This is a genomic window from Phytoactinopolyspora halotolerans (assembly GCF_010550675.1).
GTDB classification, from domain to species: domain Bacteria; phylum Actinomycetota; class Actinomycetes; order Jiangellales; family Jiangellaceae; genus Phytoactinopolyspora; species Phytoactinopolyspora halotolerans.
Genome location: NZ_JAAGOA010000008.1, coordinates 173,015 through 230,685, shown reverse-complemented (window position 1 = coordinate 230,685; position 57,671 = coordinate 173,015). Strand labels below are relative to the sequence as shown.

Genomic DNA, 57,671 nt, shown 5'->3' with positions numbered 1-57,671 from the left:
CAGCGGTTCGTGGACATGACCGTGCCGCAGGCCGAAGCGCTCGGCGTCACGTTGCCGGATCCCGAACTGGCGTGGAATCCCGAGCGCGGGCACTACGACTTCGGCGAGATCGACTGGGACGAGTTCAAACGTGTCGTCTCCGGCGACGGGCCGTGCAACGCCCAGCGGGTGGCTCAGCGACGCCGCGCACACGACGACGGCGCGTGGGTCCGCGGGGCCGCCACGGCCTACGCCGCCAAACACAGCGACACCTCCCATGATCATCGAGGATCGCAGGGGCTATGACACCGGTAAGACTCGATGATCATGCTCCGGGAAGGGATGGATGAGATGTGCGCGCAGGGTGAGTGGCCCCTGTACGAGGTGTTCGTGCGCAGCAAGCGCGGCCTGAACCACGTGCACGTGGGTTCGTTGCACGCTGCGGACGGCGAGATGGCGCTACGCCGGGCGCGCGACCTGTTCACCCGGCGTAACGAGGGCGTGAGCATCTGGGTCGTGAAGTCGGCGGACATCACCGCGTCGAGCCCGGATGAGAAGGATCCGTTCTTCGCGCCGTCGGCCGACAAGGTGTACCGGCATCCGACGTTCTATGACATTCCCGACAACGTCCCGCACATGTAGGCGGTGGCGGAGCGATGACTGGGCACACGATCAAGATCATGTACCGGAAGCGGCCCCCACAGGGGCCAAAAGCGGTACCGGATCGGCGAGCCAGAAGGGGGTGACATGACCGCCGTGTTCGACAACGCGTATGAAGCGATCATCGACGCCGACTCCGACGCGCGCTGGGCCTTCGGCACCGGGTTCGAGAACCCGCTCGCCGGCGTGGATACCTCGCTGCCGCCAGACGTCGACGGTGCCGACCTGGCCGCCTATTGCCTCATGCTCGGCGACGACGCGCTCATCATGTCGCACCGCCTGCAGCAATGGTGCACGCGGTTGCCCGAGCTCGAAGAGGAGGTCGCGGTCGCCAATATCGGCCTGGACCTGCTCGGCCAGGCCCGTCTGCTGTTGTCCCGGGCTGGAGCCGCGCGTGCGGGCGCCGACGGTATCGACGGTGGACGTGTTGCCGAGGATGCGCCACCGGATGGTCGTGCCTGGGAGGATCATTACGCGTTCTTCCGCGACGAGCACGAGTACCGCAACGTCCGGCTGGCCGAACTGGAGAACGGCGACTTCGGTGAACTCACCGCACGGCTGCTGGTCTTCTCGACCTGGCGCCTGGCGCTGCTGAACCGGCTCACGGAGTCCACAGATCCGGTGTTGTCCGCCATCGCGGCCAAGGGGGTCAAGGAGGTCACGTACCACCGCGACTACGCCGCGCAATGGACGGTGCGGCTCGGCGACGGCACGGACGAGTCGCACCAGCGGATGCAGGCCGGACTCGACGCTGTGTGGCCGTACGTCGACGAGCTGTTCGTCGCGCACCCCGTGGAGGAGCGTCTTGCGGCCGGAGGTGCCCCTGACTCGGCGGCGGTGGCGGTCGATCCGTCGACGCTGCGCACGGAGTTCGACGACGTGCTCGTCCACGTGCTCAAGGCATCGACGCTCCGGCGCCCGGACCTAGCCGCCACGCCGGGCATCGCGGGGCGCACCGGCCGGGACGGGGTGCACACCGAGGCGATGGGATTCCTCCTTGCCGAGATGCAGAGCGTCGCCCGCGCGCACCCGGAGGGGGTCTGGTGATGCCTGTGCCGACCATGACGCGCGCCCGGGCGGTCGCGGAGACCGTGACCGATCCGGAGCTGCCCATGCTCACCCTCGCCGACCTGGGCGTTCTTCGCGATGTCGAGGAGCGGGACGGACGCGTCGTCGTGTCGATCACGCCGACGTATACCGGCTGCCCGGCGATGGACACCATGCGTGACGATCTCGTACACGCGCTGAATCGCGCCGGATACGACGACGTCGAGGTGCGGGTCGCGTTGCATCCGCCGTGGAGCACCGACTGGATCAGCGACGACGGCCGGCGCAAGCTGGCCGAGCACGGCATCGCCCCGCCCGGCGCCGCCCCGAGACGACCGACGGGCCCGATCCCGCTGACTCTGGCGACACGGCGACCGGTGCACGCGCATGCAGAGTCGGTCGGCCGCGACAATGCCGAGGTGACGGGCGCGATCCGGGTGTCCGAGGTCGGCGTAGGTGTGACGTGCCCGTGGTGCGGGTCAGCCGAGACGGAGGAGGTGTCGCGGTTCAGCGCGACCGCCTGCAAGGCGCTGCGTCGGTGCCGCTCGTGTCAGGAGCCGTTCGAGCACGTCAAGGAGATCTAAGTGGCCACCGACGGAAAAGCGCGCCTACGTGGGAGATTTCACCCACTGCGGGTGAGCCGCGTCGACCGACTCTGTGACGACGCTGCGGCGGTGACCTTCCATGTGCCGGCGGACCTAGCCGACGAGTACGCCTTCCGCGCCGGCCAGTCGTTGACGGTGCGCCGCCGGGTGGATGGACGTGACGAACGTCGTTCCTACTCCGTCTGTGCCCCTGAAGGGGCACCACCGCGGATCGGCGTGCGTGCGGTGCCGGATGGTCTGTTCTCCACCTGGTTGGTGCGCGACGTCCGGCCTGGGGACGAGCTGGAGGTGGGCACTCCGACCGGCGCCTTCACACCCGATGCCGATCGGCCCGGCCACCACGTGCTGGTCGCCGCCGGTTCCGGGATCACGCCGGTGCTGTCGATCGTCGCGACGGTGCTCGCCAACCCCGACGCCACAGTCACGCTGCTCTACGGCAACCGCCGCACCGATACGGTGATGTTCGCCGACGAACTGGCCGATCTGAAGGATAGGTACGCCGCGCGGTTCCAGCTGGTGCACGTTCTTTCCCGGGAGCCGCGGGACGTCGAACTGTTCACCGGACGGCTGGATCCAGCGAAGCTGGACGCGCTGCTGGACGTGCTGGTCGACGCCGGGCGGGTGGATCACTGGTGGCTGTGCGGCCCGTATCAGATGATCACCGGCGCCGAAGACCTGCTCAAGCGACGAGGCGTGCCGGGGGAGCGGATCCACCACGAGCTGTTCTACGTCGACGACGTCCCCCCGCCGCCCGTCCACCATGAGGAGGCCGCTCCCGAGGGTGCCACCAGCGAGGTCACGATCGTGCTGGACGGCAAGACCACGACCGTGCACCTCGCGGCCGATACGCCCGTGCTGGACGGCGCGCAGCGGGTCCGGCCCGACCTGCCGTTCTCCTGCAAGGGCGGGGTGTGCGGCACGTGCCGGGCCAAGGTGACCGAAGGCGAGGTCGCGATGCGACGCAACTTCGCGTTAGAGGGGTCCGAGATCGACGCCGGGTTCGTCCTCACCTGCCAGTCACTGCCCCGCACCGAGAAGATCACCGTCGACTACGACGCCTGACATGAATCCAGCCTCTGCGCAGGCTCATCCGCAGCAGCGTTTATGTAGGTACTACCTACGTAGATAGAATTTACGTAGATGGGATCTACATCTGCCTCTACCGCGTGGCCGACGGCAACCTCCGGCTGTACCTGGCGGCACTGCGATCGAACCGGCCTCGTGGTCGTGTCCGCGAACGGGATCGACTCCCACGTCGAACGTAGCCGGGTGGACGTGGTCTGGAACGCTGCGGACGTCGTCGCCGCATACGCGTGATCACCCAGCGGGCGAGCCGCATAGGCTGTGTGTGCGCGTGGAGATCGACGAATCCTTGCTGACCTGTTGTCCGGATACCGGCCGAACGATGCACGTGAGGCGGCCGATCTCGACCGGACCCGCGCCATGGTGGACCGCGAGGCGGACCCGTGGCTCCGGACGACGCCGCTGCATTGCACGGCCTCGGCGATGATCGTGCACCCGGAGTCCAAGCGGGTGCTCTTGCGCTGGCACCAGCGGCAGCAGGCATGGCTCCAGGTCGGCGGGCACGGAGACCCCGGGGAGCACGATCCGCTGCAGATCGCGCTGCGCGAAGGGCGGGAGGAGACCGGCCTCACCGACTTGACGCCGTGGCCGGATGCGTCGCTCGTTCAGCTGGTGATCGTGCAGGTTCCGGCGAATGAGTACGAGCCCGCGCACGAGCACGCCGATCTCCGCTTCGTGCTGGCGACCTCGGCGCCGGACGACGCGCGCCCGGAGAAGCCCGATGCGCCGCTGCGCTGGCTCAGCCTTGCGGAGGCCAGGGAGGCGACCGCCGAGGCCAACGTCGAGGAGATGCTGTCCCGGGTCGAGCGGCTGCTGGTGACGTGAGCTCGGTCCCCCGTCGTACGGCGAGACCTGCGCCAGGTGCCTGACGGTCAGGCGCGCTCTCGCGTCGTCGTCGACGTGCGACGGACCCCAGCGGCGTCGATCAGGTCCGCCAAGTCGGACTCGTCCTCCTTGCTGAGGTTCTGCAGGGGCGGACGGACCGGCCCGAGGTCACGGCCGACGACGCGCAGGCCCGCCTTCACGATCGAGACGCCGTAGCCCTTCACCCGGTCGCGAATCTCCAGGTATGGCAGGACGAACCGGTTGAGCTTCTCGGTGACCGCGGCCCTGTCCTGCCGCCGGACATCCTGGTAGAACTCCAGGGCGAAATCCGGGAGGAAGTTGTACATCGCCGACGAGTACGTGCTCATCCCGAGCTGTACCAGCGGCAGCGCGAATGTCTCGGCGGTGGGCAGGCCACCGAGGTAGAACAATCGGTCACCGTTCGTGGCGTAGACGCGAGTCAGGTGCTCGATGTCGCCGACCGCGTCCTTGAAGCCGATGAGATTGGGGTGCGCCTCCGCCAGGGCGGCGACGGTCTCGGCCGAGTAGACGGCGTTGGCGCGGTTGTAGAGGATGATGCCGATGCCGGTCGCCGAACACACGGCCGACGCGTGCGCGAGCAGCCCGTCTTGGTCACACTCCGTGAGATAGGGCGGGAGCAACAACACGCCGTCCGCCCCTGCCGCCTCGGCCGATTGTGCGTTCGTGACGGCTTGGCTGGTGGATCCGCCGGCCGAGCCGAGCACGGGAATCCGGGCACCGGCTTCCTCGACGGCGACGCGGACGACGCGTGCCGTCTCATCAGGGGTCAGGCTGAACCCTTCGCCGGTACCGCCGGCCGCGAACAGGCCGCCGACGCCGCCGCGAGACTGCCAGTCGATGTGCTGACGATAGGCATCCTCATCGAACTCGAAGTCAGGGCGGAACGCCGTCGCCGGAAACGAGAGCAGGCCATCTTTGAGCAGCGCGGCAAGTTCGACGGGACTGTGAGATGCCACAGGTCTTTTCCTTCGCGTCGTGTGCTGGACCGGCAGTGGATCGTTGCCGGGACCACCGTAGGGAGCCGCGTCGATGCCTGTCCAAGCCCATTGTGGTATGCATCAATGCACCTCGAGCATCACGTCTCGTCAGGTTCGGATCATGTGGACGACCCGGGCGAGTGCCGGGTTGCGCGCGTCGCGGATCCAGACGGCGTGGATCTCGACGACGTTGTCCGCGAGCCCGTCGATGGGGACATACGACACGCCGTCGATGCCGAGCAGGCGCGCGGAACGAGGCACGAAGGCCACGCCTCGGCCCGCGGCGACCAGGGCGACGGCGGTCAGGATCTGGTTGACCGTGTGGACGACGTTCCGGTGCTCGAACGGGACGAGCCGAACGGCAAGGTCGTAGAAGTAGCGGGCGTCGGTGGGCGAATACATGATCAGCGGGACGTTCCGGAGCATGTCCGCCGATATTCCGCCGTCGCGGACATCAAGATCATGGCCCTGCTGCACGGCGAGGTCGAGGCTCTCGGCGAGCAGTGGATGGGAGTCGAACATGTTCATGTCGAACGGCGGCCGGGCGAGCCCGAGGTCGAGGTCGCCGTTCTGCAGACCCTCCACCTGCTGGGATGTGACCATCTCGTGGAGTTCGATATCGACGTCGGGCAGTTCGGCGGTGATCCTGCCGAGAAGCGGGCCCAGCAGCGCAAAGCTCGATGTCGCCGTGAAGCCGATGCGTAGCTGGCCCGCCATGCCGGCGGCGATGCGGCGCGCGGCGTCCGGCGCCCGTTCCGAGGCGGCCACGAGCCGCTTGGCCTCCGCCAGGAATGCCGCGCCGGCGGGGGTCAGCTCGACCTTGCGGTTGTCTCGCTCGAGCAGGACGGTTCCTACGGCCTTCTCCAGTTTCTGGATCTGCCGGCTCAACGGCGGCTGGGTCATGTTGAGACGCTCCGCCGCGCGCCCGAAGTGACCTTCCTCCGCGACCGCGATGAAGCCGCGGACCTGGTCCAGCGTGAACATGCCGCCTCCCGGACGTCGGCCGATGGCTCCCGCGGTGCGTAGCTCAGGGAGCCCGGTGATACCGAGAGTGCATCATTCCATGCGATATTTGGTTTAGACAAGCATCGACAAGGGCTTCTATCGTCTTGCGTGCCATAGGGCTGGCGAACCATCAGGCGCCGGAGACGCTCGGTCGGTCACGTTTCGAACCATGGACGAAGGAGCTCATGATGATGAAGACATCGGAACTGATGGCCGCGATCGCCGTCGCAGCCGTCACCCTTGCCGCGTGTTCAGAGGGCGGCGGAGACTCGGCCGAGCAGAACGACCCCGACTCCCAGACGCTGGAGATCTGGCAGCGGAAGGCCCCGGGAAGCCCGTCCGACATGATCGGGCAGGACATGGCCGACGCCTTCACCGAAGCGACCGGAGTCGAGGTGGAGTTCACTTCGGTACTCGAAGACTTCGAGACCAAGCTGCAGCAGCGTGCCGCGCAGGGAGACCTCCCGGACGTCGTGATCAACGACACCGCTCAGCTCGGCAACATGCAGTCGCAGGGCCTGCTCCGTCAGATCGATCCCGCCGCCATCGAGGGATCCGACCGCGTCGCCGAGCGCGCGTGGGACGCGGCCAAGGCCGTCGACGGCGAGTATTACGGCGTGCCGTTCACGGCCCACACCGTCGCCCTGTTCAACCGGGCTGATTGGCGCGAGAACGTCGGAGCCGACATCCCGACGACCTGGGACGAGCTCATCGAGCTGTGGAAGGCCTACGTCGACGGAGACCCCACCGGCACCGGTGCGGACGTCGCCGGGATCGCCGTGCCGGGGACGACGAAGCGCGGCTACATCTCGTGGAACACGTCGACGTTCTACTGGTCCGGTGGTGGCGAGTACTTCACGGAGCACGGCGACGGGACGTTCTCCTCCGCCGTCGCTACGCCCGGATCGATCGAGGCGGCGGAGTGGATCCGCAACCTGGCGTGCGAGCACGACGTGATGCAGCCAGGGGCCGGAAGTCAGGACACCACCAACACCAAGGAACTGTTCCAGACCGACGGTGCCGGATCGTACCTGGTCGCACCATACGAGCTGGCGAGCTTCGACATCGATCCAGGTGCCGACGTCGTCGAGGTGTTCGCGCCGCCGCCGGGCCCGGCGGGCCTGACCACCCTCGCCGAGGGCAACAACGTGTATCTGATGGCGGGCAGCGCGAATGAAGACGCGCAGGACACGTTCGCGGAGTGGGCCATATCGGTCGAGGGGCAGACCGTCGCGATGGCCGGCGACGAGGAGGGAGGTCTGGTGCGCATTCCGGTGAACCAGGACATCGTGATGTCCGACGTGCGCGAGGACGATCGCTGGCAGCTGTTCCAAGACCTCTACGACGAGAACGGCCGCTACGTTCCTGTCGTCCCGAACTGGGCTCCGTTCCTGCAGGCCTCCGCCGAGACGCTGAACGCCCTCATCAGCGATTGCAGCCTCGACGCTGAGACGGCGATGGAGCAACTGGATGAGGAGTTCACCAGCGAGCTCGACGCGCAGGGAGTCCTCGCGGAATGACCGAGACAACCCTGACGGCGCGGGCCGGGACTCCCGAGGCGCCCGGGGCGCCAGGGGCGCCCGGGTCCGTCGGGCGCCGGACCAGCCGGGCGCGCTGGATGCGCCGGGCCAGGCGGCATGGTCCCGTCTGGGTTCCGTGGCTGTTCCTGGCCCCGGCGCTGATCCTGTTCCTGCTGTTCAAGTTCATCCCCATGGGCCAGGCGCTGGTCATGAGCTTCCAGGACGTCCAGCCCTTCCTCGGGAACCAGTGGGTGGGGACGGCCAACTACGAGACGTTGGTCGGCAGCCCGGACTTCCAGAGCGCCGTCTGGCACACGTCGATACTCGCCGTCGGGCAGACCGCGGGTTCGATGTTTCTCGGTTTCACCCTCGCTCTCCTGCTCGAGGGCCAGGCGAAGCGGCTGTGGTTCGTGCGGTCGGCCGCATTCCTTCCGGTCGTCGCACCGATGGCCGTGATCGCCGAGGTCTGGCGCATCATGTACCATCCGACGTCCGATGGTCTCGCCAACCAGATCATCGGCTGGGTGACGTTGGACCCCTCGCAGTGGATCAACTCCCCGGACACGTCCCTGTGGTCGGTGATGATCGTGGGTATCTGGCGGGGCGCGCCCTACGACATGATCATCATCGTGGCCGGGCTGGTCAGCGTGGACCGGTCGCTCTATGAGGCCGCCGCGCTCGACGGCGCCGGGATACTGCAGCGGATCCGATACGTGACCATCCCAGCGCTCCGGCCCGTGATCGTCATCCTGCTGACGCTGGCGGCGATCCGCGGAATGCGCGTGTTCACCGAGGTGTACCTCCTCACCAACGGCGGCCCCAACGGCTCGTCCGAGGTGGTCATGACGCTGATCTACAAGCTCGGCTTCGAGCGGGGCGATCTGGGAGTGGCGGCCGCGGGATCGGTGGTGTTGTTCGTCGCGACGGTGTTGTTGACGCTGCTCGTCCAGTTCGCCAGGAGGAGAGACCGATGAGTCGAGTGCGGCGAGCGGGCGTGAACGGCGGCGACGGCCTCGATTCGGCGCTGGGGCTCGGCACCAGCAGCCGGCCGTGGATCAGGGCGCTCAATTACGCGGTGTGGGCGATCATCATCGTGGTGTTCGCCGGTCCGCTCGTCGCCGTCGTCGCGGGCGCGTTCTCCGGCTCTCGAGACCCGTCGCAGTTGAGCATCATCCCCGCCGATCCGAGCCTGGCAAGCTTCAGCGCCGCCTTCGACCGCGGTGTCCTCCGCTACCTCGCCAACTCCCTGATCGTCGTCGGCTTCGGCCTGGTCTTTCAGATGATCGTGTCGGTCTTCGCGGCGCACGCGCTGGCCCGCAAGAGGTTCCGGGGCAGCGCGATCGCGATGCTGCTGGTCCTGAGCACGATGATGCTGCCGGAGGAGATCCTCGCGATTCCGCTCTCCCAGGTCCTGGCCGACGTGCCCTTCCTCGGGTTCAATCTGATCAACACCCTGCCGGGGATGATCGTGCCGATCGTGGCGTGGGGTTTCTCCATCCTCGTCATGACCGAGTTCATGAAGGAGGTGCCGGCCGAACTGGAAGAAGCCGCCAAGATCGACGGCGCCGGAGAGATCCGCACGTTCCTCTTTGTGGTCCTGCCGACCTGTACGCCGGCGCTCGGGGTCATCGGTGTCTTCGGCTTCAACATGATCTGGGACCAGTACCTGCTGCCGCTTCTGGTGGCGTCGGACTCGTCGATGTTCACGCTGCCGTTGGCGCTGCGGACGCTGCGGGCCGACCCCGAGGTCGGGCTCGGCGTCGTGCTCGTGGCCGCCACGCTTGCGTTGCTCCCTGCTGTGATCGCGTTCCTGTGCTTCCAGAGATCGTTCATGCGTGGCCTGTCCTCCGGAGCCGTCAAAGGATGAACGGACACGCACCAGAGAGGTTGGACCGAACCATGCGCTCGCACACTGTCGAACGGGTGGAGATCACCCCGGTGGCCTTCGCCGACCCGCCGTTGCTCAACTCGGTCGGGGTGCATGAGCCGTGTGCGCTGCGTGCCGTCGTCCAGGTCCACACGAGCTCGGGGCTGGTGGGGCTGGGCGAGACGTACGGCGATGCGGCCCACCTGAGCATGCTCGAGCGCGCAGCGGAGGCGGTTGTCGGGGCATCTCCGTACGACGTGGGGCGGCTTTGGGCCGTGATCGGCGACGCGCTCGCCGGACGGAACGCGGCCGCACATGCCGATCCGACCGGGACGGCCCTGACGGGCAAGATGCTCGGTTCCGTGGTGGCGCCCTTCGACTCCGCGTTCTATGACCTGCAAGGAAAGATCATCGGGGAACCCGTCTGGGCACTGCTCGGCGGAAAGCACCGGGACACCGTGGACTTCAGCGCCTACCTGTTCTACAAGTGGGCCGCCCATCCCGGCGCCGAGCCGGACGCGTGGGGAGCGGCCCTCAAGCCGGACGAGATCGTGGCGCAGGCGCGGCGGATGGTCGAGATGTACGGGTTCCGGTCGCTCAAGCTGAAGGGTGGCGTCTTCCCACCCGACGACGAGGCGGCCGCTGTGGAGGCGCTGCACGCGGCGTTCCCCGACCACCCGCTGCGCATCGATCCGAACGGCGCGTGGACGGTGGAGACCGGCACCCGTATCGCGCGGCGTCTCGGGCCGGTTCTGGAGTACCTCGAGGACCCCGTCCCTGGTACCGGCGCCATGGCGCAGGTCGCCGCGCAGACCTCGGTGCCGCTGGCGACGAACATGTGCGTGGTGGAGAACGGGCACATCCCGGAGGCGATCCGGCAGGCAGCGGTGCAGATCATCCTCGCCGACCAGCACTATTGGGGCGGGTTCCTGGCGTCGATGCACTTGGCGTCGTTGTGCCGGGTGTTCGGCATCGGCGTGTCGATGCACTCGAACAGCCATCTCGGCATCAGCCTGGCGGGCATGGTACACCTCGGCGCGGCCGTCCAGAACATCGACTACGCCCTCGATACGCACTGGCCGTGGAAGCGGGAGGACGACGACGTCGTCGACACTGCTCACCTGACCATCCGGGGCGGAGCCATCGCCGTGTGCGACCGGCCGGGCCTGGGCGTCGAACTGGATGCCGACCGTCTTGCCCGCATGCACGAGACATATCTCGCCACCGAGATCCGCACCCGCGACGACACCGGCTACATGCGACGTCTCCGGCCCGACTACGAGTACATCTGTCCCAGATGGTGACGACCCGGCGTCACGGACGAGGCATCCCCAGCTGGAGGCGGTGCGTCAGGCCGGTGTGGCGACGTCCGGCGCTGACCGTGCGGACGGCCACGGCCAGCGCACGCCGCGAACCGACCAGGACCACCAGCTTGGACGCCCGGGTGACGGCGGTATAGAGCAGGTTGCGCTGCAACATCACCCAGGCGCTGGTGGTCAGCGGGATTACCACGGCCGGATACTCGCTGCCCTGGGAGCGGTGGATCGTCATCGCGTAGGCGTGCTGCAGCTCGTCGAGCTCGGCGAAGTCATAGTCGACGCTCTCGTCCTCGTCCGTCAGCACAGTGAGTGTCTGCTGCTCGAGTGAGATCGCGGTGACCACGCCGACGGTGCCGTTGAAGACGCCTGCGGTGCCCTTGTCGTAGTTGTTGCGGATCTGGGTGACCTTGTCGCCGACCCGGAACACGCGTCCACCGTGTCGTCGCTCGGGGGCTCCGTCCCGGGCCGGCGTGAGTTCCTGCTGCAGTTGCTCGTTGAGGTTGCCGGCGCCGGCCGGGCCGCGGTGCATCGGCGCCAGCACTTGGACGTCGCGGCGCGGGTCAAGGCCGAACTTCCGCGGGATCCGGCGCGTGACCACGTCGACAAGAAGCTTCGCCGCCTCCTCGGTGTCCTCGCAGCCGAACCAGAAGAAGTCGTCATATCCGCTGAGCTCGGGGCGTTCTCCGGCGTTGATCCGGTGCGCATTGGTGATGACGCCGGACTCCTTGGCCTGGCGGAAGATCTGGGTCAGGCGCACCCTCGGGATCGACTCGGCGGCGAGGATGTCCCGCAGTACTTCCCCAGCGCCGACGCTGGGCAACTGATCGACGTCGCCGACGAGTAGCAGGTGTGTCCCCGGCGCGACCGCCTTGATCAGCCGGTTCGCCAAGATGGTGTCCACCATCGAGGTCTCGTCGACGACGATGAGGTCCGCGTCGATCGGGTTGTCCCGGTCGAACGCGGCCTCGCCGCCAGGGCGCAGTTGGAGCAGCCGGTGGATGGTCGCCGCCTCGTGGCCGGTCAGTTCGGAGAGCCGCTTCGCCGCTCGTCCGGTCGGCGCCACCAAGGTGATCTTGGCGCGCTTCGCCCGGGCCAGCTCGACGATCGAGCGCACGGTGAAGCTTTTCCCGCACCCGGGACCGCCCGTGAGCACGGCGACCTTCTCGGTCAGGGCAAGCGTGACCGCGTCCGCCTGTTCGGGCGCCAGCTCGACGCCGGTGCGGCGGTGCAGCCAATCGAACGCCTTCGACCAGTCGACGCCGCTGAACGCGGCGAGCCGGTCCACACCCGCGTTCAGCAGCGTCCGCAACCCGTCGGCGAGGGACTGCTCGGCTCGATGGAACGGCACCAGATAGACCGCGGACACCTCGCCCAGGACCGGATCCGGCAGTGTCTCGCGCACGACGCCTTCCTCGGCGACGAGCTCGCCCAGCGCCGCCGCGATCGGCTCGGCCGGTACGCCGAGGATCTTCTCCGCACCCTGGATCAACTTGTCCTCGGGCAGGTAGCAGTGGCCGTCGTCGGCGGCTTCGCTCAGCGTGTATTGCAGACCGGCGCGTAGCCGCTGCGGCGCGTCGTGCGGGATGCCGACCGCCTGCGCGATGGTGTCGGCGGTCTTGAAGCCGATGCCCCACACGTCGGCGGCGAGCCGGTACGGGTCCTCGCGCACCACGGAGATCGCGGCGTCGCCGTACTGCCGGTAGATCTTGACCGAGATCGACGTGGTCACGCCGACGCTCTGCAGGAACACCATGACCTCTTTGATCGCGCGCTGCTCCTCCCAGGCAGCGGTGATCAGTGTGGTGCGTTTCGGGCCGAGGCCGTCGACCTCCACTAGACGTTCCGGCGTCTTCTCGATGATGTCCAGCGTCTCGACCCCGAACTGGTCGACGATCCGCTCGGCCATGACCGGGCCGATGCCCTTGATCAGGCCGGATCCCAGGTAACGCTGGATGCCCTGGACGGTGGCGGGCAGCACGGTGGTGTAGTTCCACACCTCGAACTGCTTGCCGTACTGGGGATGCGACGTCCACCGTCCGGTCAATCGCAACGACTCGCCGGGTTGCGCGCCGAGCAGCGCGCCGACCACGGTCAGCAGGTTGTCTCCGCCGCGTTCGGTGGAGACCCGGGCCACCGTGTAGCCGGTCTCCTCGTTGGCGTAGGTGATCCGCTCCAGCACCGCGTCCAGCTGGGCGCCACGTTCGGCCGGCCGTCGGGCGCCGGTGGCGTCCTCCGGCTGAGGCTCCGGCTGTGGCTCCGGATGCTGGGCGGGAGAGTGCACGGGCCCATTGTGGCGCACGCCGAATGTGTATCCCGAAGTGTCGACCGCCTCTTGCGCGGCGTACACCGAACCGTCATGCTGCCTGCTTAGAACGGCAACCGCCGCCGATGCCGTCGCCCGCGCCCGCGGGTGAGACCGGTTGCGGCCTGCCGCTGAGGTGGGCACGCCGGACCGTTAGGCTGTCGGTGGCCGGCCGCACGAGGGTACGTAGCCTGCGAAGCGAATGAGGACTCTGTATGGCACCGACCAACTCCGCCGAGACACGTACGGATATCACCGTGGACCGTGCCACCGCCGAGCTTGCTGCACCCGTCGACATCTCGGTTCTGGTGCCGGTCAAGGACGAAGTCGCGTCGTTGGAGCAGCTCACCGACGAGATCGCGAGGACACTCGATGCGCGACCGGCGGATGATGTCGCGGGCGAGGCGTGGGAGGTCATCTTCGTCGACGACGGCAGCTCGGACGGCTCCTGGGAGGAGATACTGCGGCTGAGCACCCGTGACTCGCGGATCCGTGGGCTGCGACTGCGGCGCAACTTCGGCAAGTCCTCCGCGCTCGCCGCCGGGTTCGCGGCCTCCACCGGGCGCGTGATCGTCACCCTCGACGGGGACCTGCAGGACGACCCGGCGGAGATCCCCGGGATGATCGCACGGCTCGCCGGCCCGGTGGATCTGGTGGCCGGGCACAAGGCCAACCGGCGCGATCCGCTCGGAAAGCGGCTGCCGTCCAAGGTCTTCAACCGGGTCACCGGCATGGTGACCGGCCTCAAGCTGCACGACCACAACTGTGGGCTCAAGGTGGCCCGGCGGGAGGTGTTCGCCAGGACCCCGCTATACGGCGAGATGCACCGGTATTTCGCCGCGATCAGCCACGCGCAGGGGTTCCGGGTGGTCGAGCAACCCGTGAACCACCGTCCGCGGCAGCACGGGCACTCCAAGTTCGGCTTCGAGCGGTACGCCAGAGGCGGCTTGGACCTGCTGACCATTCTGAGCCTCACCCGCTACACACACCGGCCGGCGCATCTGTTCGGAGGCGTCGGCGTGGTCATGGGACTCGCCGGGTTCGGCATCCTGGCCTATCTCAGCGCGCTCTGGCTCTTCACCGATCAGGCCATCGGTGACCGGCCGCTGCTGATTCTCGGGGTCCTGCTGATGCTGCTGGCGATGCAGCTGATCAGTCTCGGCCTGCTGGCGGAGATGATCACCAACCGTGAGGTGTCCCGGGAAGATCCGCTCCGGTACGTCGCCGAAGTGGCGGATCCACCGGCCGGCTCTCAGCCTGACGGTGCCGGTCAGCCCAGCGAGGACGCTCCCGCTACCGACGGCGTGCACGCATCGACACTCACCACTCCGTCCGGCGCAGAGCCGGATGGGACCGCTCCGGCGGTGTCGTGACGGCGACCAGCATGCGGACCTCTCGCACGGGGTCCGCGTCAGCGGACGCGGCTCCAGCGCCGGCAGCGGCGGCGGCAGCGGCGCGGCGAACCCGCATCGGGGGTGTCGGGCGGCGGGCCCGGGCATGGCTGCACGACGAGGCGTTGCTGGTGACGCTGCTGGTCGCGTCGTTCGTCGGGCGCTGGCTGCTGGCGGACCGAAACTCGTACTGGGTGGACGAGTTGTATTCGGTGGCGGTCTACGGACGCTGGAACGACGGCGCGGTCGCGGCGATACAGAACCTGGCCGAGAACTCGGTGCACCCTCCGCTGTACCAGTTCGTGCTCTACCACTGGATGGAGCTGTTCTCCGATTCCGAGGTCGCGACCCGTTCGCTGTCCAACCTCTACGTCACCCTGGCCACGCTCGTCCTCTATCTGATGCTGCGGGACATCTTCTCCCGGCGTATGGCACTGGCCTCGGCCGTCACGTTCGCGTTGATGTACCTTCCGCTGTACTACGCCCTCGAGACCCGCTCCTACGCGCAGACGGTTCTGCTGGCCACGCTCTCGTCCTACCTGCTGTTCCGCACCGTGCGAACGGGGCACCGGGCCGACGCATCCGGCTGGGGCCGGTCCTGGCGGGTGTGGTCGGTGAACTCAGCGCTGTTCACCCTGACCAATGTGGCGTTGCTGCTGACGCACTACTACAACCTCTTCTTCTGGGCCGCGCAAGCGGTCGTCGCGATGGCGTTCGTGCTGGTCGACTCCGATCGAGGCGAACGGCTGCGCAGCGGAGCGGTGCTGGTGGGCGGTTACGTCCTGCAGGGCGTCATCGCCGCGGCCGTATGGGGACGGGTACTGCTCGACGACTTCAACCGCCGCAGCGAGGACTACGCGGTCGACGACCGGGTGCAGGGGGTCGACGACCTCCTGGTCGACCAGGTCGTCACGCCCAACATCGACGCACCGCGGCCGGTGTGGTGGCTCAGCCTGGCCTGCGTCGCCCTGGTGCTGGTCCGGGCCCTGGCCGGCATCGCGCGGCGGGGCGCGCTGACCGATGCCCGGCGGCGCGCGTGGGCCGTCGTCTACCTGGTGGCCTGGCTGGTGCTGCCGCTGGTGCTCGTCTATACGGTGTTCTCGCTGGCCGGCGTGGAGCGCTACAACATGCGCTACTTCCTGTACTGCGTGGTGCCGTTGGCGCCGCTGCTGGTGTTGACAGTGGACGAAGCCGGACGGCTGGCCGCAGCGGCGTGGCGCCGCGTCCGGGGCGGCGAGCTACCGTCCGGTGTGACCACGGCAGCGTTGATCCTCGCGATCCTGGCGTTCGTCATCCCGGGCACGCACGCCGCCGCCACCGAGCCCAAGGCCGACTGGCGGGGAAACGTGAAGCGGATCGTCGACGTGATCCGGGACGACGAGGAGAACGACTACATCGTGCTGGAAGCGTCGCATCGGCGTGGTTCCATGGCGAATTTCTATTTCGAGCGGTACAGCGACGACGTCCGCGTCCATGACGTGCTCGCGATCGACGACGAGCGCGGCGGCGACGGGACGCATCCGGTGCTGCGCGACGACGAGGACCTGATCGCCGGTTACGACCGACTCATCGTCCTGTTCCCGCACCTGGTGACCGGCGACTTCCCGAACGCGCTCGAGCAGCTCGAAGCGGATTACGACGTCCACCATCCGCAGCTGGACCGGGCCGGGCGTGGCTTCATCGTCTACGACATCCATCCGGGCGCGAGTTCGTACTGAGCTTTTCGTGCCGCGCTTCTTGAGTGCTGGTTGCGTATGACGTCCGATCGCGGGCCGATCTGCGCAACTGGCGCTCAAGAAGCGCTGGCCGGAGCGGTGGTTCGTGACAGACCGGTGAAGGACTCGTGAAAGCGGACACTGATGGACTCGCTGACGGCTCGGTGCCCGATCAGCGCGTCGAGTCCATCAATCGCCGTAATGCACGAGGGAGAACCGCGATGAAGACTGGTAGGACGACACTCCGCCGACGTCTCGGCACGCTGGCAGGGCTGCTCGCGATGACGGCCGCGACGGTCGTCGCCGTGCCCGGACAGGCATCGGCTGAGGGTGCTGCTGCGCCGAACCCGACCGGCGCGGTGAACCGGGACATTGCCGACGTTGCCGCGGACACGGCCGGCATCGACCTATCCGGCATGGAACGCGTCAAGGTGCAGACCGCGAACCAGGCCGTCTACGGCTACATTTACCGGAATGTCCAGACCAACAAGTGCCTGGACCACAGCAACCGGTACGGCGTGCGCGCGATCCGCTGCAACAGCGGGCTCTACCAGGTCTGGATTCCGCTGAAAGCATCCAACCCGAACCGGGTCGTGCTGAAGAACTACCAGACGAAGAAATGTCTGGATCACAGTAACCGGTACGGGCTCCGTGCGATACGGTGCAACGGAGGGACGTACCAAGAGTGGATCGACTCGGACTTCACGGTCTACCCGGACACGGGCAGGTTGATCAACGCCAAGACGCGCAAGTGCCTGGATCACAGCAACCGGTACGGAATCCGCGCCATCAACTGCAACGGCGGGCGCTACCAGCTCTGGTCCACCTGAGCCCGGCCACAGGGAAGCCCGGCCACACGGACATCGTCAGCGGTTGAACACGGACGCGTCACACCTGAGCACGTAGGAGATGACCACGTCCTCGCCGCGCAGCGGCCGGGTGACGTTGTCGTGCTCCATACAACCACCGGCCGGTGGGCTGCCCCGGTATTTGCGGGCGATCACCCACACGTCACGCGGTGTATCGGCCTCGACCACGCCGGAACCGTCCGGGGTGGTGTCGTGGATGCCGGGGCCGTCGTCAGGCGGCTGCTCGGTGGTCACGGCCGTACCCTGCTCGGGCAGGAACACGTCGACCTTCGGGTTACCGGCACAGTGCTCGACCGTCGGCTCGACCAGGTCCCCGGAGATATCGACGGTCGCCTCGGTGTAGCACCAGGCGGACTGCCCGGCCGGCACGCGAGCGAGCGCCTCTCGTCCCGAGACCCAGTGCATGTCCGCCTCCCAGCGGCCATCGACCGGGCCGGCCAGGGGGTTCTTGTAGACGAAGTTGTACGGGAACAGCCGCGTCTGCTCCAGCGCGGGCACCGCGATGGCGGCGACGAGCAGCACCAACACAGCCGAGCGCTGCCATCCGTCGTGGTATCGCTGCATGAGGACATGCGCGCCGAGCGCCGCCAGAGCCGCGGCCGCGGGAAGGATGTACAGGTGTTGGCGCAGGCCGGCGTACATCGTCGTAGACATCGCGGTGGCCATGATCGGCAACGCCAGCGCCTGCACCACCCACAGCACCATCCCGGTACCCGGGCGGCCCAGCCGTTCCCGCAGGAGACTGGGCCGTCCCGATGTGCGGCGGCGCGTCACGCGTGCGATCGTGACCACAGTGCCGATCGCTGCCAGCAGGCCGAGCAGCAGCGGGACCGAGCTCGCCGTCCACGCCGGTAGGTACCACCAGGGTGGCTTCTCGGAGACCAGCCGACCCGCCGTGAGCGTCGAGCCGGTCCAGTCGAAGTCGCCCGAGGTGCGCACCGACGCGAACAACCACTCCACCGGGTGCGCGGCGTTGCGATAGTGCAGCGCCGTCACCGCGACGACGCCGGCGAGCAGTCCCGCGGCGGCGGCCTTCACGTTGACCGCCGTGCGGATCCGTCCCGGGCTGCACGCGACGAGCACGGCGAAGATGAACACGGTGCCGGCCAGCGGAATCCACAGCGCCGTCCGGGTGCCGAAGGAGAACCACACACCGGCGAAGCAGAGCAGCCCGACCGCCACCGGACGGCTGCCGAACCTCGGGGAGCCGGTCTCTGCCGGGGCCGGTCCGCCGGACACCGGCCGATAGAGCGCGACGACGAGGCCTGCGGTGACGAAGGTCCATCCCGCGGCCGCCGGCACGTCCTTGACCGCGAACATGCTGTAGCCGGTCCACAGCGGCATCGCGAACGTGGCGGCCGCAGCCCACGCGCCCACCAGCCATCGCCCCGTCACCACCCGCAGGGTGTAACCGACCGCCAGCGCCGCGGCGATGCCCAGCACGGCCACGGAGATGCCACGTGCGGTATACGCGGACGCGCTGTGGTCGGTATCGCCCCATTGCTCGACGCCGGCCGTCGCGGCGACGACGTGGCCGAAGGCGGAGAACGCGGCGCCGTATGCGTGCAGCCGGCCGGCCTCGACATCCGGCCGGATCGAGCCGTCGTCGCCGAAGAACTCCGGGGGCAGGTACCACCCGGTGTCCAGCCATTGATCCATCCGCTGCTGGTGGATCGGTTCGTCGTTGGAGATGCCGATCTGGGTCGCACCGACCAGGGCCTGCCCGGCGGTCACCGTGAACAGCAGAACGGCGACGACGCCCACCGCCCGCCGCCCGCGAAACCGCCGGCGTAACAGCCGCCAGAAGATCGGCACCAGAGCGGACCACCCGCCGTGCCGGGTGACCCACGTTCGCGGGGAGGACTCGGGCGCACGTGTCACCACGCGGAGTCACCCCGGGCAGTAGGCACGTGGGGATGCTAACCGGATGAGGTTACGGAAGAGTGATCAAGACGTTCGAGGAGATCGAACTGTGACTCCGCCGATGCGGTAACGTCTGGAAGCGCCTTCTGGATGCGCTCCCGGATGGCCTCGTGGTCGGCCAGCATGCGGTCGGTCATCGGCAACAGGTGCGCCTCGGCGGCGGAGAAGTCGACGGCGTGCTCGTCGCAGCCGAACATCTCCAGGATTTCCTCGTACTTGTGGCTCCATCCCATGACGAGCGTGGGTACGCAGAGGGCCAGGCCGGCGACCATCGCGTGGAACCGCGAGGTGACGAGGAGTGTGCACGGCTCGACGAGTCGCCGGATCGATGCCGTGTTCAGGTCGAAGTCGACGTAGCTGACCGCCTGCGGATCGATCCCGGCCGGGTCGGCGGCGATCCGTTCGCGCAGCTGCGTGATCACGGCGATGTCGTTGTTGCGCAGCTGGTCCGTTCCTGCCCGCGTGGCGTTGGGCAGCACCAGAACGTGCCGCCCGGCCGCGGTGAGGTGGCTGAGGAGATGCTCCAGCAGCGCGCAGTAGTCGGTGCCGTCGGTGTTCATCTTCTGCATGACGAGGGAGCTGGGGACGACGGCGACGACGTCGGTGCCGCCGGCGCGGATCCGGTCGAGGCGGGCCGCCAGCTCGTCCACCCGTTCGTCGTTCTCGCGGGTCAAGCTGTCCGAGGCGCGGTAGGCGAACGCCACGTCGGCGGCCACGCTCCACCGGTCGTCGGGAACGCCGAGCCCGCGGAGGTGCTCGGCGGAGTGCCGGCCGCGGGCGAAGGTGTGCGCTGCGCGTTTCGTCATCGCCCGGGCGGGCAGCCGGTTCAGCGGATGCCGGAACGGCCCCATGGCCTGGGAGAGCCGGATCACCGGCACCTTGAGCAGCATCGCCGGCCACAGGCACATCAGGTTGTACGCCACCACAGCCAGCCGGCCGTCGTGAAACGAGATTCCCGAGACGTCGAACAGCGCGCGGCAGCGCCGTAACGCCCGCACCGACTCGGGCAGCACCGCGTCCGGCAACCTGAGTCTGAGCAGTGCGGCCATCCGCACCAGTACGGCGAAGACCCACTGCACCACGGTGTCCTTGGGTCGGGCGTCGACGACCCGGATCTCCGGACGGTCCGGGGCGGGCCGGCCGGCGTCGTCGTCCGGCGCGGTCGGATCTGCGGTGCTGGTCAACAACTCCCGGTCCCGCTCCGGAAAGTACGACATGATCAGGAACGAGGCTCCGGGGTCGCGTTCGCGTACGCGACCGATGGTGGTGGCGACCATGGCCTCCGCCCCTCGGTTCCCCCACAGGGTTCCGCCGATCACCGCGTACCTGCTCATCCGGTGCGTTCCCTTCGCCGGAGCGTGTTCCCCGCCATCCGTCGGCCGGGTCGGTGCAGGGCAAGCGTATGGTGCCTGCGGCGAGGTGCGATAGTTGGCCCCGAGACGTGCAGGGTGTGAATGACACGATGGAGCGACCATGACCCGACCTGCGGACCTGCGCGGTGTCTTGGACAACGACCTGTGCATCGCGTGCGGTGCCTGTGTGCTGGCCGACCCGTCGATCGAGCTCCGGCTCCATCCGGAGAAGCAGATGTTCGAGCCGAGCCACGCGGGAAACCAGGCCGCTGCGGATGTCTGTCCGGCCGTCGAGGTCGACTTCGAGCGGCTCCAGGAGTTGCTCTTCCCGGGAGCCGAGCAGAGCCCGTACGGGGTCGTGCACAGCGTCATGCTGGCGCAGAGCACCGATGCGGAGCGGAACCTGAAGGCCAGCTCGGGCGGGATGATCAAGGAGATCCTCTGCGACCTGCTGGCCCGGGACGACGTCGACGGCGCGATCGTGCTGCAGCACGTGGACGGGCTGAACTTCGAGCCGGGCCTCATCACCAGCCCGGACGAGGTCGACGGGCTGCCGGGATCGATCTACCACAACCTGCCCAAACACCGGGTGCTCGAACTGCTCCGGGAGAACGACGGCCGGTACGTGATCGCCGGCATCCCGTGCGAGTTGGAAGGCATCTACACCTACATCTTCACCCGCGAGCCGCACCTGCGCAGCCGGATCCACACCAGTGTCGGATTGCTCTGCGGCTGGCAGTACAACTGGCACTCGATCCGGGCGATCTGCGAGTACAAGGGGGTGGATCCGGACCGCATCGTGGACATCTCCTACCGCGGCGATGGGCCGATCGGAAAGCTGCGGATCTTCACCGACGACGGCCACGAGCACACCACCAGCCGCCGGCTCGATTTCGGCTACCAGGTCGCGTTCGACCGCAGCTTCAACACGCCGCGCTGCCATCTGTGCATCAACCATGCCAACTTCCTGGCCGACATCGTCGTCGGTGACGCCTGGCTGGCCAGTACGCTCGGCACCAAGACCGGGATCAGCCTGGTGATCAACCGCCGGGAGGAGAGCGACGCGCTGGTGCGACGGCTCGCCGACCGGGGCCGGGTGATCTTCAGCGAGGTGACGGTCAACGAGATCCGGGAGTCGCAGAAACCCCGGATCGCCTTCGGCAACTTCGCCTACGCCTACGCCGACTACCTGGACGAGCTCGGCCTGCACCGGCCCAAGATGGACGGGCCGAACAAGCCGGCCGCGCAGCCGGTCGCTCGGCGCGAGGTGGCGGCGTTCCACGAGGAGCTGCAGCGCAAGCTGGAGCTGCAGCGTGCCCGCCGCTACCGGTACCTGTTCTGGCGTAAGGCGACCAAGGAGCTGGGCCGGTACGTCGGGCGCTACTGGGACTGGTTCACTCACCGGGTGCTGGGCCGCGGACGGGACCGGGATGCCGCCGCGGCGGCGACCCGGGAGACGACGTCGGTCTTCCGCTGAAGGAACGGCGCCGCATGAGGTCTGTCACCCGTTGGGTGGGGTTGATCGTCGCCGTCGCCGGCGTCGTCTTCGTCGTCCGGGAGTTGGTCAACAGCTGGGACGACGTCCGGGACGCGATCGGGGACGCCGATCCCGCCCTGATCGCGGCCGCTCCGGTGGTGGGTGCGGGCGGGATGCTGCTGATCGGATTGGGCTGGCGGCGCTGCCTGGCCATCCTCGGGGCCCGTCGTCGGTATGTCGACACGCTCTACCGCTACTACGTGGGTCAGCTGGGCAAGTATGTGCCGGGTGGAATCTGGCCCGTGGTCGGCCGGGGCGAGATGGCCCGGCGCGGTGGCGTCGCCGGGAGCGTGGCGTATGGCAGCACGGTGCTGTCCATCGGCGTGACCTACCTGGCGGCCATCCTGATCGTGGTGCTCGCGCTGGTTGCTGGGGCGGCCGGTGGCGACGGGGTGGCGTGGCGGCCGGTGGCCGCCTTGCTTCCGGTGGGGATCCTGGCGCTGCACCCGCGCGTGGTCGCAGCCGTACTCCGGCTGCTGCGCCGGGTGTCCGGCCGCGACCTGGGCATCCCGGTGCCGTCGTGGGGTGTCTCCATGGGACTGGTGGGTCTGCACGCCCCGGCGTGGCTGGCGATCGGCGGAGCGACGTGGATGGTCGCGCTCGCTATCGATCCGTCCGAGCCGGAGCTGCTGAACCTGTTGTTCGCGACCGTACTGTCCTGGGTGGTGGGTCTGCTGGTGGTGCCGGCCCCGGGAGGCGTCGGCGTCCGTGAGGCGGTTTTCGTGGCGGCGGCGACCAGCCTCAGCTCAGCCGGCGTGGCGGCGGCGGTCGCGGTCACCGCGCGGGTGGTCTTCATCGTCGTCGATCTGGCGAGCGCCGGGATCGCGACGCTGGTGGCTCGCCGCCTCGGGCGAGATGCGGAGCGCACCCCGTAGCACCTTGGGGGATCAGCTGATACCGAGGTCGGATGTCGCCGGACTATGACCTCGTAGTCACTCCGTAGATGTCGGCGAGGTCGAGCAGGTGGATTCCGTCGACGTCGCGAGGTACATCGTCGGCGAAGCCGCTACGTGAGAAGATCGCCAGCTCGGCGTCGGCGGCGTTCCAGCCTTGATCGGTGAGTATGTCGCGGATGTGTTCCAGGCGGTTCAGGTCGTGGAGGTTGCGGACCTTGCTGGTCGCCTTGGCTTCGCCCAGCAGTGTGATTCGTGCGCCCTTCGTCCGGGGCATGGAACTTCGGTCCAGCGCGACGACGTCTACCACGTGGCCATGGTGTTGACGACAGGCGACGACGGTGGTGCCGACATGTCCGATGTTGTCGAGACCGGCCTCTCTGGCGTGCCAGGTAGTCCACTCGCGTGCCAGGTGTTCGAAGTGCGGTCCGAGTATCTGGGCCGAGAAGGTAGGAGCTGCCCGGGCCCATGCGATCTCGGCATTCCGCATCTCGAGGTCGGCGAGGTTGGGCCGGACGATCAGGTTGTGGAAGCGCACCGTGGGATCTGCGACGGTGATCACCGGGCGTCGTTGCAGCAGAATGTCGAGGTCGTGGTGGATGAAGCCGGCGCTTCGCATGATGCCGAGATGGTACGTGAGCGATTTCGCATCCATTCCGATGATCGCGCCGATCTTCGTCGGTGTGGTGGCGCCGTTTGACACGGTTTCCCATATCGCGTGGTAGATGGCTCGATCGCTGATCCTCGGATCCTCGGCCAGGATGTAGTCCGGTTCGGTGAAGAGAACGTGAGACGGGTTGAGGATACTCCGTTCCAACCACGTGAAGAACTCCTCGTCGCTCGCACCGGGGGATTCGCCGATGATGTCGCGGTACCCCGGTGCGCCGCCGACGGTAGCGTCGATGAGGAACGCCGTTTCCGGGTCGGCGCTCCAGTACGCCGCTGAGTCTCGGTGGCGAAACGGACCGACGCGAAGGTCAAGAACCGCCCTGCCGAACAACGCCTGGTCACCGGCGATCAAGGTGGACATCACTGACAGCGCGGATCCGCAGAGGATGAGCTTGAACGCCGGGTGTCCCGTTGACGGACCGCGCCGGTCGTAGAGTGCCTGAATCACGCTTGGAAGCTCTTCGGAGTGTGCGGCCAGGTAAGGGAACTCGTCCAAGACCAGGATCGGTACATGGCCGTTCGACGTGCGCACGAGGACATCTACCGCGGTGTCGAGGGCGTCAACCCAGTTCTCGAATCGCCCGACGTTGAAACCGAGAGCGTCTGACAGCGAACGTGCGAACCGGTCCAGCGCCATGACTCTGCTCTGCCGAACCGCCAGCGTGTACACACCCCCGGCGGCTCGGCATAGATGCTCCAGAAGAAACGACTTGCCGTGTCGGCGGCGTCCTCGGACAATGCCAAGCTTGAGCCCAGGCGCTTCGTCTCTGACAAAACGAACCAGGTCATCCCATTCGGCTCGGCGATCGAAGATCGCTCCCGGCTTCTCAAATGCGGTCACTAGCCTGGCTCCCGTTAGCCTAATTGCAACACGGCTAACATGGTACCGGACACGGTTGCGGCATGCGAGATTCGGAGGTGTATCCCGCCGGAGGCGGGAGGTGAACTCGCCTCTATGCAACGTGCATGAATGCAACTACTGCCGACGCGAGCTCGGCTCAGTGTCGTCGCGCTGTCGGTTCGCCGACTCGGGCGAGATGCGGAGCGCACCCCGTAGCACCGCCTCTACGGTGGCGACGTCCGGCTCGGCGTCGTCGAGCAGGATGGCCGTGCACATTCCATCGGCGGCCGCCACGAACGCCTGCACGGCACGAGCGTCGGACGTGTGGTGGCGGGCCAGCTCGGCCACGGTTTCCCGCCAGCGGATGGCCACCGGACGCAACGCCGGCCGCCGGGCCGCCAGCGTGGACAGCTCGCGCTCGGCCAGCGCACGCTTGCGTCCGCCGCTGGCAGACTCCACGATCAGCCGGGCAAGCGCGAGGACTTCGTCGCCGTCGGCCTCGATGATCTTCCGCAGCTGCGCGGTGTACTGGTCTGAGACGCTGGAGAGCGCGGCGACCAGAAGGTCGTCCAGCGTGGCGAAGTAATACGTGCTCAAGCTGGTGGGGACACCGGCCTCCTTGGCGACGGTCCGGTGCGTGACGCCGGCGGTCCCGTCGCGCTCCACCACCCGCAACGTGGCGTCGATGATCTCGGCGCGACGACGCAGGCCGCGTGCGCGCCTGCCGTCGGTGACCGAGCCCTGCTCGGGCTGCGCGGTGTGGTTCGGCACGGTGTCCCTCCTCCTCACCGCGAGCCTAACGGCAAGGGCGGCCGGCGAGGCCAGATCAGAGGTCACGGCTGCGGACCGGCGGGTGGGATCCGGCGCAGTGCCACCACGGCGACGGCGGCGACGGCGACGATCACGGTCCCGGCGAGGGCGGCCGCCACGTTCAAGCCCGCAGTGAACGCCTCCGTCGCGGCCTGCACAACATCGGTCGGCAGGTGGTGCTGAACGGATATCGCGGCGGACAGGCTGTCTTCGGTTGCGTGCGCGACGTCGCCGGGTACGCCGTCTGGGATCGTCGTCCCGGACATCTGCGACCGGTACACCGCGCTGGCCGCGCTGCCGAGCGTGGCGATACCGACGGCGATGCCGAGCTCCTGCACCGTCTCCGACATCGCGGCGGCTGAGCCGGCGCGGCTCGGCGGCGTGGCGCCGACGACGAGGTCGGTGCCGAGCGCGGCGATCGCGCCGAGCCCGAGGTACACGAGAGCGAAACCGGCGACGGCGACGCCGACCGCTCCCGGGTCGAGTTGGGACAGCAGCGCGTATCCGCCGACCGAGAGCAGGAGCGTGAAACCCATGACCACGCCGGGTCGGATGCGGCGCGCGGCGAGCGGACCACCGATGGCGGCGGCAAGCATGGCCAGCGCGGGCAGCCCCATCCAGGCACCCGCCTGCAACGGAGCCAGCCCTTCGACCAACTGCAGATACTGAGTCACCAGGAGCATCAGGCCGCCGACGCCCACCAGCCCGAATAGCAGGATGCTCAACGCGGCGCTGAAGGCGCGATCGGCGAACAGTCGCATGTCCAGCAGCGGAGATTCCAGCCGGAGTTGGCGGCGGACGAACAGCGCCGAGCACGTCGTTCCGATCAGCACCGTGGCGGTCGTCTGCGTGTCGAAGCCATGCGTGGTTGCGTGCTTCACGGCGTAGACGAGGGGCAGGACCGCGGCCAGCGACAGCGCCACGCTGAGCAGGTCGATCGGGCCATGGTGGGAGCTCCGGTACTCCGGCAGCACAAGTGGCGCGGCGATGAGCAACACACCGGTGACCGGTACGGCCACCAGAAACGCCGAACCCCACCAGAAGCGGTCGAGCAGGAGACCGCCGACGAGCGGGCCCATGGCCATACCCGCGGCGAACATCGTGGCCCAGACGCCGATCGCGAGGGCGCGCTGCCGGCTGTCGCGGAACATGTTGCCGATCAAGGCGAGTGTGGACGGCATCAGTGTGGCTCCGGCGACTCCGAGCGCGGCACGGGCGGCGATGAGCATCTCCGGAGTGGAGGAGTACGCCGCCCACACGGAGGCTGCGCAGAATGCGGCGGTACCGATCATGAGCAGCCGCCGGCGGCCGATGCGGTCGCCGAGGGAGCCCATGGTGATGAGTAATCCGGCGATCAGGAAGCCGTAGATATCGATGATCCATAACGCCTGGGTGCTGGTCGGGCGCACGTCGGCGGCAAGAGTGGGCAGGGCGAGGTGGAGCAGCGTCACGTCCAGGCCCAGTAGTGCGGTCGGCAGCGCCAGTACGGCGAGGCCGAGCCATGCGTGCGTGCCGGCCCGCTCAGCGGTGGCGGTGGTCATCAGCGTCTCCAATGGACTCGAGGTACCGGGCGGGCCCGGTCAAGGGTTAGTTGTACGATAGTTCAACTTGAACTATCGTACAATTTCCATGGCATGCGGCGTTGACCGTCGAAACGGACTGGGATGTACTCGAAGCGTCGACGGACTGTCCGTCGCGCGGCGACATGGGAGAACGACGCTGTTGCCTGCTAGGCGTGTCGCGGCAAGGCACAGCAAGGCACAGCAAGGCACGGTGGAGCGCCTTGCGTCGTTTCAGGGTGAGCGGCCAGGTCACCCGCTAGGTGCGTTCACGGCACCTCAGTCGAGACAGAACTCGTTGCCCTCGATGTCCTGCATCGTGATGCACGACTCGTTGTGCTCATCGGCGTATTGGGTCAGCACGTGTGTCGCGCCGAGCGCCATGAGTCGTGCACACTCGGTCTCGAGTGTGGCGAGGCGCTCCTCGCCCACGAGCCCCGCGCCGGCCCGCACGTCGAGATGCACCCGGTTCTTGACGACCTTACCTTCGGGAACGCGCTGGAAGTACAGTCGCGGGCCCACGCCTGTGGGGTCGACGCAGGCGAACGATGACCCCCGGTCCTCTGGCGGTAGTGAGCGATTGAACTCGTCCCAGGTAGCGAAGCCGTCCGGTGGCGGCGGCACGACGTACCCCAACACCTCGCACCAGAAACGAGCAACACGCTCAGGTTCTGCGCAGTCGAAGGTGACCTGGAAGTGTCTGACCGACGCCATCGGTCCACCATAAGGCACGTGTCATTCACCGAGACTCTGGGATGTCATCGGCGTCGTACGGTCTCACCGAGCATCAGGGGAAGCGTGACGTTCTCGACAACGGCGAGTCCGGGTACCATCAGTTGGCCGAACTGGGACAGCATGCCGAACTCGCTACCACGTAGGAGCGATCGCTTGGTCTCTGACCAGCATGCGATGCGCTCGCCCCGGTAGCTCGGACGCGCCATGCTCGTCCGTCCGCGCTGGGCAAAGAACTCGAGCGGACTGGAAACTGAGATGTCGGAATGAGTGCCTACGACACCGCGGCGGACGCCGTGTCCGACCACTTCAGGACCGGGCTGGAGTCCGTTTACGGCTCCGTCGGACGGAAGTGGCTCGCCGAGTTGGCGCCGCTACTCGAGTCGCTGTGTGCACGTTGGGAGCTTGAACTCACGGACCTGACGCCGCTCCACGGCTACCTTTCCCTCGTCTGGCGGGTAACGCACAGGTCGGAGTCGCTCGCCCTGAAGGTGGCCGTGCCGTCGGCAGCCTTCTCCCGGGAGACCGCTGGGCTGCTCGCCTGGGACGGATGCGCGATGGTGCGACTCGAACGTCGCGACGTCGAGCTGGGAGCGGCTCTCCTGCAGTGGCTGGACGCCAGTGTTTCGCTCGCGGACGTGCCGATCGGTGAGGCGATCGACGCGGCCGGCCGGATGCTGGCCGTCACGCCCGTCGTCGAGCGGTCGTCGGCGTCCGTGTACGAGGATGCTCGCGTCCAAGCGGTGACAAGCGCCCGGCGCTGGACCAGGAGTAACCGCGAGTTCGGCGATCCGCTGTCGCCGCACGCCATTCGCGCGGGCGAGGCTGCGCTCGGGCGAATCGACCGGCGCTCGGAGGCCGAACCGCTGCGGCTGGTCAACCACGACCTCCACTACGAGAACGTGATCCGGGACTGGGACGCGAACTGGGTGTGCGTCGACCCCAAGCCAGTCATCGGTGCGCCCGAGTACGCGATCGCTCCGCTGATCTGGCGGCGCTACCGCGGTCCGGAGGACTCGGTCGAGCGGGTCCGGCAGCTGTGTGTCCTCGCGGGCCTGGACAGACCGCTGGCATTCGACTGGCTACTCGTCCGGACCATCGAGTACCTGTTCTGGGCACTGGGCGTGGGGCTGACGACGGACCCCGAGATCTGTCGAGAGCTCATCGGCCACCTGACGAGCTGACGGAGCCCTGTATGACGGTGACCAGGACAGTCTGCCGCCGTTGACATGCGGCGTGAGACGATTCGAGCCGCATGTCCCGGCGTGCCGGCGACGGGTGAGCGTTCAATCCCCGGGAGTCACATCCCAGGCGGCTCGGACCCGTTCCAGAGCCTCGTGGAACGAGGGGAACGTTTTGCGTACACAGCCCGGGTCGTCGAGCACGACGCCTTCGCAGCGCAGGCCGGTGACGCTGAAACTCATGGCGATCCGGTGGTCACGGCGGCAAGCGATCACGCCGCCCTTCGGAACGCCCGGCAGGATTTCGATCCAGTCCCTGCCTGAACGTACCGCCACGCCGAGGCGTTCAAGATTCTCCACACAGGCGTCGAGCCGGTCGCATTCCTTCAGCCGCGTGTTGTAGACGTCCGTGATCCGTACCGGGCCGTCAGCGAAAGGAGCGATGGCTGCCAGCGTCGGCATGGTGTCGGAGATGTCACGCATGTTGACCTCAATGCCGCCGAGGCTGCCGGTGCCGGTGACCGTAGTCCGGTCCTGGGCGATATTCACCTCGGCGCCCATCTGCCCGAGGACTTCCACGAAGTTGAGATCACCCTGGAGGGAACACGAACCGAGCCCCGGCACCGTGATTGTGTGCCCGGTAAGGGCGGCGGCGGCAAAAAAGTAGCTGCTGGTGGAGGCATCCGGTTCGATCTCGTAGTCCTGCGGTTGGTAGAACCCGCTCGGCACGCGGTACCGCTGCTCCTCGATCTCGGCCTCACCGCCGAAACGTCGCATCATCGCAAGCGTCATCTCCACGTAGGGCGTGGAGACAATCCGCGACACATCGACCGTTACGCCCTGGTCGGTTAACGGTGCGGCCATCAGTACGGCGGTCAGGAACTGGGAGGAGTCACCTGCATCCATGGTGATGTGGCCGCCACGCAGCCCCGACGCCTCGACGGCGAAGGGCAGGTGACCCTCAGCACCGTCGTAGCGCACCGTGGCGCCCAGGGCCTCTAAGGCCTGGACCACCGGCCGCACGGGCCGGGCTCGCATCTGGTCGGACGCGTCAAAGGCGTACGTCCCGCGCCCGCACGCAGCGAGCGCGGGCAGGAACCGGGCGGCCGTCCCAGCGTCACGGCAGTGGACCCTTGCCCAGTCCAGGCGGGGACCCAGGGAGGACCCGTCGACGCGCCACTCCGCCACTTCCTGTTCGATCCCGTACCCCAGAGAGTCCAACCCGGCCGCGAAGGCTTCGGTGTCATCGGATAGGAGCGGATGCCGGAGTAAGGAAGTTCCCTCGGCGCACGCGCTCAGGAACAGGGCTCTCGCCGTGACCGATTTGGATCCCGGTACCCGAACCTCTGCCTCTGCCACTCCCACTCCGGATGCCAAAATGTCCCCGTGCGGGGCTACCTCTCGGAGCCTAGTCGATACCGATTCGATTCCGTCGGCGCCCGCTTAGGCGTCAGAACAACGAACACAGGGACTCCTCCAACCTGGTCTGCTTATGCAGTCTCCGGGCCGAGTCACCGTCGTCCATCTGCGGCTCCCTTCGTCGCCGTGATGGGAGAGCGCGCAATTCGCACGTTGACCTCTACCCGCTGAGGCTCGACGATCTCGTGGACCTGATCGAATCCCTCCGCGAACAACCCGGCTGAATCGATCAGCGAGCGGCGGTGCACATGCCGCCGCAGCGCCTCGACGGGGACCTGGTCGTCGGGCGTCCGGGAGGCGTTTCGCTCGGCGAGCAGCTCGACAGGCAGGTTGGGCAGCAGCAGACAGATGGCCGGCAGTCCATGTTCGTGCGCGCGCCGTACATGCTCATGTCGGTCGACGCGGCGGAGGTGCGTGGCGTCCGCGACGTAACCGTCACCGCGTGCGACGAGCCCGCGTGCGCGTTCTGTGGCGCGCCGAACCGCTGCGGCGCTGAAGTGCATCAGCGGCCGATCGGGCTGTCCTCGGTCGCGGCGAGCCTCTGCTCGCAGCTCGTCCAGGCTGACGATCTGTTCGGGGGCCACGCCTGCCTCGATGAGCCGCTGACGCAGCGTCGTCTTGCCGGAACCCGCCGCGCCGACGAACACGACCACGGCCGGCATCTCGATCACCAGCTTGTCCACCACGCCCGTCTGTCTACCCAGGTGCGGATCGGTTCAGCTGGAGACGACCAGGCGCCACCCATCGGTGCTTAGCGGGAGTGGGAGCGATCGCAGCGCACAGGCCGGGCTACGGCCAACGTGGACTGACTACTCGGGTGACGTTGCCCATAGGGTTTGCGCCCTCGGTAGGATTCGAACCTACGACACCCGCTTTAGGAGGGCATGAGTCGACGTCAACTATGGCCTCTACCTGCAACTTTACGAACAATCGAGCCACAAGACGGCCCGCTGAGCGCACCTGTTAACTCTGTTTCGTGCCACGAATGGTGCCACGCGCTATTGTGACCTATATCACGGTCGCACGGCCTCAGCGTCCTATCACAGTCGCGGCGGGAGCAGGCGTGCGTACGCGGGTCGCGCAGCCGAGCATCCATGTTATGACGTCCGCGGGCACGGGAGCGTGTCGCATGACCCGGGTCGAGCCCCGGCGGGAAATGATAACAGAGTTGCCGTCGGTGCGTGGTCCAGACCATCCTTGCTTGCAGCACTGGCGAAACAGCGTTCTGACGCCGCCCGCGGTACCTGGTGGTTGCCCCCGCGATGCGCGTGAGTGTCTGGCCCGTTTGGCGCCGGGTCGAATCCTCGCCTTTGCTTCGGCGGCTCGCGTGTCTGCGTGCCGGTCGATCAAAACGGGCCCCAAGCTTGTCGGCCACCGGGAACACGATGCTCGAAGTCACGCTGACTATCTCTCCATGCCTCGATCCGGACGCCGGGGTGTTGTGCCCAAGGTGCCCGGAGTAGCCCTTCACTGTCCCAAGCGTCTGCCGGGACGAGGCGCCACCAGTACTTGGCGGTTCCGCCGCGGAAACGGAATCGGTCTTGCTTGAGAAGTTCCTTGCTCTTGTCGAAGTCCTCGACCAACGAGTTGTATACGCGGATCTCGACGTGTCCGTCGGCGCCCGGCACCCGCACCTCGGGCAGCGATTCCCAGTCGCCCTGGATAAATGCATTTGACCCTCGTGCCTCGGTCCAGAACTCGGAAGGATCGAGATTGGTGGTGACTACGTCGAGGTGCATGTGGGGTCGGCTTACTCCGACGTAGAACAGCCTCCGTTCGGCCTCGGTCAAGGTCTGGATGGTGTCGCCGAACACTTGGAACAGGGTCCAGGTCGGATGGATCAGCGGATAGTTCCGCTGAGTGACGTCGACGAGGATGACCGCGTCGGCCTCTTGGCCCTTGAAGCCGTGAGTCGAGCTGAAGCGGAGTTCCTCTGGCTCCTCGATGTCGAGGATCTTCTGGAGGTACGCGCCGTAGGCGGTGAACTCCGAGAAGGTCCGTGGATCTTCGTTGAGGTTGCCGGTCCATGTTCCGCGCCGCTTGCGGGAGAGCACGGCGACATTGCGACCTTCGGCGCGATGGTCTTGGATCAGCCGGAGGAGCGCTGGGGCTTCGCGGTCGTGTTCACCGAATGCGGCGGCCTCGATCGGGGACGGATCGAACGTGTCTAATGTGAATTCGCGCAGGTGGCCGGGCTCCGTGCGGGCCGCCCGGGCGGGAGCGCCGCGTCCCTGCATGACGGTGTTGCCGAGCGTGACGATCGCGGGGGCGGAGCGTCTGTTGGTCGTGAGGGCGAGTCGGGCCGCGTCCTGGAACTTGGCTTCGAAGGAACTGAAGTAGGCCGTGCTGGAGCCGGCGAACTCGTTGATGGCTTGCCAGTCGTCGCCCACAGCCATGACGCGACACTTGGGGGCTGTCTGCAAGATAGCGTCGAGGAGCTCGAAGAACATCAGCGAGAAGTCTTGGAACTCGTCGACGACGATGTGTTCCAGCGTGCTCAGTTCGCCGTCGACCCGGCCGCCACGACCGAACGACGTGGTGCCTGCTCTCACCTCGTCGACAGCCCGCCACATGAGTCCGGAAAAGTCTTCCTTCGCGTCCGCCGCGAGGCTGGCAGCATAGGCATCGAGAAGTTGGGCTCCAAGGTCGATGAATCGGTCGAGGTCGGGGTCGTCCATACCCAGGCTGGACCACGTCTGACGAAGGTCGTTGCCCGTCCAACGGCGCTGCCGTGCCCGGCCGATGATCGTGGTTGTGGCGACGGTGAACCGGTCGAGAGCGCGCTTCTTAATGCGGTGCCACAACTCCTCATCGCTGAGCGGGTGCAGTGGAGCACCCACGGCGCGGAGGTCGGCCAGCATCCTCTCCTCGAAGTCTGGCTTCGCGACGTCGCTCGCGAAGTACTCCAGGAACACCTCGTCCCTATCAGCCCAGAACTCGCGCTTGGCCTGACTCAGCTGGTCGTAGTCGGGGTCTCCTTGAAGGCCGAAGTACTCGATGACGATCCGGCGCTTCTTGTTCTGGTCGTAGATGGAAAAATCGGGCTTGTAGTTCTGACCGTTCCAACGCACGTCGTGTTCATAGCCGTAATAGGACTCGGCTCCGCGCCCGTCACCGGCGATGCCGTTGCTGAACAGAATGTTCGCGATGACCTTCTCGCCGTAAGACTTGACGAAGTCTCCCTTGATGCTCTCGTCCTGGAGGTGGCGCCGGTACGCGAGTTGGTCTGCGGCCGAGAGATTGTCGCCCCGTTCGAGAATCCGGCTCCAGTCGCGCCTGAAATAGGCAAGCATGACGTCGCGGACCAACTCTTCCTTGCCTGGCGTGCGCATGAGTTCGTCACGGACGTCCTGAACGTACCTGCTGAGAGCTCGCATCGATTCGGACTGATCGAACAGCAGGTTCTCGGACGGGTGGACAATCCGGTGAGCCAGCGCATGGAATGTCATGACATGCGGGATCCCGCCTTGCGGCAGCATCGTCTCCAGCCGGTGGCGCATTTCATCGGCGGCAGCCGCGTTGAACGCAAGCATGAGGATGGAGCTTGGATCGACGCCGCACGCGCGGATGAGAAAGACAGAGCGGGCAACCATGGTCGCTGTCTTGCCGCTGCCGGCGCGCGCACCGACCAGGGCGTGCCGCCCTGAGGTCGCGATGGCGAGTGCCTGCTCGGCGTCAGGCACGAATGCTTTGCCGTTGGGCATAGTCAGGGTCGTGCGGCACCATTTGGTGATGTGATCGACGACCACGCGCTGATACTCGTCCTCGGTGATGAGGTGGTCGGGGTCGTTGTGCCGAAGCCAGTCGGCCGTGCCGAGGAAGCGCTGTTCGATCTCGACATGCAAGCGATCCATCAACTGCTTCTTCTCGGCAGCGCGTTCCCTCGCGATGCGTTCGCGTTCGGCGTCGCGTTGCCGTCGGTTCTCCGCAGCACGCGCTTTCCGCTCTTCGGCGAGAACCTGAGCGCGGTCGCGGTTGGCCTTCGCGCGGAACTCAGCGATCGGTCCTTGGTCGTGCTTGTCGGTTTGAACCAGGAGGAGTCCGAGCGCCTCCCATTCCTCGGGATCGAGGTGCTTGTGAAGAACTCCGAGGTTGACACGTTCCTCGATGTTGCGCCCGGCTTCCGGTCCTGTCGATATGACGTCCGGGATGTGCTCGGCGAGATACCACGTCCGCTTCTCGGGCCAGTCCCGCCAAGACGCGAGCAGCTTGATGAGGAGTTGGCGCGCGGCAGCGTCCATGTTGCTCTTCCCTCCAGCCGTGCTCGATCACTAAGCCTGAATCCACCGGCTCATATGTCGGTGAGTACGGCGTTCGCGGCCGCGAACCTTGCTGAACACGCCCGTCGAGCAGGTCGGACAGACTCTCCCCGCGCTCATAGGTTACCCGTTGGAATATGGACTCCGGGGACGACAGTCCATGCATCCGTACAGGTCAAGTCCGACGCGAAGATTTGACCATCGATACAAGTGTCCAAGTCCGTCGTGCCAACGCAGTAGGAGCAATTCGTGTTCGTTCGGAAGCAATCGTGAGTGCTCGGTAACTCTGCCGGTAACCGTTGCGGAACTCGTAGGTGCTTCCGTGGTGACATGGTCGACGGAACGGTTGCTCCTCTCAACCGGCCCAGGCCAAGTCTGCCTGGGTCCGGAGCCTGACCGTACCGCGACCCTGATGTCCTCGTATTGGAGGGACGGAGGCGAGTCGTGAGAAGAATGCTACCTGTCCAGGTGGGTGACGAGCGGCGACGTTGGTATTCGGTCGCGGAGGTGGCGCAGATGTTTGGCATGTCGCCCATGACGCTGTATAGGGCGATCTCGGATGGGGAGTTTCCCGCAGTGCGGATCCGTGGCCGACTGATCGTGCCTGCCAAGGCCCTGGAAGCAATGGAGAACGACGCCACGCAATTGCAGGCTCTGGTGGATGCCGGTGACTACGTGTCGTCCGCCAAGGCTCTCTAGATCACGTCCTGGAAATGAGTTCGGCAGGTTGCCTGCTCATAGGTCGCTGTCTGTTGCGTGCCGTCGGTCTTTGCTGGTGAAGCCTTGAGCGATCTGCTGCACTCGGTTGCGATGCAGGCCAAGTTTGGAAGCGATTTGGGCGTAGGACCAGCCGGCTTCTCGTAGTTCTAGGACCGCTTGCTGTCGCATGAGGCGCAGCTCGTTGGCCGCCCGTGGCATTTCGACGAGGATCTCGCCGATGGCCGCAGCGCGGTCGGCGGGGTCTTCAATTGCCCTTATTCGGTCGAGGTCGACCAGCGGCTTCTCCACAATGCACGAGCGTATCTGGTTGAAGCGTCCTTGGGCGCGTCCGGATGTATTGCCGCACAATACATCCGGGTGTATTGTTCAGCAATACAGCGTCTGTCCATGGACATCACAAGGCGGCCCCGACGCGGCGACGCTACCGCCGGCCGGGGCCTCGACCCGAACCTGCTTGGAGGTCCGAGCCGTGAAAGCGAATCTATCTGCACCGGAGCCAGAGGCACTGGTGCGAGTGCGTCCGTGTCGTCCCGAGGATGCGAGGAGCCTGCCAGATGGGCGAGTCGCCGGTGATCCGGTGGTGCTCCGGGACCGGTATGTCTGTACGGCCGTCAATGACGGCAAACTATGGTTGCTCCGATGCGAAGACCCAGTCGCTAGCGCCAAAGCGCGCAGGCTGGATCACGCCGTCAAGCTACAGCTGCAGACCATCGCCGCGGCGCTAGGGAAGCCGGAATCTGAACTGTCTGTCGAGATCCGACCGGTCGTTTCCACAGCGGCGATGGACCATCTTGACCGCGCGCGATCGTTGCGCGCTGCAGCGAGGTCTGCTAGCAGCTCCGCAGCAGAGCACATGCGTTCAACTGTGCGAATTCTGGTGCGGCAAGGGCTCACGCTTCGCGACATTGGAACGATCTTGGGAGTCTCCCATCAGCGTGCCCAACAGCTTAGCCGAGAAGCGAAGGCTGCCCATTCGGCGTCGGGCGTCGATCGAGGTGACGAGCAGTGAGAAGCAAGGGCAATCAGGCCTCGCGAGGCGTGGAGGGCAAATGCCCGCGTTGGTGTGACTATGACTACGACCCTGGGCACGCTGGTCCGCACTGTGCGTTCATCGGGGAGATCGTCATCCCGTCAGGGCCGAGCTATGTCGCGTCGGTGACGGCGGAGGCGGATGGTGAGCGTCCGTATTGCGCGCTCACGTTGGGCTTGCGCGTGGGTCATCAGGTGTACGGGCGTGCGGTGATGTCGTGGGACATGGCCGAGCGGTTGGGGTCCATGTTGATCGATGCCAAGCGGCGCTACGCGCGGTGATCGAGATGGAACGCTTTGATCGACATGTGCACCAACTGGGCTATGTGTACCTGGCGTTGGCCGATCACATTGCGCGCCTGATAGCGCAGGGGGAGCTCGCACCGGGAACCCGATTGCCCAATGAGCGCTCACTGGCCGAGCAGCATGGCGTTGCGATCGGCACCGTGCGCCGCGCCACAGCGGAGCTGCGCGCGCGTGGCCTGGTGACCACGATTCAGGCGAGAGGCACTTTCGTCCTCCCGTACCGCTCCGATCCGAGCACCAGGTCCGAGGTCTGAGCTAGCTATTTGCGAGATTCCGGTGCCCGGTAACCGTCGCGGTAACCGGCCCGGAAGCCTCGGCCGATTGGCTGTGACCTCATCAAGTGATCGAGCTCCGGCGCCCCCGCCCCTGCTGGTTTTGATGCGTGGCTCTGGAGCTTGGTCGGCGCAACGTCACGAGGAGGTTCAGCATGCGCGGTTGTACGAGCATGCCGTGCTGCACATGCCCTGATGTCCGTACCGATGATGGGCTGCGCGAAGCACTGGACGAGATCGTGTCCGGCGGTGGCTGGGATGGCCGACTGGGTCGTCACCTGCTGGACGCGTTAGGTGAAGCGTCGCACCGGTGGGCCTTGCGCCGGTCGGATGTGGTCGACGCGGACTTGGCGACGCATTTAGTGGGCGTGGCGTGGGAGTTCATCGCGACACACCTTGAGATGGTCAAGGGTGCTCGCTCGCCGTGGCGCCTGATCCATGTGCGCATGCGTCAGCACGCCAGCACTGAGGTGCGGGCCGAGGAGCTATGCACCTCGGCGAGGCATGCACGAAAGCTTGGTGAGTCCGCCGTGCGGGCTCGCCACGCCGCGTCCTTACGTACGGCGGCGCGGGTCAGCCCGGAGCAGATGGCGTTCTTCGACGCCGAGGTTCGCGACAGGTCCGTGATGGACCCGGTGAGCGAGCAGGTGCTGCAGTTGAGCGAGCCTGCGGGCATGGCCGACTGGGATGAGGCGCTGCGCAGCGTCCACGCGGCGCTGGTGGCGGCCGGTGCTCCGCCGTTGGAAACGGCAGAAGCGATCAGCGCCGTGGTGGATTCTGTCTCGAAAGCGGAGTCACGTTCGCGCACGCACACGACGGTGTATCGCTCGCCGCAGCTGGAGTGGCTATCGCCGGCGCAGCGGCGGGCCCTGGCCGCGTTGTTGATCGGGACGCGGCGCGGCGGTCCGCCAAGTTCGACGTGGTTGGAGTTGCATCGCTCGCACCTGCGCGACCGGGCCGGTGTGTGGAGTAAGGAAGCCTTTGCGCGAGTGACTGCGTTCGTCGAGCCGTTCGGCAGTGCTACTCAACGGCCGTGGTACGCGACGGCGTTAACAGATGACCAAGCAGGTACAGGCCTCGATGACCCCGGCCGGCCAGGCAGGCGCCGCGGCGTCGATAGCCGTATGGCGCCACCCACGGCGGCACCGGGCCATGCAGACATTCGAAGCTCACGGTGCGGGTGGCGTGCGCGGCAGCGGGGCTCCCTACAGATGACCGGCTAGTGCACGAGAACGGGGGCATGGTGGTGGCGTATCGCCCGGACGTGACCGCGGTCATCACCTTGGACGAACTGGGCGACGCCACCGCCGTGATCAACGGGACCGGCTGGGGCCAGGAGCTGGTGGTGGACCGTGCGGATGCGTGGACCCGCCTGGTCGAGTTGGCGACCGAGGCCGGCCGCCCGTTGCATGTCCACACGGTCGACGAGCACGGGCGCGCCTACCGTGATGTGGTCCACCCTAAGCCGTCGCGCGACATGGTCGACGGCGCGACGTCGTATCCCCGGGCGGCGCGCGACGACGAGGCTGACGAGGACGAACGGCTCGGCCACACAGCGGAACCGCCGCGCACGAGCGTCGACGGGCCGCCGCCGGCGGGTGCAACGCTCTCCGGCGGCGCGGATGTTGCTAAACCCGATGGGCACGCCGTCCCGCAATCTATGGCTGCCGATGCTTCACAAGAGCGGTCGACGGCGTTGGTGGCGCCGAAGTCGGAGGAGCCGGACGAGAACGATGCATCTGGCGACGAAAGGGTCGGGTCGTCGCCGTTACGCTTACCGAAGGCGACCTACCGGGAGGCAGTCACCGCTGGAGGCGGTCATCGCGACGATTCCCACGACTGGGCTGCGCCGGTGGTGGCGTGCGCGATGCTCGTCCTGCTCGCATGCACTGCCGTAATGGTCGCCGCGGAACCGCCCACCGTCGCACGGGCGCAGAAGCACGTCTCCACGGTCCTCGGCTCCGACACGACAAGCCCACCGGATGAGTCGCTACCGGGGTACCCACGGGCGTTATGGCGCGTCGATCTGGCTGAGGAGACCTGTGTGGCCCTCACCCGGTCCGGCCTGCTCGCCGTGCACACCGCTGCCGGGCGGATACAGCTCGTGCATTCGGCGACCGGGACCGTGGTGTGGTCGAGCGAAGCTGGCACGGGTGCGGGTTCGCCTGTCGTGACCCGGTGGGATGACACAGACGTGGTCGTGTGGCAACGCCGAGGAGAGCTTGTGGTCGGCGGCCCGGCATTCGGCCCCGACCCGCTCGTGTTCGACGTCAACGAGCGCGCGCGGATCAGCCAAGCTGGCGGGCAGGTCCTCGTGTCCGTCCCGAACCAGACCGGCGACGCCAATGTGCTGACGGCCGCGGGGTCGGTCCGCGTGGGGATCCCGGATGGTGCCACGGCGATGGGTGTCGTCAACGACGTCGTGGTGTCCTCCGATGGCCGACCGGTGCTATGGCGGAACCCCGTGCACGGCGGAAAGCCGGAGTCGGTGTCGCTAGACGGCCCGCGCGGGATGGTGATTCGGCGTTGGGTGGGTATGGCCGGTGACACGGTCACCGTCGTCTGGGGCGAGCCGGAGGGTGTAGCCGTCGACGGTACGGCGGTCGTGGCCGTGCACGACGCCACGACAGGGCGACGCGTCGCGTCAGCGCGTGTCGCGTGGAACGAGGTCGAGGACGCTGAGCTGACCGCCGCCAGCGGCGACCGACCCGCGAGCGTGGCGCTCGGCCCTGTCGTGCTGCCACTCGATAGCCACAGCGCTCCAGTCGAGGATGACACGACGTGGCTCTCGCATGTCGGCCCGAACGTGTGGGGCGTCCGCGATGACGGCATCGTGGTTGTCTATGACGAACACGGCACCGTGAACGTCGTGCCGGAGGCGACACATGTTCCAGCGGGTGCCACCCCGGACGGCGCACTGATCGTCGTGGATGACGACGTCGCGTTTGCGTTTAGCCCATCGTCTCCAAGCCGTAGCACAAGGTCTGCAGACCTGGACGACTCATCAAGGCTACGAGAGCAGCTAAGACCGCGCGCGAGCTCGAGCGGCGAGGCCCGGGCATTTCTCTGCAGAGGCCGAGCGGGATTGTGAGGTATCAATGTTGAAGACGCGGAGGACCGTGCTCGTATTGACGGCCGTTGTTGTGCTCGCGGTCGCTGCCTTGTTGTACCTGGGAACCTCAGGGGATGACCAGGTCACGAACGGCGATCGTCGACGGCGGCCGCCGGACCCGACGGGCGGCGCGGCGGTGGTGGCGACACCAGAGGAGGCGGACCAAGGGCCGACGTCGCACCTGGCCGCCCAGCCTGCACCCGTCGACGATCCGGCCGCGTTGGGCCGCTGGATCGCCGAGGTCGTCTACGGCATTGACTACCGCGACGAGCGCGACATCTATGTTGACGCGTTGTGGTCGGTCAGCGTGGGCGCCAATGCCGACGACGCCGAGGCTGCCCGGGCAGCTTTCACTGCTGAGCCGGCGTTGGCCGGCATCGTGGAATTGGTTCCCGACCCGGACGCGTGGGAACGGATGGCGGCGCACGAGCAATGGGCGTCCTTCGATGTGGCCGAGCCCGTTGGAGCCGATGACGTCGAACTGGACGCCAAGCTGACCCACGCCGGCCTCAGCACCACGATGGTGCTCGTAACAGGTCGGCAGCTGATCCACTACATCGGCGAGGACGGCACGCCGCAGACGCATACGGTGCGTCCGTCACTACAGATGCTCATCGGGTGCGCCAAGCAGCTCGACGGTTGTCGCTTGCTGCGCGTCATTGATCGGCAACCGTAGATGGGTAAGGCAGTAACGGCGATCGTGTCGGCTCTGGTGGCGTTCGGTTTCGCCGCCACTCTCAGTGTCGCTGTCGTGTTCGGCGAAGACTTCGACGATGAGCGCATCGACGACGAGCCGGACCATTCGTTGTGCACCATGGAGCCGGCAGCGACGACGGAGTTGGACGCCGAACGGGCGCGCATCGCCTCGATCATCATCGCCGAGGGGCAGAAGGCCGGTGTCGAACGACGTGGGCTGGTCGTAGCGTTGGCCGCGGCCGCGGTCGAGTCGCGCCTGCGCAACCTACCGTACGGGGATCGCGACTCGCTCGGCGTGTTTCAGCAGCGCCCCTCGGCAGGATGGGGCTCGCCCGCGCAGCTTATGGATCCGGCCTATTCGGCGGCGGCCTTCTTCGGTGGACCGGGCGGGCCCAACGCCACGAACGGGGCAAGCGAACCGCCCGGGCTGCTTGACATTCCCGGGTGGCAGAGCATGCCTATTGGTGATGCTGCTCAGGCCGTGCAACGCAGCGCCTTCCCAGACCGCTACGCCGAGTTCGAGGACGACGCCCGGGCTTGGTTGGCGCAGCTGTCCGGAGAGGGCGGAACGGGATGCGAGGCATCACTGCCCATCCGCGAAGGCGATTACCGGATCACTGATCGCTTCGGCTTCCGGGAGCACCCGATCACCGGAGAATGGAAGCTGCATGACGGCCTCGACTTCGCCGCGTCCGCGGGCACACCGGTGATAGCAGTCGCGGGAGGCGAGGTGACGTTTGTGGGGTTTCGGCCCTGGGCGGGTCCACACTTGGTTGAGGTTGACCATGCAGATGGATTCTCGAGTTCGTACGGACACATGGCCTCTGCCGACGTCACAGCCGGCGACACCATCGCCGCCGGGCAGCAGATCGGCACTGTCGGCAACGAAGGCCTCTCCACCGGGCCCCACCTGCACTTGACCATCCTTGACGGCACCGCCACGGCGATCGATCCCGAGGACTGGTTTGCTGGCTATGGCGTCACGCCCTGAACAGCTGACGGCCGTGGGTTCCAACTAATCGAAGATGTCGACTTCTCATCAGCCCGACGGACCCAGACAACGGCAGCAAGTCCCCTGGTTCCAGCGGCCTGTCCGCGTTTGCCAATGACCTGGCGTCTAGGAGAAGGCGGCGGGAGCTGATGCAATTTAGCCACGACGTCACGGCATTGCACCTATTGGCCCACGATGACGTGCTACCGCGCACCCTGTCGTATCGCGGCGGTTGAGGCCGTTCACACCCCCCTGACGCGCGAGATCGCTGTGCGAGTGCGCCGTGCCAGAGCCGCTCTACTGCTCCAACTTGAGGCGCAACTGTCGCAGCGTCTTCCCCGAGGGCGCGTGCAGCCAATTCGCCCAGCCGTCGATCTGGCTGCCGACCAAGGCGGCCAGCGCGGGCGACGGTGCCTGGTAGGTCCCCTTCACCGTGACGATCTCCCCCGACGTAGCGACCGTCGCCTCGTACACGTTCCCCTTCCGGGTTTGCTCGTGCTGCAACTTCTCGCCCGGCTTAATGAGGCCCGCTTCGATGAGCGGCATGAGCTTTCCCCTACGGCCGGACACCCCATCGATCCTCGGGGGCCGGGTGTCGACCTTCAGCAGGAGGCGGCGCAACACGTCGTTAGGCCGCTCAAAACCCTGTACGTGCCGCTCTAGCTCGGCGTAGACGTCATCGTCGATCTCGATGCGACGCATTCAGCGACCTCGCCTTCTCAACTTCCCCTGATCTGAAAAATCTGACAGTTCTCAGATTATGAAGAGACGCGAGATTACGCAAGTCTTATCGGGACCGCGGACCGACATAGTGGAGTGAGACGCGCGACGATGTTGATCAGGCGTTGCGTGGATGCGACGTCCCAGCTCCTGTTTTACCCGTTCGATCTGACCAGGCTTGAGGTCCGCTCCCGCGGCACCAGTTGCGGGCTGGCGGTTCCGCACCGCATCTGCCGGCACTCGCATCCCAAGGCTCGCTCGGAACCCGACCCCGATACCGGCTCCTCGCGGCAGCGACACCAGCCGACCGGTATCGACTACGCGGGCTCATCGCCACCGACCATGACGCAGCGCTCACCGCCGGCATCCGCTACGCCATGCTCACCAGCGACGACACCGACGCAATGCCGGATACCACCGACGACAACATCGCCCACGCGCACGTGAACACCGCAGCCAGCGGTGAGCAGATGCCCGACCAGCTCGAGGCGTTCACCGACAGCGCAGATGCCGACGACGGCGACAGCCGCGCCGCCGACGCGAGGACACGGTAGACGACGTCCGCCACGACACCGACAGTGACGATGGCCGTGACAGTGACATCGACGGCGATGGTGACGGCGGCGCGGACGGGAGGGCGGCGTGATCGAGAACTTGAACTCGTACTGGGGATTCTCACGCTCGCCGTTCGCCCGGGATCAGGTGCCGGCGATGCTGCACCGCCATGCCGGGCACAACGAGGCCATCGCCCGGACCGGCTGGTGCGTTACCGAACGCTTGATCGGCGTCATCGCCGGGGAGGTCGGCGCCTGCAAGACGGTCGCCGTCCGTGCGGCGCTGTCCACACTGGATGCCTCCCGGTACTCGATCATCTACATCCCGAAGAACCCGATGATCGGCACCCGTGGAATCAACCACGCCGTGGGTCACCGCCTTGGGCGGGCAACTCCACTTTCGCCAGCGCCGCCCTGGTCGCTCAAGCCGCCGACGTCTCGCGATCGAATACGCCGAACGCGGCCGCGTCCCCAGTCCTCGTCAAAGCCCAGCTGCTCTCCCGGAAACAGCTGGAAACCGTGCGCATGCTGACCAATCACGAACTCGACAATGGATCGCCATCGGCCACCCTGCTCGTCGGACAGCCCGCCCCGCGCCGGCGGATGAAACTCGGCGCGCTGGCCGCCCTCGACCAGCGCATCGCAACTGGGTGGCGTCGAGAGGTATCCACCTTTGCCGATGACCGGATGGCTCGCCGATGGTGAACTCGCGTACTCCACATCGGCAACTACTGTTCAGTGCTTCGACGTGGTACACAATGCTTGTGATCACCGACGAACCGGATGAGGAGTTGTTTGACCACCTCGTTATCGAGTTTCTTGATCGCGGCAGGCGGGCTGTTGAGTTTCTGCATGCAGCGAGGCAGCTGCTGGCGATGCCGCCCGGTTCCGTGACCCGGCAGGCCGCACTGATCGGCTATTGCATGCGCGAGGCGATGAAGGCGATCCCGGAGTCCCAAGACGTGGACGGCATCGGGACGTGGAAGACACGGTCTCGGGCGGTGGTGGATGCGAAGCATAGTTTCGAATTGATCAGAGGACTCCCCGGCGAGGACGAGGAGAGTGCCCTCGACAATCTACTTGCCAAGATCGACGACATGGCGCTGACCCATGAACAGGACAGAGTCCACCAACAGAGGTTGATCGCTGTGATCGTGAACCGGACTGGAGCCGAGCCGCTAACGCGTGGTACTGATCCCGTCCGCACCTACCAGGATCTGATTGATCGATGCGACAGAGCTGTCCATGGCGCGGTGACCTTTGAGGAGGCACAGCAACTTTGGATCGATTGCATGGCTGTGCTGCACCAGCTATTCCTGCCACCGGAGGTTCGGCACCGTGAGCTTGACGCGCTGGCCGATCTAGACAGTCCCGACAACGACGACGCGGCGACCGTTCTGTCCCTCGTGGCTGGCCCCAACCACCTGCGACGCTTCCTGTCGAGGATCAAGACGGTTGCCTGGTTCAGCTTGCTGGACGAGTCGGGTGTGCTAGAACCGCCGACCAGCCAGGCTGCTTGGCCGGTGTTCGCAGCGGTGGGCGCGCTAAAGGATCTCGACCAAGCGGGACTAGCTGCGGCTCTTCAGCGGATGTTCGACCGCTGGGGGGCTGATGATCGGCAAGCGTGGTACATAGCCAGGGCGGCCGTGGATCTTGGCGTTCACGGTCGAAAACTCGTCCTAACTGCCCTCGGTCGGCACCCCAAGACTGCCGGGCTAGTTCATCTCGCGATCGAAGCAGTGAGGAATGCAGATCCGGCGGACGAATTTGTGACATCGGTCGCGGACATCGCCCTTAACCAGACAACAGGTTCGGTCGGATTAGTGGAAATACTTACCCGGCCATTCATCAACGGTGTAACTGCTGAAAACTATGCAAGTCGCATTCACATTCTGTGCTTCAAGCTCCGCAAAGTGCCGCTCGATGATGTCAACCGACATGATCTGATCAGGGATCGCAGCGGCTCCATCGAGGAACCACGTGATCACTACCAAGATGATCGTTTTGCCATCCTGCTGCGCGCTCTGCTCGAGTGCTTGAGACGGGCGCTGGACGTGGTCGATGCCACCAGCGTGCTCGACGCGATAGAGCCTCTGCCCGATGGCCTTGCCGACCGTGTGCGCGTATGGCTGCTCGGGCGCGCGACCGGGATCGACCGAGCGACACTAATCAGCGAAATAGGCCGTGCGATTGCGGCTCGGCCACCGACTGGAGATGATCTGCGACTTATCGAGCGGATCACCTCCGAAGGCGACGTCGGCGACTACGTCCAGGAATGGGCTCAGGTCCTTCCGACTCCGCCGACAGCCGCGGAACTCGGCACCGTCCTTGCCAAAAGGGATGTGCCTCGTGAATGGATCCGCGTCCATCACTGGAGCGGATTGTTGCCGTCAGAGGTTACAGCCACGTGGTCGTCCGCCAACGCAGTCCTATCAGGCATCTATGGCGAGCCTTCAAAGGTGAGCCTCCAACGGCGCAGATCCGTGGAGCTGAGCGCTGGAAGGAGCCCTCTGGGCGAGGACGAAATCCGAGCCATGCCGGTCGATGAAGCTGCACGGAGGATTGCCTCTTGGAGACAAGATCCGAATGATTGGCTGGTAAGCGCCCGCGAGCTTGGCCGCACCCTCGAGGCCGTCGTGAAGGCTGAGCCGACCCCGTGGGCCAGCGAACCGCTGAAGTTGGTCGGTCTGCTGCACCACCCAACCTATATTCACCACTATCTGCGCGGGCTGGCCGCATCAGGCAATCTAGTAGGGCTACCCATAGACAAGTTGTTCGAGGCTATGGCCTTGATACGCACTCGCCCCTGGGCCGCGATCCCTCTCGGTGACGATAGCTTCGATTTCGACGGCGATTGGCGGGGCGTTGAGGGTGCTTTGGTCGATCTGATCAAATCGCTTGCCGGCTCGGATGTCGGCTTCGCCGATCGCCGTGAAGAGGCATGGGCGATTTTGCTCACTGAGGTGAGCCGACGCGAAGAACCATCGGGTATCGTCGAGGGTGCAAGCGACGCGCTCGAGCTGGCTATCAATCGACCCTGCACTCGCGCTCTAGAAGCGGTCTTGGTCCTCATGGGACACGAGTTTCGCGTCGAGCAGACTGTCCGGCCCGAAGCACTTGACCTTCTAGCATCCGTCCTCGCACTGACCGGCAGCGACGGAGCCCTACACCGAGCTATTCTTGCCCCACGCATTGGCTTTCTCCGGCACATCGCGCCCAACTGGGTGGACCAGCATCGCGAGCAGCTCTTCGGGGAGGCAGCGCCCGCAGAACTTGGGCAGCTCACTGTCGACCTTGCCCTCAAGTGGGGACAACCGAACAACTGGCTGCTTGAGCAGTTCACCGAGCGCATCAAAGATGCAGTACGACGTGGCGTCGAACATGCCCTCGACCAATACCTGATTGCGATGCTCAGAGGAGTCCCCGGGTACGGAGTCCAAGTCGCTGCCGACTTTCTCTCATCCATCAACGAGCTATCGGCCGCTGGCGAGAACCTCGGGCGACTCCTCCGCGCAGACGACGCGCCCGCGCCCGCCGTCACCGTGGCGATAGAGTTTTGGTCCCAAGTGCTCGCGGCGAAAACAGCGAAAGACCTCGTGGGGTTCGGTTGGTTGTCTGAAGTCAACATGCTCGACGATGCCAAATGGGCAGAACTCACCCTGCAAACTCTCATGGTAAGCCGCGGCCGGATCGACTGGTCACACAAGGTCGCCGAGCGAGCATCCAACATTCCTGTCACAACGACAACACTCAAGATCTTGAATCAGCTCGTTCGTGGCCTCACCGACGAGTGGGACAGACGACAGGCGGCCGAGGCAGCAGTAGACCTTCTCAACAAGGCCACCGAGCTAGCCGAAACGCCGGAATGTCGGCGCCTTCGTAATACACTACTCGAACGAGGCCTCATATGAATTAAGGTCGCTGATGTGCACCGCTGGCTGGATCTGGCCTGAGCGGACCAGGAGCAGTATTCTCCCGTGACTCCGGTCAAATAGCTCACACCACGATAGCCCAAATCTTTATGGCTCATACGACATCCGCGTGGGTGAAGCGTCCGGGCAGTTGGGCCGACGAGGACAGATGGCTCGGAACAATTGACGCCTGATCTGATCTAGTCTCTTCATTCTGCCCCGCTTGTCGTTGTGGTGCGCATCCAGAATGCGTCGCCATTCGCCCGAGTATTCGTGTTGAACATGGAGTGAGTCGATGAGCGCGAGTCGAGCGACGAAGTCGTGGGTGTTCTCACGGGTCGGGCCCCCGGATGAAACTCCAGGCGCAGTGTCTTCATTGCGGCTTCTCTATGCCCGCGAATATGTATCTAGAACTGTACGTGAGCCATACGAGACCGCGGTCGTCTCACCGAGTAGAAAGCCATCGGGGACGGTCGCCAATTCGGCTCGGTGTCGCTCGGACCGTTGTCGCCTGACATGTACACGAGGCTGGACCGATACAGCTGGTCTCGGAGTCTCCCGTCTGGGCCGCCGTCGGCCCCGTTCCCGGGCCCTAGCTCGCGAATGATGTTTATCGGTACTGGCGTTGCTGGGCTTCCAGAATCCGAGTTCGCCAGGATCTCGGCAACGCGACGACGTGAACCTCGACTCGTTGGTCGCGCAGCGCTGCAGCGTACCAGGTGTTCCCCACGAAGGGCTGAGCCGCCTCTGTATCGGAGAAACACAGCATTCGCCGGTGCTCTTGTCCAAGAATCTTCGCCACGTGGATCAGTTTCAGTGCGTCGCTGAGTACTTTGTTCCTTTGGGCCGACTTGGGTTTGCCTTGATGGGCCCAAGCTTCAACGAGAACTGGAGGCTCGTGGCTGACGCCGTCTACGTCAACCCAGGTCCCATCAGGCAGTCGGATGCGTTCGGGAACGAGCGGTATCCGAAGCGCTTGTGCAAGTGCGTCAAGCATGACGACCTCGGCCTCGCGTTGCACGCTGCTATCGCCTGCGGGGACATTGGGGAGCGGATCTTCGACGACTGGCTGTGATGTCTGTCCGTAAGGACGGGCTTGCTTGCCTGTTGAGCCCTTGGTTGGTTCCGGTCGAGCACGTCGTGCCGCGATCGATGCTGCCTTGTCGCGAAGCGCAGCGGAAGGCAATGACTCCAACAGAATGGCTCGCTTGCCCGGGTCTGCCACGATCGCTCGTGCAACCTGGCTGGCGTGCCGCGCATCGTGGCCGGCGCGATACAGAGCGCGCGAACCGCTGGTGGCTTCCCCACAGCCGCAGCGGCACGTCGGCCGCGCTTCGGTTGCCGGCACGGTGGCGCGCGTTGGCGAGTGCCGCATGCGGTACCGACCGCCGTCCATGCGCACGAGGTCGGCGAAAACCTGCGCGTGGTGGTCTGGCGCATCAGCGCACATGCGACTCGTCACGTGAGTACGGATGGTCGACTCGCTGAACGTCGTCCCTTCTCGCCTGAGCGCATCGACGACCGTCTGGAGAGTGACCGTCCCGTCCTCGCTAAAGGCCTCCAGGCGTGGCCAGATGGCCAGAATCTCATCGCGGCACGTGTTCACGTGATCACGTTAGCGGACCATCGCTGCCCGTGGCCGCGAGTGCACCGTTCGACATATGTACGTGGGCTCGGTGTGCGCGAGTGGAGGTCTCCCTACTTGGTGAAGGACGGCCCACGCCTTGGGGACGTCGAAAGCGCAATGCAGGGAGTGAACATGGTCGTAATAGACCCGTTCTTCGCCAGAGTCATGATGTTGCGTTCGGCGGAGTCGGGGAATGGCTTCGACCCGAACATCACGCCGAACGAGGACGCCGTGCCGGGCATCCCGGCACTGCAGGACCTGCTGGGCGGGGTGTTGTCGTTCTGCTTGTTCGCCTCGATCGGTGCGTTGATTGTCGCGCTGGTGTTGTGGGCGTGGGGGAGGATGTCGAACTCGCCGCAGCGGGTGGACAACGGCAAGTCGGCCGCGGCGTGGGCGTTGGCGGCGTTCATCGGGTTCGGGATGGTCAACGTCATCGCGGCGTGGGCGTGGGGCATCGGGCAGGGTATTCCCCTGCCGGGTGCGGAGTGAACGCCGTGGACGACGACATGCAGCCGGCCGGGTCGGCGTGCGACTCTTTGGATCCGTTCACGTCGTTCGTGTGCCGCACCGTTACCGACGGAGGCGTCGACCCTGGCGGGTGGCTGTACGACGAGACCATGAGCCGAGTGGCCCGGGCGATGGCGGAGGCCGCCGAGACGATGGTCACCGCGATGTGGTCGCTGATCATGGAAACCACCGCCGTGGACCTGACAGCAGACTGGGTCCGCGCGAACGTGGCCACGGTGATGATGATCGCGTTACCGATCGTCATCGCCCTGTACATGGTGCAGCTCACCTCGGCGGCCTGGCGTCGCCAGCCAGGCGAGCTTGCCCGTGCCGTCGTCGGCATGGTGGGCGGGCTGTCGGCCTCGGCGGTGGCATTGTCGGCGACGCAGTCGGTGCTGATGCTGACCGACTGGGGCTGTGATCTGATCATGCGCTGGCGCGTCGGCGCGGAGGTCGGCGAGGCTATCGAGGCGTTGACCCCGGCTGTGCTGGTCGCCGCCGCGAGCGGGCAGGGCGCGATGCTCCCGGCGATGCTGATCATCGTCTTCGGGTTCTTCTTCATCGTGGCGTCGTTCACCGTGTGGTTCGCGTTGATGGCGCGAAAGGCATTGATCATTGTCGCGGCGGTGTTCGCGCCGTTCGCCTTCGCCGGACTCGCCAGCCGGTACACGTCCGGGTGGGTGTCGAAGTGGGTGAGCATTATGTTCGCCCTCGCCCTATCGAAGATCACGGTGGTGATGGTGTTCGCGATCGCGGTCGGCGCGATCCGCGCCGGCCTGTCCGGTCAGGCCGACTCCACGCTGCGGGCGATCGGGGAGTTGTCGATGGGACTGATGCTGCTCACCGTGGCCGCGCTGGCGCCGTGGCTGACGTACAAGTTTCTGGACTTCATCACCCCCGGCGGTCGGGAGTGGGACGGCACCGTCGGACGTAGCGCTGCCACCGTGCAGGCCGGATCGCACAGCGCTCGCACGATGATGATCCGCTCCCGTACGGCGATGGCTGCTGGCCGCGCAACGGCACCTGCGGCGGCCGCATCCTCGGCCGCTGTCATCGTGCGACGGGGCCGACGCCCCAACTCGACGCGCTAGCGACGGAAGAAGGCGACAGATGTCGATTCAACGACAAGTTACGCCGATGACGGCGCCGCGCGGCCCGGTCACGGCCCGGTTGGGGCGCCGTTCCGAGCGAGGCGTGATGTGGGGGCTGTCCGCCGGTCAGCTGATTGCCGTCGGTGCCGCCGCGGCGCTGGTCGGCCCGGCGGCCATGTCCGCCGGGTTGACGGGCCTGCTGGTCACCGCCCCCGGCTGGGTTGCCGCGCTGGTGTTCGCGTTCGTGCGCCCGCGCGGCAAGACGGTGGCGGCGTGGACTCCGGTCGTGGCGAACTGGATGGTGCGACGCATCGGCGGGCAGACTCGATGGCTGGCGCGTCCCGGCCAGCTGCGCCCCGCCGGCACCTTGGCCCTGCCCGGGGAAGTTGCCAGCCTGCGCGTATACGTGCACACATCGTCGGGTACGGCGATGATCCATGATCCACACCGGCGCACCCTGACCGGGGTGATCCGGCTGAGCCACCCGTCGTTCCCGCTGCTGAGCCCGGATGAGCAGAACCGCCGCGTCACAGCGTGGGGAAGCGTCCTTTCCGGCGCGTGCCGCACCGGGCACGTGTGCGGCCTGCAGCTCGTGGAGCGAACGCTGCCTGATCACGGCGACGCGGTACAAGCCCACTGGCATCATCACGGCTACGACGGCACCGGCCTGGCCGCGGACTCATACAGAGCGCTCATCGCTTCCGCCGGTCCGGCGTCGGCCCGCCACGAGACTCTGATGGCGCTCACCTTGTCGTTGAAGGCCGCCGCGGCAGCGATCCGCTCCTCGGGTCGTGGCGTGGCGGGGGCGGCGCACGTGCTGATGAAGGAACTCACCACCGTGGCGGCGAGCCTGCGCACCGCCGAGCTCGGCGTAGAGGGGTTCCTCAGCGAAGACGAGCTCGCCCGCGTGATCGACACGGCGTTCACCTCACGCCCCCCTGCCACCGAAGGCAGCGGTACCGGTGTTGCGGTTGATGTTGCCGGTCCCGTCGGCGTGGCCACCGAGTGGGACCACGTGCGTATCGACGATGGATGGCATGCGGTGCTGTGGGTGCGCGAATGGCCCCGCCAGGACGTCGACGCGTCATTTCTCACTCCGCTGATGCTGACCAACACGGTGCGGCGCACCATCAGCCTGTTCTACCGGCCGCGCACCACCCGGCAAGCCCTGAAAGAGCTACGCACCGAGCAAGCCGAGCAGGAATCCGAGCAACGCCGTCGGGACAAGCACGACATCCGCACCACCGCTGCTCAGCAACGAGAGCAGGAGGACATCGACCGCCGTGAACGTGAACTCGTAGTCGGCCACGCAGACCTGCCGTATACCGGCCTGATCGCCGTCTCCGGCAGCACGCGAGAAGACCTGGACGAGGCTGTCGCGGAGGTCGAGTCGGCGTGTCACCAGTGCGGACTGGACACCTCGCTGCTGGTTGGCCAACAGGACGCCGCCTTCTACGCGGCGGCGTTGCCGCTGGGGAGGCTGCCGCTGTGAGGTCGTTTCATGCCGGATCAGTGTTCACTCCAGCAGGTACGAGCCGCCGCGAGCGACGACGCGCCCGCACGGCGGCCCGCCGACTGATCCGAGAGCGTCAGTCGGAAGAGCGCGCCACCCGTCGCGCTGCTCGGCATGCCGACCGCGCGATGTGGGACGTCCCACGCCTGTCACGTGCGGGTGAACCGGGCCCGTCGGCGGGTCGTTCTCGGCTGCGGCTGCGTGTGCAGCCGCACTACGCCACGACCGCCAGCCTGGCCGTGCTGTATCCGTTCATCGCCGACCGCGGCCTCGGCCCGGCCGGCATGTACATCGGCCAGGACCTGCTTTCCGGGGGCGCGTTCTGCTTCGACCCGTGGGAGCTGTACCGTCGACGCGCCATCACGAACCCGAACGTGCTGCTCGCTGGTGTGATCGGCCAAGGCAAATCGACGCTGGCCAAGGCGCTGGCCTGGCGGTCGTTGCCGTTCGGCCGCAAGGTCTACATCCCCGCAGACGTCAAAGGCGAATGGACACCGGTGGTCGATGCCGCCGACGGAACCGTGATACGCCTCGGCCCCGGCCTACCCACGCGGCTCAATCCGCTCGACGAAGGCATCCGCCCGACCAGTCTGGACAAGGCCGAGTGGCGCACACTCGTGCAGACCCGCCGCCGCCAACTCATGGGCGCCATCTGCGAGACCGTCCTCGGCGACGCGCTCGCCCCGGTTGAGCACACCGCGCTCACGACCGCGTTGACCGTCGCCGAGCGATCAACTGCCACGCCCACGCTGCCGTACGTCGTGCAGCACCTGTTGGCGCCGAGCCCGCTGGCCACTGATCTGTCCGCCGACGAGGTCGATGTGTTGCGTGATGACGGACGCCGGGTCGGACATGCCCTGCAACGCATGATCAACGGTGACCTTGCCGGGCTCTTCGACGGGCCGTCGACGACGCGCTTCGATCCCGACGCGGCGATGGTCAGCCTGGACATGTCCGCGTTCGGTGAGGACAACGAGAATCTGCCGGTCATCATGACCTGTGCCTCATCGTGGATGGAAGGTGCACTGCAGGATCCGACCGCCGGCCAGCGCTGGATCATCTACGACGAGGCCTGGCGTTTGATGGCTGTGACGGCACTGCTGCGCCGCATGCAAGCACAGTGGAAACTCTCCCGAGCTTGGGGCCTGGCCAACATGGCCGTCATCCACCGTCTCTCCGACCTGGATGCCATCGGCGACGCGGGTTCCGAGGCTCGGGCGCTCGCCGCGGGCCTACTTGCGGACTGCTCGACCCGGATCATGTACCGGCAAGAGACCGACCAGCTCGCCCAAAGCACGGAACTGCTCGGTCTGACCTCCACCCAGGCCGAACTTCTCCCCGAACTCAACACCGGCGAAGGCCTGTGGCGCGTCGGCACCAGCGCCCATGTTGTGCTCAACGTCCTGTCCGACATCGAGACCAAGCTCTTCGATACCGACCAGCGAATGAAGGCGGACGCACGATGACCGCACGATCGCACGCGAACAGCTCCAACATGGAAAGCACCCTGCTACTCGTCGCGGGTGTCGCCATCCTCGCTGTTGCAGCGGCGACCTGGGCAGGTGCAGCTCTCGCCGCGAAGATCACCGGCCATGCAGTTCCTGCGTTCGCCGCTGAGGCGATTGTGGCCGCGATCACCCACCCGCGCGACCTTGACGACGCCTGGGGTCAACCCATGCCGCCATCAGGGCTGGTCTGGACGATCACCGCCGGGCTTCTCGCTGCGGCGGCAACCATCGTCTGGGTGACGTGGCGACTGCTGGGGACCTCGGGCACCGCCGAGGTGCACCGGCTGCCGGGCACCGCCACCACGACACAAATCCGTCGCGCCGCCTCCGCCCGCGCACTGCTCAAACGCGCCCGCCACCTGCGGCCGTCGCTGAGAAAACCGGCGCCCGACGACGTCGGCTTCCGACTCGGACGTGCCCGCGGCGTCCCCGTCTACGCCAGCTGCGAAGACTCGACCATCGTCCTCGGCCCACCCCGCTCGGGCAAAGGCTTGCACATCGTCGTCGGTGCCATCCTCGACGCGCCGGGCGCGGTACTGACGACCTCCACCAGGCCGGACAACCTCGCGATCACCCTCAACACCAGATCGCGCACCGGCCCGATCGCCGTCTTCGACCCCCAGCAACTCGCTCCCGGCATCGACGCCGGGCTGCGTTGGTCACCTGTTCGAGGGTGTGACAACCCGCAGACCGCGATGATCCGTGCGCGAGGGCTGGCCACCGCCACCGGCCTGACCGGCAGCGGAGCCGGTGTGGAGAATGCCGCCTACTGGCAAGGTCAAACCGAATCGGTTCTGCGTGGGCTGCTGCACGCAGCGGCGCTCGACGACCGCAGCGCCCGTGACCTTTATCGTTGGTCCCTCGACCCCGTTCAGGCCGCCGAAGCCACGCGCATCATGCAGCACAGCTCTCGCGCCGCATCGGGTTGGGCAGATGCCCTTGACGCCGTCATCTCCATGGACGAACGTACCCGATCCAACATCTGGAGCGGCGTGCGCCAAGCACTCGCTGCCCTTGCCGACCCACGCGTTCTCGACGCGGTCACCCCTGGCCGCAGCGAGCAGTTCGACCCCGAGGCGTTCATTACCGAACGCGGCACCCTATACCTCCTCGGCACCTCGACCGGTGCCGGCGCCTCGGCGGGACTGGTCGCCGCGCTGGTTGAAGACATGCTCGAAACAGCGCGGCGCGTGGCCGCACGCAGCCCCGGCGCCCGCCTTGACCCGCCCCTGTCCGCCATTCTCGACGAGATCGGCAACCTCGCTCCGTTGCCTAGCCTGCCCGCGTTGATGGCCGAAGGCGGCGGCACCGGCATCACCACCACCGCGGTACTCCAATCGCTTGCGCAAGCCCGCAGCGCATGGGGCGAACACCATGCGAACACCATCTGGGACGCCGCGATCGCCAAAGTGATCCTCGGAGGCGGCTCCAACGCTAAAGACCTGCACGACCTCGCGGCCCTGATCGGTGAGCGCGACGACGAAACGACGTCCATGTCGCGAGGCCATGACGGGACACGATCAACATCCACGAACCTGCGGCGCGTCCCCATCATGGACACCGGACACCTGCGCACATTGCCGTTCCGTACCGCCGTGCTCATGCTGCGCTCGGCACCGCCGATCATCCTGCAGATGATGCCGTGGAATGACCGTGTCGATGCAGCGCATCTAGAGCGCGACCGGCGTCAAGTTGAAGCGATCATGGCGAATAGCGCTCCGCAGTTGGCCGATCCGCAGCACTAGATTGCCGTTTTCCGTGCTGTATGAGCCGGGGATAGCCGCGAGCGGTGAGAGTGTGGCGCTGGTGGCGACGACGCCTCCCGATGACGACGTTGACCCGACTGATCCGTTGGTCAGCGATGTCGACGGCAGCCTCGTCGCCGCCAAAATGAAACGAGCGCGGCTGCGACGTTCAAACGGGCCCGCACTTCACCCCTTGTGGGCGTTCGTCGAGCACGGCTGCCAGGGCACCGGTCACCTGCAGTCGCATCTGCACCAGGGCGGGCAATGCCGGGTCGAACACCTGCCGACCACATCAGCGTGGTCAAGGCGGCACTGAAACAGCTACCGTCAGACCGTCACGGGCTGCGCCCAGGCCGCAAGATCCTGATCCGCACGGACATTGCAGGGTGCACATACAACTTCCTGGGCTGGATCACCGCCCAGGGAATCTCGTACTCGATCGTGTTCTGCCTGCCCGAAGACTCGCCGACATGCTGAAGCGGATCCCGAGATGGGCGTGGACGCCGGCCGTCGACACCGACGGAAATGTGGGTGGCGGACGATCAGGTTCGGCGGGCCGTACAGGAATGCGTACCAATTAATTCGATGAGCGGGTGTTTGCGGGCGAGCGTCGCGTATCAGTGCATAGCGGTCCGAAGGTGAATCCTCGTCATCGGATGTTGCCACCGACGTTCTTTATGGAGCTGCGCACAGGGCGGGCGGCGCCCTGGCGGGGAGGCACCGCCCCAGTCACCAGGGATGGCTAGTTCGGGCGATCCTTGCCAGCAGGCGGGAGAACACGCGGTCTACACGCGTGGCGAACTTCAAGACAGTCGAGCAATATTCCGTTATGTCAGTTGGCAGCGGTTGCACTGTCGAATCACCGTGAGCGATTCCGTTCCTTGAGTCCACAAGTCCCTGTAGATGCCGGAAGAGGTCGCGTCGCGTGTTTTCCGATCGGGTGATGCGCGAAAAGATATCCTCTTCACCGAAGCATAGAAAGTATCTCTTTACATCCCTTGGTTTGGGAGACTTCATCCAACTTAAGATCGCGGCAGCATCGAGATTTGTGACTGGCGCGCCCGGTGACCAATGCGCAGCATGGTTCAGTGCGAATTCGTATAGCTTTGGCGCGCGCGAATCCCACTGCTGGCGCGACAGTTCATCGATCGGCAGTTTTACTTGAAGTAGACGAACCGATTCAGGGATACGTTCTGAGAGTAGGCTGCAAGAGTTCAGGAAGTCGATAGCCTCCTCGTTAATTCCATAGACGTAACGTTCGTAATGACTGCAGAGAAGGACCACGCATGCGCGCCTGTTAGCGATACGCGCGGCCCGCCAATGATGTGCAGTTTCCCGTGGTACGGATTTTCGGTACGGTACGTGGGACCTTAATGAGCGCACTTCATCTAGGCCAGCTATCAATTCTCCGAGAGCCCTGGACGCCATCGGATTCAGCGGAGCCTCAGGCCAGCGGCTGTTAAGGCATCCCGATAACGATACATCCTCCCCAACGTACGGCTCCTATCGCTCGTTGCCCGTTGAATATCGTCCAAGAAGTCAGCCTGAGAGTGTATCCTGCCGAGATCATGAGTGAGTTTCTCGCGCAAGAAGGCGACGTCCTCGTGCGTGGCGTCACTCAAAGTGCAAAGCTGAGTTTCTGCCAGTGCTCGGTTCAGGGAGCGGTCAATCCGATTCCCCTGTGAGTCCGTTAGCCTAAATGAATTTTCGCCGAAGACTGCGTAGACGTTTCGTACGGCCAGTTTGAAGTCGCTTGCTAACACCTCGAGCTTATCGTTACCGAACTGGTTGGCTGCACTGCAGTATTTGTTCAGGAATCGAGGAAGTGGCGGGCGGTATTCTTCTAGTCTGTCTCGGAGTGCAAAGTAGCGAATAATTAGCTCATTATCAGCCATCCTTTTGCGGGGACTCTTCTGCCCGACGGCCTTCCTGAATGTTTCATCGTGTACTAGTGACTTTACGAGCGCCATGAAAGGTCCACGATGTGTGCTGTTGCGGATCTCCTGTGCATTCAGTGCAATTGATCCTGTATTTAGGCGCTCGAATACTTCGAATTTCATCGTTGGGTGCGATTCATCGGTAATGACGATTGCGCGAATGACTCTTGTCCTTATTCGCCGCTGTTCGCTAGCGGGTAGTTGATGAAAGCGCTTTCTCATATGCTCAGGATCATTGAGGACCTTAAGTCCAGTGAGGGCGTACTGGTTATCGATATACCTTGCGATCGAAGCGACTCTTTGATGTCCGTCAATAACCTCATACTTCTCTTCCGGCGCCTCGGCGAAGTAGAGGACAGGAATGGGAACATTCAAGAGAAGTGACTCAATCAAGCGGCTGGCTTTTGAAGTTTCCCATACATACTCACGTTGAATTTCCGGTATAACGAGCGTTTCGTCATTCCATTGTTCGATTAGTGTGTTTATGGACATGTCGTAGGACTGGGTGATGAGTTTGCGTTCGCCAGGTGGGATTGGCGCCGACTCGGTTAGCGCCTCCGAGGCTTCATCATCGTGAATATCGGACACCATTTCCGTTCCTCTCAGTGGTCGTGCGCTCGTAAAGCCCTACCAAGTGCCCTGCCAGCTTGCATACCACACTTGGAAGTTGGTAGGAGCATCGACGAACCTGATGGTCTGTTTATCATGTCAGCTGCCGGCTCCGCGAGTGCCCTGGCGACGTTCTTACGCCTTCAGGAAGGGCTGGGCAGGCATCTGTGGCTCTCGACTCAGTACTGCCGCTATCGGCGCACGTTTCGTTCTTCGCTTGGCGTGACGACCTTTTCCGGCATGGGTGAAGGAGCGAGTCGTCGCGTATGCCTCTACCCCAGCGTCGCGACCTGTGCGCGGTTCGGGGGCTCCCTAAAGGTGAGACAGGTCGACAGGGATCGGCAACCCCCGGCAGTCACATGATTGGGAGCCAGACCATGACGAACGGCGCAGACGGCGGGTTCAGCGACGATCAGATCGAAGAGCTGGTCGCGGAGATGCT

At 66.0% G+C, this 57,671-nt stretch carries 50 protein-coding genes and 1 pseudogene (2 of these 51 running past the window's edge); 34 read left to right on the top strand and 17 right to left on the bottom strand.

What is annotated here, in order from left to right; all coding sequences use genetic code 11:
* The 7 genes from paaA to G1H10_RS13760 all read left to right on the top strand — a co-directional run.
* On the top strand, positions 1 to 285 hold the final stretch of the coding sequence (gene paaA / locus G1H10_RS13790; protein ID WP_163738459.1) for a 1,2-phenylacetyl-CoA epoxidase subunit PaaA. The gene continues 696 nt to the left of window position 1, outside the view; the window shows 285 of its 981 coding nt (coding positions 697–981); its start codon lies beyond the left edge, outside the window; its stop codon occupies positions 283 to 285.
* 21 nt (positions 286 to 306) lie between these two features.
* Positions 307 to 621, top strand: a complete 315-nt coding sequence (gene paaB / locus G1H10_RS13785) for a 1,2-phenylacetyl-CoA epoxidase subunit PaaB (protein WP_376778611.1) — start codon at positions 307 to 309, stop codon at positions 619 to 621.
* A 105-nt stretch (positions 622 to 726) separates the two neighbouring features.
* On the top strand, positions 727 to 1,686 hold the full coding sequence (gene paaC, locus G1H10_RS13780; RefSeq protein WP_163738456.1) for a 1,2-phenylacetyl-CoA epoxidase subunit PaaC: 960 nt from the start codon (positions 727 to 729) through the stop codon (positions 1,684 to 1,686).
* A gap of 14 nt (positions 1,687 to 1,700) precedes the next feature.
* On the top strand, positions 1,701 to 2,270 hold the full coding sequence (gene paaD / locus G1H10_RS13775; protein ID WP_163738599.1) for a 1,2-phenylacetyl-CoA epoxidase subunit PaaD: 570 nt from the start codon (positions 1,701 to 1,703) through the stop codon (positions 2,268 to 2,270).
* Positions 2,271 to 3,353 (top strand): 1,2-phenylacetyl-CoA epoxidase subunit PaaE, encoded by a 1,083-nt coding sequence (gene paaE, locus G1H10_RS13770; protein WP_163738453.1) that lies wholly within the window; start codon positions 2,271 to 2,273, stop codon positions 3,351 to 3,353.
* Positions 3,354 to 3,431: 78 nt separating this feature from the next.
* Positions 3,432 to 3,608 carry a hypothetical protein gene (locus tag G1H10_RS13765; RefSeq protein ID WP_163738450.1) on the top strand — a complete coding sequence of 59 codons (177 nt, stop codon included), beginning with the start codon at positions 3,432 to 3,434 and terminating at the stop codon, positions 3,606 to 3,608.
* 63 nt (positions 3,609 to 3,671) lie between these two features.
* Positions 3,672 to 4,199, top strand: coding sequence for an NUDIX hydrolase (locus G1H10_RS13760; RefSeq protein WP_376778614.1), 528 nt, complete (start codon positions 3,672 to 3,674; stop codon positions 4,197 to 4,199).
* A 47-nt stretch (positions 4,200 to 4,246) separates the two neighbouring features.
* Here the strand turns inward: G1H10_RS13760 and kdgD are convergent, their stop codons facing one another.
* Both kdgD and G1H10_RS13750 read right to left on the bottom strand, forming a co-directional pair.
* Complete coding sequence (gene kdgD, locus G1H10_RS13755; protein WP_163738448.1) at positions 4,247 to 5,197, bottom strand: 5-dehydro-4-deoxyglucarate dehydratase; 951 nt, start codon at positions 5,195 to 5,197, stop codon at positions 4,247 to 4,249.
* 129 nt (positions 5,198 to 5,326) lie between these two features.
* Complete coding sequence (locus G1H10_RS13750; protein ID WP_163738445.1) at positions 5,327 to 6,202, bottom strand: LysR family transcriptional regulator; 876 nt, start codon at positions 6,200 to 6,202, stop codon at positions 5,327 to 5,329.
* Between the two features lie 209 nt (positions 6,203 to 6,411).
* Here G1H10_RS13750 and G1H10_RS13745 point away from each other — a divergent pair, with 209 nt between their 5' ends.
* The 4 genes from G1H10_RS13745 to G1H10_RS13730 are packed head-to-tail and all read left to right on the top strand — an operon-like array spanning position 6,412 to position 10,914.
* Positions 6,412 to 7,743 carry a sugar ABC transporter substrate-binding protein gene (locus tag G1H10_RS13745; RefSeq protein ID WP_163738442.1) on the top strand — a complete coding sequence of 444 codons (1,332 nt, stop codon included), beginning with the start codon at positions 6,412 to 6,414 and terminating at the stop codon, positions 7,741 to 7,743.
* A complete protein-coding gene (locus G1H10_RS13740; protein ID WP_163738439.1) occupies positions 7,740 to 8,717 on the top strand; it encodes a carbohydrate ABC transporter permease in 978 nt (325 codons plus the stop codon). Before G1H10_RS13745 ends, G1H10_RS13740 begins: the two co-directional genes overlap by 4 nt.
* A complete protein-coding gene (locus tag G1H10_RS13735) occupies positions 8,714 to 9,610 on the top strand; it encodes a carbohydrate ABC transporter permease (RefSeq protein WP_163738436.1) in 897 nt (298 codons plus the stop codon). Before G1H10_RS13740 ends, G1H10_RS13735 begins: the two co-directional genes overlap by 4 nt.
* A gap of 32 nt (positions 9,611 to 9,642) precedes the next feature.
* Positions 9,643 to 10,914 (top strand): enolase C-terminal domain-like protein, encoded by a 1,272-nt coding sequence (locus tag G1H10_RS13730; RefSeq protein ID WP_163738434.1) that lies wholly within the window; start codon positions 9,643 to 9,645, stop codon positions 10,912 to 10,914.
* Positions 10,915 to 10,924: 10 nt separating this feature from the next.
* Here the strand turns inward: G1H10_RS13730 and recD2 are convergent, their stop codons facing one another.
* Positions 10,925 to 13,210, bottom strand: coding sequence for an SF1B family DNA helicase RecD2 (recD2, locus tag G1H10_RS13725; RefSeq protein ID WP_163738431.1), 2,286 nt, complete (start codon positions 13,208 to 13,210; stop codon positions 10,925 to 10,927).
* 236 nt (positions 13,211 to 13,446) lie between these two features.
* Here recD2 and G1H10_RS13720 point away from each other — a divergent pair, with 236 nt between their 5' ends.
* The 3 genes from G1H10_RS13720 (at position 13,447) to G1H10_RS13710 (ending at position 17,167) form a co-directional block, all read left to right on the top strand.
* The gene (locus G1H10_RS13720) at positions 13,447 to 14,604 is read left to right on the top strand and encodes a glycosyltransferase family 2 protein (protein WP_163738428.1); all 1,158 of its coding nucleotides are present in this window, start codon (positions 13,447 to 13,449) and stop codon (positions 14,602 to 14,604) included.
* An 11-nt stretch (positions 14,605 to 14,615) separates the two neighbouring features.
* The gene (locus tag G1H10_RS13715) at positions 14,616 to 16,340 is read left to right on the top strand and encodes a glycosyltransferase family 39 protein (protein WP_163738425.1); all 1,725 of its coding nucleotides are present in this window, start codon (positions 14,616 to 14,618) and stop codon (positions 16,338 to 16,340) included.
* A gap of 218 nt (positions 16,341 to 16,558) precedes the next feature.
* The gene (locus tag G1H10_RS13710) at positions 16,559 to 17,167 is read left to right on the top strand and encodes an RICIN domain-containing protein (protein WP_163738423.1); all 609 of its coding nucleotides are present in this window, start codon (positions 16,559 to 16,561) and stop codon (positions 17,165 to 17,167) included.
* Positions 17,168 to 17,203: 36 nt separating this feature from the next.
* On the opposite strand, the gene G1H10_RS13705 is transcribed toward G1H10_RS13710, so the two are convergent.
* Both G1H10_RS13705 and G1H10_RS13700 read right to left on the bottom strand, forming a co-directional pair.
* A complete protein-coding gene (locus tag G1H10_RS13705; RefSeq protein WP_163738421.1) occupies positions 17,204 to 19,090 on the bottom strand; it encodes a hypothetical protein in 1,887 nt (628 codons plus the stop codon).
* Between the two features lie 35 nt (positions 19,091 to 19,125).
* A complete protein-coding gene (locus G1H10_RS13700; protein ID WP_163738418.1) occupies positions 19,126 to 20,463 on the bottom strand; it encodes a polysaccharide pyruvyl transferase family protein in 1,338 nt (445 codons plus the stop codon).
* Between the two features lie 139 nt (positions 20,464 to 20,602).
* Between G1H10_RS13700 and G1H10_RS13695 the strand changes: the two genes are divergently transcribed.
* A complete protein-coding gene (locus G1H10_RS13695; RefSeq protein ID WP_163738415.1) occupies positions 20,603 to 21,958 on the top strand; it encodes a Coenzyme F420 hydrogenase/dehydrogenase, beta subunit C-terminal domain in 1,356 nt (451 codons plus the stop codon).
* A gap of 14 nt (positions 21,959 to 21,972) precedes the next feature.
* Positions 21,973 to 22,893, top strand: a complete 921-nt coding sequence (locus G1H10_RS13690; RefSeq protein WP_163738412.1) for a lysylphosphatidylglycerol synthase domain-containing protein — start codon at positions 21,973 to 21,975, stop codon at positions 22,891 to 22,893.
* Positions 22,894 to 22,936: 43 nt separating this feature from the next.
* On the opposite strand, the gene G1H10_RS13685 is transcribed toward G1H10_RS13690, so the two are convergent.
* From G1H10_RS13685 to G1H10_RS13670, 4 genes are all read right to left on the bottom strand, one after another.
* A complete protein-coding gene (locus G1H10_RS13685) occupies positions 22,937 to 24,541 on the bottom strand; it encodes an ATP-binding protein (protein ID WP_163738409.1) in 1,605 nt (534 codons plus the stop codon).
* Between the two features lie 15 nt (positions 24,542 to 24,556).
* Entirely contained in the window at positions 24,557 to 25,192 is a 636-nt protein-coding gene (locus G1H10_RS13680; protein ID WP_163738407.1) for a TetR/AcrR family transcriptional regulator, read from the bottom strand.
* A 62-nt stretch (positions 25,193 to 25,254) separates the two neighbouring features.
* On the bottom strand, positions 25,255 to 26,772 hold the full coding sequence (locus G1H10_RS13675; protein WP_163738404.1) for an MFS transporter: 1,518 nt from the start codon (positions 26,770 to 26,772) through the stop codon (positions 25,255 to 25,257).
* A 297-nt stretch (positions 26,773 to 27,069) separates the two neighbouring features.
* On the bottom strand, positions 27,070 to 27,504 hold the full coding sequence (locus G1H10_RS13670) for a VOC family protein (RefSeq protein WP_163738402.1): 435 nt from the start codon (positions 27,502 to 27,504) through the stop codon (positions 27,070 to 27,072).
* 284 nt (positions 27,505 to 27,788) lie between these two features.
* On the opposite strand from G1H10_RS13670, the gene G1H10_RS13665 reads away from it, so the two are divergent.
* A complete protein-coding gene (locus G1H10_RS13665) occupies positions 27,789 to 28,706 on the top strand; it encodes an aminoglycoside phosphotransferase family protein (protein WP_163738400.1) in 918 nt (305 codons plus the stop codon).
* Between the two features lie 102 nt (positions 28,707 to 28,808).
* Here G1H10_RS13665 and aroA read toward each other — a convergent pair whose 3' ends face one another.
* From aroA to G1H10_RS13650, 3 genes are all read right to left on the bottom strand, one after another.
* Positions 28,809 to 30,062 (bottom strand): 3-phosphoshikimate 1-carboxyvinyltransferase, encoded by a 1,254-nt coding sequence (gene aroA, locus G1H10_RS13660; RefSeq protein ID WP_163738397.1) that lies wholly within the window; start codon positions 30,060 to 30,062, stop codon positions 28,809 to 28,811.
* 152 nt (positions 30,063 to 30,214) lie between these two features.
* On the bottom strand, positions 30,215 to 30,808 hold the full coding sequence (locus G1H10_RS13655) for an ATP-binding protein (RefSeq protein ID WP_163738394.1): 594 nt from the start codon (positions 30,806 to 30,808) through the stop codon (positions 30,215 to 30,217).
* Between the two features lie 660 nt (positions 30,809 to 31,468).
* Positions 31,469 to 34,363 carry a UvrD-helicase domain-containing protein gene (locus G1H10_RS13650; RefSeq protein WP_163738391.1) on the bottom strand — a complete coding sequence of 965 codons (2,895 nt, stop codon included), beginning with the start codon at positions 34,361 to 34,363 and terminating at the stop codon, positions 31,469 to 31,471.
* A 486-nt stretch (positions 34,364 to 34,849) separates the two neighbouring features.
* Between G1H10_RS13650 and G1H10_RS13645 the strand changes: the two genes are divergently transcribed.
* A complete protein-coding gene (locus tag G1H10_RS13645) occupies positions 34,850 to 35,080 on the top strand; it encodes a helix-turn-helix domain-containing protein (RefSeq protein ID WP_216853241.1) in 231 nt (76 codons plus the stop codon).
* Between the two features lie 36 nt (positions 35,081 to 35,116).
* Here G1H10_RS13645 and G1H10_RS34540 read toward each other — a convergent pair whose 3' ends face one another.
* The gene (locus G1H10_RS34540; protein WP_163738388.1) at positions 35,117 to 35,389 is read right to left on the bottom strand and encodes a helix-turn-helix domain-containing protein; all 273 of its coding nucleotides are present in this window, start codon (positions 35,387 to 35,389) and stop codon (positions 35,117 to 35,119) included.
* Positions 35,390 to 36,106: 717 nt separating this feature from the next.
* Between G1H10_RS34540 and G1H10_RS13635 the strand changes: the two genes are divergently transcribed.
* The 6 genes from G1H10_RS13635 (at position 36,107) to G1H10_RS13610 (ending at position 41,507) form a co-directional block, all read left to right on the top strand.
* Complete coding sequence (locus G1H10_RS13635) at positions 36,107 to 36,412, top strand: hypothetical protein (protein WP_163738386.1); 306 nt, start codon at positions 36,107 to 36,109, stop codon at positions 36,410 to 36,412.
* Positions 36,413 to 36,417: 5 nt separating this feature from the next.
* Positions 36,418 to 36,690 (top strand): winged helix-turn-helix domain-containing protein, encoded by a 273-nt coding sequence (locus tag G1H10_RS13630; protein WP_163738593.1) that lies wholly within the window; start codon positions 36,418 to 36,420, stop codon positions 36,688 to 36,690.
* Between the two features lie 173 nt (positions 36,691 to 36,863).
* Positions 36,864 to 37,931, top strand: a complete 1,068-nt coding sequence (locus tag G1H10_RS13625; RefSeq protein ID WP_163738383.1) for a hypothetical protein — start codon at positions 36,864 to 36,866, stop codon at positions 37,929 to 37,931.
* The gene (locus G1H10_RS13620; RefSeq protein ID WP_163738381.1) at positions 37,931 to 39,799 is read left to right on the top strand and encodes a hypothetical protein; all 1,869 of its coding nucleotides are present in this window, start codon (positions 37,931 to 37,933) and stop codon (positions 39,797 to 39,799) included. Before G1H10_RS13625 ends, G1H10_RS13620 begins: the two co-directional genes overlap by 1 nt.
* 28 nt (positions 39,800 to 39,827) lie before the next feature.
* Positions 39,828 to 40,496, top strand: coding sequence for a hypothetical protein (locus G1H10_RS13615; protein ID WP_163738379.1), 669 nt, complete (start codon positions 39,828 to 39,830; stop codon positions 40,494 to 40,496).
* The gene (locus tag G1H10_RS13610; protein ID WP_163738376.1) at positions 40,497 to 41,507 is read left to right on the top strand and encodes a M23 family metallopeptidase; all 1,011 of its coding nucleotides are present in this window, start codon (positions 40,497 to 40,499) and stop codon (positions 41,505 to 41,507) included.
* Positions 41,508 to 41,804: 297 nt separating this feature from the next.
* Here G1H10_RS13610 and G1H10_RS13605 read toward each other — a convergent pair whose 3' ends face one another.
* Positions 41,805 to 42,209 (bottom strand): restriction system modified-DNA reader domain-containing protein, encoded by a 405-nt coding sequence (locus tag G1H10_RS13605; RefSeq protein WP_163738374.1) that lies wholly within the window; start codon positions 42,207 to 42,209, stop codon positions 41,805 to 41,807.
* A 395-nt stretch (positions 42,210 to 42,604) separates the two neighbouring features.
* Here G1H10_RS13605 and G1H10_RS32390 point away from each other — a divergent pair, with 395 nt between their 5' ends.
* The 3 genes and pseudogenes from G1H10_RS32390 (at position 42,605) to G1H10_RS13585 (ending at position 46,692) form a co-directional block, all read left to right on the top strand.
* Complete coding sequence (locus G1H10_RS32390; protein ID WP_216853239.1) at positions 42,605 to 42,781, top strand: hypothetical protein; 177 nt, start codon at positions 42,605 to 42,607, stop codon at positions 42,779 to 42,781.
* A gap of 88 nt (positions 42,782 to 42,869) precedes the next feature.
* Positions 42,870 to 43,423, top strand: a pseudogene (locus G1H10_RS35030) (AAA family ATPase); the annotation flags it as partial.
* A gap of 122 nt (positions 43,424 to 43,545) precedes the next feature.
* Positions 43,546 to 46,692, top strand: coding sequence for a hypothetical protein (locus G1H10_RS13585; RefSeq protein WP_163738359.1), 3,147 nt, complete (start codon positions 43,546 to 43,548; stop codon positions 46,690 to 46,692).
* Between the two features lie 610 nt (positions 46,693 to 47,302).
* Here G1H10_RS13585 and G1H10_RS13580 read toward each other — a convergent pair.
* Positions 47,303 to 48,298: a hypothetical protein gene (locus tag G1H10_RS13580; RefSeq protein WP_163738356.1), complete on the bottom strand. Its 996-nt coding sequence runs from the start codon at positions 48,296 to 48,298 to the stop codon at positions 47,303 to 47,305.
* A gap of 153 nt (positions 48,299 to 48,451) precedes the next feature.
* On the opposite strand from G1H10_RS13580, the gene G1H10_RS13575 reads away from it, so the two are divergent.
* From G1H10_RS13575 to G1H10_RS13550, 6 genes are all read left to right on the top strand, one after another.
* Entirely contained in the window at positions 48,452 to 48,808 is a 357-nt protein-coding gene (locus G1H10_RS13575; protein ID WP_163738353.1) for a hypothetical protein, read from the top strand.
* 5 nt (positions 48,809 to 48,813) lie between these two features.
* Positions 48,814 to 49,917, top strand: coding sequence for a hypothetical protein (locus tag G1H10_RS13570; protein WP_163738350.1), 1,104 nt, complete (start codon positions 48,814 to 48,816; stop codon positions 49,915 to 49,917).
* 19 nt (positions 49,918 to 49,936) lie between these two features.
* Positions 49,937 to 51,409 (top strand): SCO6880 family protein, encoded by a 1,473-nt coding sequence (locus G1H10_RS13565; protein WP_163738349.1) that lies wholly within the window; start codon positions 49,937 to 49,939, stop codon positions 51,407 to 51,409.
* Positions 51,410 to 51,633: 224 nt separating this feature from the next.
* Entirely contained in the window at positions 51,634 to 52,896 is a 1,263-nt protein-coding gene (locus tag G1H10_RS13560) for a putative type IV secretion/conjugal transfer ATPase (RefSeq protein WP_216853238.1), read from the top strand.
* Positions 52,893 to 54,683 carry a type IV secretory system conjugative DNA transfer family protein gene (locus tag G1H10_RS13555; RefSeq protein WP_163738343.1) on the top strand — a complete coding sequence of 597 codons (1,791 nt, stop codon included), beginning with the start codon at positions 52,893 to 52,895 and terminating at the stop codon, positions 54,681 to 54,683. Before G1H10_RS13560 ends, G1H10_RS13555 begins: the two co-directional genes overlap by 4 nt.
* A gap of 52 nt (positions 54,684 to 54,735) precedes the next feature.
* Positions 54,736 to 54,999 carry a hypothetical protein gene (locus G1H10_RS13550; RefSeq protein WP_163738341.1) on the top strand — a complete coding sequence of 88 codons (264 nt, stop codon included), beginning with the start codon at positions 54,736 to 54,738 and terminating at the stop codon, positions 54,997 to 54,999.
* A 413-nt stretch (positions 55,000 to 55,412) separates the two neighbouring features.
* On the opposite strand, the gene G1H10_RS35025 is transcribed toward G1H10_RS13550, so the two are convergent.
* Positions 55,413 to 56,111 (bottom strand): HEPN domain-containing protein, encoded by a 699-nt coding sequence (locus tag G1H10_RS35025; RefSeq protein WP_376778609.1) that lies wholly within the window; start codon positions 56,109 to 56,111, stop codon positions 55,413 to 55,415.
* Between the two features lie 5 nt (positions 56,112 to 56,116).
* On the bottom strand, positions 56,117 to 57,211 hold the full coding sequence (locus G1H10_RS13540) for a DUF262 domain-containing protein (RefSeq protein ID WP_216853237.1): 1,095 nt from the start codon (positions 57,209 to 57,211) through the stop codon (positions 56,117 to 56,119).
* Positions 57,212 to 57,606: 395 nt separating this feature from the next.
* On the opposite strand from G1H10_RS13540, the gene G1H10_RS13535 reads away from it, so the two are divergent.
* Positions 57,607 to 57,671, top strand: the start of a protein-coding gene (locus tag G1H10_RS13535) for a hypothetical protein (RefSeq protein WP_163738333.1). It continues 439 nt past the right edge of the window; the window shows 65 of its 504 coding nt (coding positions 1–65); the start codon lies at positions 57,607 to 57,609; its stop codon lies beyond the right edge, outside the window.

What these genes read in the sequence shown, in the direction of transcription:
- paaB (WP_376778611.1), top strand. Translation starts at nt 307, where the DNA reads ATGCTCCGGGAAGGGATGGATGAGATGTGCGCGCAGGGTGAGTGGCCC.
- G1H10_RS13540 (WP_216853237.1), bottom strand. Translation starts at nt 57,211, where the DNA reads ATGGTGTCCGATATTCACGATGATGAAGCCTCGGAGGCGCTAACCGAG.
- paaD (WP_163738599.1), top strand. Translation starts at nt 1,701, where the DNA reads ATGACGCGCGCCCGGGCGGTCGCGGAGACCGTGACCGATCCGGAGCTG.
- G1H10_RS13740 (WP_163738439.1), top strand. Translation starts at nt 7,740, where the DNA reads ATGACCGAGACAACCCTGACGGCGCGGGCCGGGACTCCCGAGGCGCCC.
- G1H10_RS13575 (WP_163738353.1), top strand. Translation starts at nt 48,452, where the DNA reads ATGGTCGTAATAGACCCGTTCTTCGCCAGAGTCATGATGTTGCGTTCG.
- G1H10_RS13695 (WP_163738415.1), top strand. Translation starts at nt 20,603, where the DNA reads ATGACCCGACCTGCGGACCTGCGCGGTGTCTTGGACAACGACCTGTGC.
- G1H10_RS13730 (WP_163738434.1), top strand. Translation starts at nt 9,643, where the DNA reads ATGCGCTCGCACACTGTCGAACGGGTGGAGATCACCCCGGTGGCCTTC.
- G1H10_RS13720 (WP_163738428.1), top strand. Translation starts at nt 13,447, where the DNA reads ATGGCACCGACCAACTCCGCCGAGACACGTACGGATATCACCGTGGAC.
- G1H10_RS13565 (WP_163738349.1), top strand. Translation starts at nt 49,937, where the DNA reads ATGTCGATTCAACGACAAGTTACGCCGATGACGGCGCCGCGCGGCCCG.
- G1H10_RS32390 (WP_216853239.1), top strand. Translation starts at nt 42,605, where the DNA reads ATGCTCACCAGCGACGACACCGACGCAATGCCGGATACCACCGACGAC.
- paaC (WP_163738456.1), top strand. Translation starts at nt 727, where the DNA reads ATGACCGCCGTGTTCGACAACGCGTATGAAGCGATCATCGACGCCGAC.
- G1H10_RS13745 (WP_163738442.1), top strand. Translation starts at nt 6,412, where the DNA reads ATGATGAAGACATCGGAACTGATGGCCGCGATCGCCGTCGCAGCCGTC.
- G1H10_RS13625 (WP_163738383.1), top strand. Translation starts at nt 36,864, where the DNA reads ATGCGCGGTTGTACGAGCATGCCGTGCTGCACATGCCCTGATGTCCGT.
- G1H10_RS13750 (WP_163738445.1), bottom strand. Translation starts at nt 6,202, where the DNA reads ATGTTCACGCTGGACCAGGTCCGCGGCTTCATCGCGGTCGCGGAGGAA.
- G1H10_RS13605 (WP_163738374.1), bottom strand. Translation starts at nt 42,209, where the DNA reads ATGCGTCGCATCGAGATCGACGATGACGTCTACGCCGAGCTAGAGCGG.
- G1H10_RS13700 (WP_163738418.1), bottom strand. Translation starts at nt 20,463, where the DNA reads ATGAGCAGGTACGCGGTGATCGGCGGAACCCTGTGGGGGAACCGAGGG.
- G1H10_RS13630 (WP_163738593.1), top strand. Translation starts at nt 36,418, where the DNA reads ATGGAACGCTTTGATCGACATGTGCACCAACTGGGCTATGTGTACCTG.
- G1H10_RS35025 (WP_376778609.1), bottom strand. Translation starts at nt 56,111, where the DNA reads ATGGCGTCCAGGGCTCTCGGAGAATTGATAGCTGGCCTAGATGAAGTG.
- G1H10_RS13665 (WP_163738400.1), top strand. Translation starts at nt 27,789, where the DNA reads ATGAGTGCCTACGACACCGCGGCGGACGCCGTGTCCGACCACTTCAGG.
- G1H10_RS13735 (WP_163738436.1), top strand. Translation starts at nt 8,714, where the DNA reads ATGAGTCGAGTGCGGCGAGCGGGCGTGAACGGCGGCGACGGCCTCGAT.
- G1H10_RS13555 (WP_163738343.1), top strand. Translation starts at nt 52,893, where the DNA reads ATGACCGCACGATCGCACGCGAACAGCTCCAACATGGAAAGCACCCTG.
- G1H10_RS13675 (WP_163738404.1), bottom strand. Translation starts at nt 26,772, where the DNA reads ATGACCACCGCCACCGCTGAGCGGGCCGGCACGCACGCATGGCTCGGC.
- G1H10_RS13765 (WP_163738450.1), top strand. Translation starts at nt 3,432, where the DNA reads ATGGGATCTACATCTGCCTCTACCGCGTGGCCGACGGCAACCTCCGGC.
- G1H10_RS13650 (WP_163738391.1), bottom strand. Translation starts at nt 34,363, where the DNA reads ATGGACGCTGCCGCGCGCCAACTCCTCATCAAGCTGCTCGCGTCTTGG.
- G1H10_RS13610 (WP_163738376.1), top strand. Translation starts at nt 40,497, where the DNA reads ATGGGTAAGGCAGTAACGGCGATCGTGTCGGCTCTGGTGGCGTTCGGT.
- G1H10_RS13670 (WP_163738402.1), bottom strand. Translation starts at nt 27,504, where the DNA reads ATGGCGTCGGTCAGACACTTCCAGGTCACCTTCGACTGCGCAGAACCT.
- G1H10_RS13690 (WP_163738412.1), top strand. Translation starts at nt 21,973, where the DNA reads ATGAGGTCTGTCACCCGTTGGGTGGGGTTGATCGTCGCCGTCGCCGGC.
- G1H10_RS13710 (WP_163738423.1), top strand. Translation starts at nt 16,559, where the DNA reads ATGAAGACTGGTAGGACGACACTCCGCCGACGTCTCGGCACGCTGGCA.
- G1H10_RS13715 (WP_163738425.1), top strand. Translation starts at nt 14,616, where the DNA reads ATGCGGACCTCTCGCACGGGGTCCGCGTCAGCGGACGCGGCTCCAGCG.